Annotated in this window: 48 protein-coding genes and 1 pseudogene (1 of these 49 running past the window's edge); 22 read left to right on the plus strand and 27 right to left on the minus strand. The window is 67.0% G+C overall.

What is annotated here, in order from left to right:
- Window positions 1-69 precede the first annotated feature (69 nt).
- The 4 genes from RH90_RS02025 (at window position 70) to RH90_RS02040 (ending at window position 3,094) form a co-directional block, all read left to right on the plus strand.
- Window positions 70-1,863 carry an ABC-F family ATP-binding cassette domain-containing protein gene (locus RH90_RS02025; RefSeq protein ID WP_010183549.1) on the plus strand — a complete coding sequence of 598 codons (1,794 nt, stop codon included), beginning with the start codon at window positions 70-72 and terminating at the stop codon, window positions 1,861-1,863.
- Window positions 1,864-1,935: 72 nt separating this feature from the next.
- Window positions 1,936-2,493 carry a hypothetical protein gene (locus tag RH90_RS02030; protein WP_010183550.1) on the plus strand — a complete coding sequence of 186 codons (558 nt, stop codon included), beginning with the start codon at window positions 1,936-1,938 and terminating at the stop codon, window positions 2,491-2,493.
- Between the two features lie 47 nt (window positions 2,494-2,540).
- Complete coding sequence (locus RH90_RS02035; protein ID WP_157134501.1) at window positions 2,541-2,834, plus strand: hypothetical protein; 294 nt, start codon at window positions 2,541-2,543, stop codon at window positions 2,832-2,834.
- A gap of 2 nt (window positions 2,835-2,836) precedes the next feature.
- On the plus strand, window positions 2,837-3,094 hold the full coding sequence (locus RH90_RS02040) for a hypothetical protein (RefSeq protein ID WP_010183552.1): 258 nt from the start codon (window positions 2,837-2,839) through the stop codon (window positions 3,092-3,094).
- Between the two features lie 2 nt (window positions 3,095-3,096).
- On the opposite strand, the gene RH90_RS02045 is transcribed toward RH90_RS02040, so the two are convergent.
- Genes RH90_RS02045 through RH90_RS02065 form a run of 5 tightly spaced genes read right to left on the minus strand, consistent with a single transcriptional unit; the run spans window position 3,097 to window position 10,766 of the window.
- Entirely contained in the window at window positions 3,097-3,918 is an 822-nt protein-coding gene (locus tag RH90_RS02045; protein WP_010183553.1) for a DUF815 domain-containing protein, read from the minus strand.
- A 33-nt stretch (window positions 3,919-3,951) separates the two neighbouring features.
- Window positions 3,952-5,994, minus strand: a complete 2,043-nt coding sequence (locus RH90_RS02050) for a tetratricopeptide repeat protein (RefSeq protein WP_010183554.1) — start codon at window positions 5,992-5,994, stop codon at window positions 3,952-3,954.
- Complete coding sequence (gene prsR, locus RH90_RS02055; RefSeq protein ID WP_010183555.1) at window positions 5,987-7,336, minus strand: PEP-CTERM-box response regulator transcription factor; 1,350 nt, start codon at window positions 7,334-7,336, stop codon at window positions 5,987-5,989. Before prsR ends, RH90_RS02050 begins: the two co-directional genes overlap by 8 nt.
- Window positions 7,333-9,381 (minus strand): XrtA/PEP-CTERM system histidine kinase PrsK, encoded by a 2,049-nt coding sequence (gene prsK / locus RH90_RS02060; protein ID WP_010183556.1) that lies wholly within the window; start codon window positions 9,379-9,381, stop codon window positions 7,333-7,335. Before prsK ends, prsR begins: the two co-directional genes overlap by 4 nt.
- Window positions 9,378-10,766, minus strand: a complete 1,389-nt coding sequence (locus RH90_RS02065) for a TIGR03013 family XrtA/PEP-CTERM system glycosyltransferase (protein WP_010183557.1) — start codon at window positions 10,764-10,766, stop codon at window positions 9,378-9,380. The genes prsK and RH90_RS02065 overlap by 4 nt, the downstream gene beginning before the upstream one ends.
- A gap of 172 nt (window positions 10,767-10,938) precedes the next feature.
- Here RH90_RS02065 and RH90_RS02070 point away from each other — a divergent pair, with 172 nt between their 5' ends.
- Both RH90_RS02070 and RH90_RS02075 read left to right on the plus strand, forming a co-directional pair.
- Entirely contained in the window at window positions 10,939-11,997 is a 1,059-nt protein-coding gene (locus RH90_RS02070) for a mannose-1-phosphate guanylyltransferase/mannose-6-phosphate isomerase (protein WP_081476858.1), read from the plus strand.
- Window positions 11,994-12,485 (plus strand): GNAT family N-acetyltransferase, encoded by a 492-nt coding sequence (locus tag RH90_RS02075; protein ID WP_010183559.1) that lies wholly within the window; start codon window positions 11,994-11,996, stop codon window positions 12,483-12,485. The genes RH90_RS02070 and RH90_RS02075 overlap by 4 nt, the downstream gene beginning before the upstream one ends.
- On the opposite strand, the gene RH90_RS02080 is transcribed toward RH90_RS02075, so the two are convergent.
- Entirely contained in the window at window positions 12,479-15,334 is a 2,856-nt protein-coding gene (locus RH90_RS02080; RefSeq protein ID WP_010183560.1) for a TonB-dependent receptor, read from the minus strand. The two genes, RH90_RS02075 and RH90_RS02080, sit on opposite strands and share 7 nt — an antisense overlap.
- Before the next feature lie 179 nt (window positions 15,335-15,513).
- On the opposite strand from RH90_RS02080, the gene RH90_RS02085 reads away from it, so the two are divergent.
- On the plus strand, window positions 15,514-16,032 hold the full coding sequence (locus RH90_RS02085; RefSeq protein ID WP_157134502.1) for a hypothetical protein: 519 nt from the start codon (window positions 15,514-15,516) through the stop codon (window positions 16,030-16,032).
- A 4-nt stretch (window positions 16,033-16,036) separates the two neighbouring features.
- Here RH90_RS02085 and RH90_RS02090 read toward each other — a convergent pair whose 3' ends face one another.
- From RH90_RS02090 to groES, 3 genes are all read right to left on the minus strand, one after another.
- Window positions 16,037-16,606: a Uma2 family endonuclease gene (locus RH90_RS02090; RefSeq protein ID WP_010183562.1), complete on the minus strand. Its 570-nt coding sequence runs from the start codon at window positions 16,604-16,606 to the stop codon at window positions 16,037-16,039.
- A gap of 215 nt (window positions 16,607-16,821) precedes the next feature.
- Window positions 16,822-18,465, minus strand: coding sequence for a chaperonin GroEL (groL, locus tag RH90_RS02095; RefSeq protein ID WP_010183563.1), 1,644 nt, complete (start codon window positions 18,463-18,465; stop codon window positions 16,822-16,824).
- A gap of 54 nt (window positions 18,466-18,519) precedes the next feature.
- Window positions 18,520-18,807 carry a co-chaperone GroES gene (gene groES / locus RH90_RS02100; protein ID WP_010183565.1) on the minus strand — a complete coding sequence of 96 codons (288 nt, stop codon included), beginning with the start codon at window positions 18,805-18,807 and terminating at the stop codon, window positions 18,520-18,522.
- 225 nt (window positions 18,808-19,032) lie between these two features.
- Here groES and sppA point away from each other — a divergent pair, with 225 nt between their 5' ends.
- The 6 genes from sppA (at window position 19,033) to RH90_RS02130 (ending at window position 26,069) form a co-directional block, all read left to right on the plus strand.
- On the plus strand, window positions 19,033-20,925 hold the full coding sequence (gene sppA / locus RH90_RS02105) for a signal peptide peptidase SppA (protein WP_010183566.1): 1,893 nt from the start codon (window positions 19,033-19,035) through the stop codon (window positions 20,923-20,925).
- Window positions 20,922-21,506 (plus strand): GNAT family N-acetyltransferase, encoded by a 585-nt coding sequence (locus RH90_RS02110; RefSeq protein ID WP_010183567.1) that lies wholly within the window; start codon window positions 20,922-20,924, stop codon window positions 21,504-21,506. The genes sppA and RH90_RS02110 overlap by 4 nt, the downstream gene beginning before the upstream one ends.
- A gap of 74 nt (window positions 21,507-21,580) precedes the next feature.
- Entirely contained in the window at window positions 21,581-22,015 is a 435-nt protein-coding gene (locus tag RH90_RS02115; RefSeq protein WP_010183569.1) for an endonuclease domain-containing protein, read from the plus strand.
- An 88-nt stretch (window positions 22,016-22,103) separates the two neighbouring features.
- Complete coding sequence (gene ileS, locus RH90_RS02120) at window positions 22,104-25,142, plus strand: isoleucine--tRNA ligase (protein WP_010183570.1); 3,039 nt, start codon at window positions 22,104-22,106, stop codon at window positions 25,140-25,142.
- A complete protein-coding gene (gene lspA, locus RH90_RS02125; RefSeq protein WP_010183571.1) occupies window positions 25,139-25,666 on the plus strand; it encodes a signal peptidase II in 528 nt (175 codons plus the stop codon). Before ileS ends, lspA begins: the two co-directional genes overlap by 4 nt.
- Window positions 25,659-26,069: a DUF3035 domain-containing protein gene (locus RH90_RS02130; RefSeq protein WP_010183572.1), complete on the plus strand. Its 411-nt coding sequence runs from the start codon at window positions 25,659-25,661 to the stop codon at window positions 26,067-26,069. The genes lspA and RH90_RS02130 overlap by 8 nt, the downstream gene beginning before the upstream one ends.
- Window positions 26,070-26,146: 77 nt before the next feature.
- Here RH90_RS02130 and RH90_RS02135 read toward each other — a convergent pair whose 3' ends face one another.
- Window positions 26,147-27,517 carry a hypothetical protein gene (locus tag RH90_RS02135; protein WP_010183574.1) on the minus strand — a complete coding sequence of 457 codons (1,371 nt, stop codon included), beginning with the start codon at window positions 27,515-27,517 and terminating at the stop codon, window positions 26,147-26,149.
- Window positions 27,518-27,657: 140 nt separating this feature from the next.
- On the opposite strand from RH90_RS02135, the gene RH90_RS02140 reads away from it, so the two are divergent.
- Together RH90_RS02140 and RH90_RS02145 are read left to right on the plus strand one after the other, a co-directional pair.
- Complete coding sequence (locus RH90_RS02140; protein ID WP_010183575.1) at window positions 27,658-30,900, plus strand: S41 family peptidase; 3,243 nt, start codon at window positions 27,658-27,660, stop codon at window positions 30,898-30,900.
- 78 nt (window positions 30,901-30,978) lie between these two features.
- On the plus strand, window positions 30,979-32,877 hold the full coding sequence (locus RH90_RS02145; RefSeq protein WP_010183577.1) for a S9 family peptidase: 1,899 nt from the start codon (window positions 30,979-30,981) through the stop codon (window positions 32,875-32,877).
- Between the two features lie 121 nt (window positions 32,878-32,998).
- On the opposite strand, the gene RH90_RS02150 is transcribed toward RH90_RS02145, so the two are convergent.
- From RH90_RS02150 to hrpB, 3 genes and pseudogenes are all read right to left on the minus strand, one after another.
- Window positions 32,999-34,042, minus strand: coding sequence for a cell wall hydrolase (locus RH90_RS02150; RefSeq protein WP_010183578.1), 1,044 nt, complete (start codon window positions 34,040-34,042; stop codon window positions 32,999-33,001).
- Between the two features lie 146 nt (window positions 34,043-34,188).
- On the minus strand, window positions 34,189-34,470 hold the full coding sequence (locus RH90_RS02155; RefSeq protein WP_010183579.1) for an ETC complex I subunit: 282 nt from the start codon (window positions 34,468-34,470) through the stop codon (window positions 34,189-34,191).
- Window positions 34,471-34,479: 9 nt separating this feature from the next.
- Window positions 34,480-36,934 (minus strand): annotated as a pseudogene (gene hrpB / locus RH90_RS02160) (ATP-dependent helicase HrpB).
- Between the two features lie 205 nt (window positions 36,935-37,139).
- On the opposite strand from hrpB, the gene RH90_RS02165 reads away from it, so the two are divergent.
- A complete protein-coding gene (locus tag RH90_RS02165) occupies window positions 37,140-38,096 on the plus strand; it encodes a cation diffusion facilitator family transporter (protein WP_010183580.1) in 957 nt (318 codons plus the stop codon).
- A 21-nt stretch (window positions 38,097-38,117) separates the two neighbouring features.
- Here the strand turns inward: RH90_RS02165 and RH90_RS02170 are convergent, their stop codons facing one another.
- Together RH90_RS02170 and RH90_RS02175 are read right to left on the minus strand one after the other, a co-directional pair.
- Window positions 38,118-38,306, minus strand: a complete 189-nt coding sequence (locus RH90_RS02170; RefSeq protein ID WP_010183582.1) for a hypothetical protein — start codon at window positions 38,304-38,306, stop codon at window positions 38,118-38,120.
- A gap of 114 nt (window positions 38,307-38,420) precedes the next feature.
- The gene (locus RH90_RS02175; protein WP_029624973.1) at window positions 38,421-39,437 is read right to left on the minus strand and encodes a polyprenyl synthetase family protein; all 1,017 of its coding nucleotides are present in this window, start codon (window positions 39,435-39,437) and stop codon (window positions 38,421-38,423) included.
- Between the two features lie 107 nt (window positions 39,438-39,544).
- On the opposite strand from RH90_RS02175, the gene RH90_RS02180 reads away from it, so the two are divergent.
- From RH90_RS02180 to alr, 3 genes are all read left to right on the plus strand, one after another.
- The gene (locus RH90_RS02180) at window positions 39,545-39,829 is read left to right on the plus strand and encodes a chorismate mutase (RefSeq protein ID WP_010183585.1); all 285 of its coding nucleotides are present in this window, start codon (window positions 39,545-39,547) and stop codon (window positions 39,827-39,829) included.
- 100 nt (window positions 39,830-39,929) lie between these two features.
- Window positions 39,930-41,543, plus strand: coding sequence for an MFS transporter (locus tag RH90_RS02185; protein WP_010183586.1), 1,614 nt, complete (start codon window positions 39,930-39,932; stop codon window positions 41,541-41,543).
- A 64-nt stretch (window positions 41,544-41,607) separates the two neighbouring features.
- The gene (gene alr / locus RH90_RS02190) at window positions 41,608-42,639 is read left to right on the plus strand and encodes an alanine racemase (protein ID WP_010183587.1); all 1,032 of its coding nucleotides are present in this window, start codon (window positions 41,608-41,610) and stop codon (window positions 42,637-42,639) included.
- Between the two features lie 45 nt (window positions 42,640-42,684).
- On the opposite strand, the gene RH90_RS02195 is transcribed toward alr, so the two are convergent.
- The 3 genes from RH90_RS02195 to RH90_RS02205 form a co-directional block, all read right to left on the minus strand.
- On the minus strand, window positions 42,685-45,909 hold the full coding sequence (locus RH90_RS02195) for a TonB-dependent receptor (RefSeq protein ID WP_010183588.1): 3,225 nt from the start codon (window positions 45,907-45,909) through the stop codon (window positions 42,685-42,687).
- 168 nt (window positions 45,910-46,077) lie between these two features.
- Entirely contained in the window at window positions 46,078-47,250 is a 1,173-nt protein-coding gene (locus RH90_RS02200) for an acetyl-CoA C-acetyltransferase (protein ID WP_010183589.1), read from the minus strand.
- 26 nt (window positions 47,251-47,276) lie between these two features.
- Window positions 47,277-48,344, minus strand: a complete 1,068-nt coding sequence (locus RH90_RS02205; protein WP_232280286.1) for an alpha/beta fold hydrolase — start codon at window positions 48,342-48,344, stop codon at window positions 47,277-47,279.
- A 32-nt stretch (window positions 48,345-48,376) separates the two neighbouring features.
- Between RH90_RS02205 and phaR the strand changes: the two genes are divergently transcribed.
- A complete protein-coding gene (gene phaR, locus RH90_RS02210) occupies window positions 48,377-48,958 on the plus strand; it encodes a polyhydroxyalkanoate synthesis repressor PhaR (protein WP_010183592.1) in 582 nt (193 codons plus the stop codon).
- A 7-nt stretch (window positions 48,959-48,965) separates the two neighbouring features.
- Complete coding sequence (locus RH90_RS02215; RefSeq protein ID WP_029624974.1) at window positions 48,966-49,145, plus strand: hypothetical protein; 180 nt, start codon at window positions 48,966-48,968, stop codon at window positions 49,143-49,145.
- Between the two features lie 406 nt (window positions 49,146-49,551).
- Here RH90_RS02215 and RH90_RS02220 read toward each other — a convergent pair whose 3' ends face one another.
- The 9 genes from RH90_RS02220 to RH90_RS02260 all read right to left on the minus strand — a co-directional run bounded on the left by RH90_RS02220 (window position 49,552) and on the right by RH90_RS02260 (window position 57,397).
- On the minus strand, window positions 49,552-49,875 hold the full coding sequence (locus tag RH90_RS02220) for a type II toxin-antitoxin system RelE/ParE family toxin (RefSeq protein WP_198283382.1): 324 nt from the start codon (window positions 49,873-49,875) through the stop codon (window positions 49,552-49,554).
- Complete coding sequence (locus RH90_RS02225) at window positions 49,835-50,080, minus strand: type II toxin-antitoxin system ParD family antitoxin (protein WP_010183595.1); 246 nt, start codon at window positions 50,078-50,080, stop codon at window positions 49,835-49,837. The genes RH90_RS02220 and RH90_RS02225 overlap by 41 nt, the downstream gene beginning before the upstream one ends.
- A 332-nt stretch (window positions 50,081-50,412) precedes the next feature.
- The gene (locus tag RH90_RS02230) at window positions 50,413-51,939 is read right to left on the minus strand and encodes a CpaF family protein (protein WP_029624975.1); all 1,527 of its coding nucleotides are present in this window, start codon (window positions 51,937-51,939) and stop codon (window positions 50,413-50,415) included.
- 153 nt (window positions 51,940-52,092) lie between these two features.
- On the minus strand, window positions 52,093-52,347 hold the full coding sequence (locus RH90_RS02235) for an ATP synthase F1 subunit epsilon (protein WP_010183599.1): 255 nt from the start codon (window positions 52,345-52,347) through the stop codon (window positions 52,093-52,095).
- 109 nt (window positions 52,348-52,456) lie between these two features.
- Window positions 52,457-52,726: a hypothetical protein gene (locus RH90_RS02240; RefSeq protein WP_010183600.1), complete on the minus strand. Its 270-nt coding sequence runs from the start codon at window positions 52,724-52,726 to the stop codon at window positions 52,457-52,459.
- A 35-nt stretch (window positions 52,727-52,761) separates the two neighbouring features.
- The gene (atpD, locus tag RH90_RS02245) at window positions 52,762-54,237 is read right to left on the minus strand and encodes a F0F1 ATP synthase subunit beta (RefSeq protein ID WP_010183601.1); all 1,476 of its coding nucleotides are present in this window, start codon (window positions 54,235-54,237) and stop codon (window positions 52,762-52,764) included.
- A 19-nt stretch (window positions 54,238-54,256) separates the two neighbouring features.
- Window positions 54,257-55,144 carry a F0F1 ATP synthase subunit gamma gene (locus tag RH90_RS02250; protein WP_010183602.1) on the minus strand — a complete coding sequence of 296 codons (888 nt, stop codon included), beginning with the start codon at window positions 55,142-55,144 and terminating at the stop codon, window positions 54,257-54,259.
- A 139-nt stretch (window positions 55,145-55,283) separates the two neighbouring features.
- Window positions 55,284-56,813, minus strand: a complete 1,530-nt coding sequence (gene atpA, locus RH90_RS02255; protein WP_010183604.1) for a F0F1 ATP synthase subunit alpha — start codon at window positions 56,811-56,813, stop codon at window positions 55,284-55,286.
- A 29-nt stretch (window positions 56,814-56,842) separates the two neighbouring features.
- On the minus strand, window positions 56,843-57,397 hold the full coding sequence (locus RH90_RS02260; RefSeq protein WP_010183605.1) for a F0F1 ATP synthase subunit delta: 555 nt from the start codon (window positions 57,395-57,397) through the stop codon (window positions 56,843-56,845).
- 219 nt (window positions 57,398-57,616) lie between these two features.
- Between RH90_RS02260 and RH90_RS02265 the strand changes: the two genes are divergently transcribed.
- A protein-coding gene (locus tag RH90_RS02265) for a methyl-accepting chemotaxis protein (protein WP_010183607.1) crosses the window boundary here: on the plus strand, window positions 57,617-57,671 show its 5' end (the start). It continues 1,727 nt past the right edge of the window; only the first 55 of its 1,782 coding nucleotides appear in the window; its start codon is at window positions 57,617-57,619; its stop codon lies off the right edge, out of view.

Raw genomic sequence — 57,671 nt, forward strand, 5'->3', positions numbered from 1 at the left:
GTCTCGGGCTTCCCCCCGTCCGCGCTTTAGCCTCGATTTACCCGCGCTAAATCGCTAGGCCGCGCGGCCATGGCATTAGCACCAATCCTCGCATACGAAAATCTCGGCGTCATTCAGGGCTCGGGCTGGCTGTTCCGGAACCTCGACATCCATATCGGCCCGCGCGATCGGCTCGCCCTCATCGGACGCAACGGCGCGGGCAAGACCACGCTGATGAAGCTGCTCGGCAACAAGATCGACAGCGACGAAGGCCGCCGCACGATCGTCCCCGGCACACGCGTCATCCTGCTCGAACAGGAGCCGGCGATGACCGGCTGCACCACGCTCGCCGACTATGTGCTGGGCGGCGACGACGCGCCGCGCCAGCACGAGGCCGAGGCGATCGCCGACCAGCTCGGCATCGATCTCACCCGCGAGGCCGCAAAGGCCTCGGGCGGCGAGCGCCGCCGCGCCGCGATCGTCCGCGCCTTCGCGCAAAACCCCGACGTGCTGCTGCTCGACGAGCCGACCAACCATCTCGACATCGGCGCGATCGAATGGATCGAGGAATGGCTCCAGCGCTTCCGCGGCGCGTTCGTCGTGATCAGCCATGACCGAACCTTCCTGACCAAGCTGACCAAGCAGACTTTGTGGATGGACCGCGGCAATTTGCGCCGCGCCGAGATCGGCTTCGGCGGCTTCGACGCCTGGACCGAGGCGGTCTATGCCGACGAGGCGCGCAACGCCGAGAAGCTCGACGCCAAGCTGAAGCTCGAGGAGCATTGGCTGCTGCGCGGCGTCACCGGCCGCCGCAAGCGCAACCAAGGCCGCCTCACCAAGCTGGTCGAAATGCGCGCCGAACGCGCCTCGATGGTCGGCCCGGCGGGCGCCGCCAACCTCTCGATCGGCACCGGCGACGCCAAGTCGAAGGTGGTGATCGACGCCAAGCACATCACCAAGGCGTTCGGCGACCGCACGATCATCGACGATCTGACGCTGCGCGTGACGCGCAAGGATCGCATCGGCATCGTTGGCGCGAATGGTGCCGGCAAGTCGACGCTGCTCAAGCTGCTCACCGGCGAACTCGCGCCCGATGCCGGCACGATCAAGATGGCGCAGGGGCTCGAGCGCATCGTCATCGACCAGCAGCGCTCGAAGATGGAGCCCGAAAAGACGATCCGCGACGTCCTCGCCGATGGCGGCGACTGGGTCGAGGTGCAGGGCTCGCGCAAGCACGTCGTCGGCTATCTCAAGGACTTCCTGTTCGAACCCGGCGTGCTCGACGCCAAGATCGGCACGCTGTCGGGCGGCGAGCGGTCGCGGCTGTTGCTGGCGCGCGAATTCGCCAAGCCGTCGAACCTGCTCATCCTCGACGAGCCGACCAACGATCTCGACCTTGAAACGCTCGACCTGCTGCAGGACGTGATCGGCGATTATGAAGGCACTGTGCTGATCGTCAGCCACGACCGCGACTTCCTCGATCGCACCGTCACGATCACGCTCGGGCTCGACGGTTCGGGGACGGTCGACGTCGTCGCTGGCGGGTATGAGGATTGGGAGCGTCGGCGCAAGGCCAAGGCGCCGACCAAGCGCGGCGCGATCGCGCGCAACGCGGTCTCGGCCACCGCCGCGCCCGCGCCGGGCGCCAAGGTCAAGCTGACCTACAAGGATCAGCGCGATTACGAACTGCTGCCCAAGCGGATCGAGGCGCTCGACGCGGCGATCGCACGCGACCAGACGCTGCTCGAGGACCCCGATCTCTACACGCGCGATCCCGACGCCTTCGAGCGGCTGATGGAGGCGATCGGCCAGGCGCAGGAAGACAAGACGATGGCCGAGCTGCGCTGGCTCGAACTGGCCGAAATGGTCGAATCGCAAGCGTAACGTGTTGCATCCTCACCGGCATATGCGCCAGACTGGCCGCGGGCCGGGGGGCCCGGGCGGGGGGACGATGCGATGCTGCGTTTCGAAATCGATTTCGCGCGAATCGGGGCGCTGCAGGACGCGCTGATCGAGGCGGGGCTTCGCGCCGGCGTCGATCAAGCTCGCGCGATCAGGGCGTTCCGCGTGATGCTGGAAGGGCTCTTCGCCGGTTTCAATCGTCGTGGCGTGCTCGACGACGGGCGCGCCGCGACGCTCGCGGAGGCGCTTGAGTCAGTCGATACGCCGCCCCGTCAGCGCCGGGGCGTGGCGCTCCTGCGCGGGCTGCACCTGCGGTCAAGGATTCCGTTGTCCGATCGCGTCCAGCGCGGCCGGGCTTCGCCTTTTGCGGTCGATCCGCACAGCTATCTCTTCCAACTCGATGACGGTCCGGCCGAGGAGCGCGGCTTCCCGACGATGACTTCGCTCGGCCTCTATATCGATGGCTATACCGAGATGCGGATTCTGTGGATCGGCGAGTCGCAGGACTATCAGTCCGCCCTCGCCGGACTGGAGCGCGAAACGGACGGGTTTTCCGACTGGAGCACGGTCTATGCGCCGTTCGACGATTGGCTGCGAGTCGGTGGAGCGTAACTTGACCTTAAGCGTTGTTGTATATATGTACAACACGAGGAGTGAACATGCCCAGTCCTACAGAGTATGAAGGCGATGTATTGGTCGCCGAAGCAGACATGCCGCTGTCGCTCGATCAGCTGCGCGCCGCCGCGGCGGCAATCGCGCGCGTCGAACTGTCCGACGCGGTGACCGAGGCGCTGCACGCCGATCCGCGCAGTCTGCGCCAGATCGAACGCGATACCGGCGTCGATGCGGCGTTCCTGTCGCGCCTTGCCAATGGCGAAAAGGGTGCAACCGTCACGTCGCTCGCGTTGGTCGCGCTGGCGCTCGGCAAGACGCTGTCGATCGAAATCGTCTAGCCGTGCTGGCCGCGCTGCTGTCGGACGCCGCCGACCTGATCTTCGCGGTTGGCGTGGCGTACGCCTGCTATCGCGGAATAAAGGGCAATGCGTTCGAGGCGCGGGCCGCACGCGCGAACGACAAGGGGCGGCGCGAAGCGCTGCTCAGCGATGCGCGGCTCGAATATGCGCATGTTTCGCTCCAGCATCCGCGGATCCTCACGGTCCTGATGCTCGCCGCTGTCGCGAAAGTCGTCGCGCTGGGGCTGAAATGGAGCTGATCTCAGTCGAGCGCCCGTCCATGCCGCCCGGCCAGCTCGACGATATAATGCCACGCCACGCGCCCCGACCGCGCGCCGCGCCGCGTTGCGAAGCCGATCGCATCCCTCGCATCGAACGGTAGGTCGTACGCTTGCGCATAGCTCGCGACGATCGCGAGATAGCCGTCCTGGTCGACGACATGAAACCCCAGGCTGAGCCCGAAGCGATCGGCGAGCGCGAGCGCATCGTCGGCGGCATCGCGTGGATTGACCGCGTTCGGCTGGTCGATCATTTCGCGCGGCACCAGATGGCGACGGTTCGAGGTCACGACCAGCCGCGCATTGGCCGGCCTTGCCTCCGCCCCGCCATCGAGCATCGAGCGCAACGCGCGCCCGTCGGCGGCGGCGTCGAAGCCGAGATCGTCGAGGAACAGCAGGAACGCGCGCCGCACGTCGGCAATCTGCGCGAACAGCGCGGGCAGCGTGTCGAGCTGCGCGGTCACGATCTCGACCAGCGCCAGCGCGCCGCCCTCGGCCTGGACCGCGCCGGTGACCGCCTTGACCAGCGCCGACTTGCCCGTCCCGCGCGCGCCCCATAGCAATACGTCGTGCGCCGCTGCGTTCGCCGCGAGATGACGCGCGTTGTCGAGCATCGCGCGCTGCTGCGCATCGACGCCGTGCAGCCGCTCGAGCGGCAACGGGCGGAAGTCGCGCACCGGCTCGAGCACCGCGCCGCGCCAGACATAGGCCGGATGCGCGAGTGGGTCGGCGCTCTCCCGCCGCGGTGGGGCGAGCCGCTCCAGCGCGGCGGCGATGCGGACGAGGGGATCGTGGGGCTCGGTCATGGTCCGCTTGCTACACAGCGGGTGAAGGCTCCGCTACCCCAGCACCTTGAGCGCCGCCAGCGCCGCCGCGCGGTCGCCGAAGCCCGGATCGGCGAGCGCGGCGCGGATCTGCGTCCTGGCCTCGGCGCCGCGGTCGAGATCGGCATAGGCCTGCCCCAGATGCCAGCGCAGCGTCGAGCGCTCGGGCGCGATCGACGCCGCCTTTTCGAGCAATTGCAGCGCGGGCGCGCTCTTGCCCTGCTGGTACAGCGCCCAGCCATAGGCATCGGTCGCCGCCGGGTTCATCGGCGTCAGCGCATAGGCCGCCTTGCCGAAGACGAGCCCGACATCGGCATCGCCAGCGCCGGTATAGGCATAGGACAGCTCCGCCAGCAGCGCGGCATCGCGATTGCCGATCCGCCGACGCAGCCGCTCGAGCGTCTCGATCGCGGCATCCCAGTCACCGCCCGCGATCTGCCAATGCGCGGCGAGCCGCTGGCCCGCGACATTCTGCGGGTTTTGGGAGACGAACAGCGCGAGCACATTCGCCGCCTCGGCGCGCCGGCCGGCGCGGTCGAGCGAGTCCATCGTGCGCAGCATCGTCGGCTCGTCGAAGCGGAGGTCGATCGCGTGGCGATAGGCGGCGGCGGCATCGCCATAGCGGTTGAGCGCCATCAGCGTGTCGCCGAGCGCGAGATAGGCGTCGGGCGCGCCGGGGGTCAGCGCGACGAGGCTCTGCGCCTTGGCGAGCGCGCCTGCGTTGTCGCCGGCTTCGAGCAGGCCGCGCACCAGCCCGAGCTGCGCGACCGGTTCGTCGGGCGTCTCGCGCGCCGTCAAGGCCAGCGCGGCGAGCCCGTCGTCGGTTCCGAGCGGCGCCGACCCCACGACAGCCGGGAAAGCCGCGCGGTCGAGATATCTCGCCGCCCAGTCGCGCTCGCCCGATTGCTCGAACGCGCGGCCGACGAGCGCCAGCGTGTAGCTGTCGGCATCGGCGCGCAGCGCGACCGGCTTCAGCGCGTCGAGCGCGCCGCGCGGATCGCCCGAGCGCAGCAGCGCCGCGCCGAGCAGGCGGCGCGCGACGATATTGGTCGGTTGCTGGCCGACGAGCAGCGACCATGCGTCGATCGCCTGCTGATAGACCCCGGCCCTGTAGGCGAGCGTGCCGTTGAGCAGCAGCGCACCGGGCAGGGTATCGAGCTGCCCCTTGGTCCGCGCCATCAACTGTCGCGCGAGATCGTCCTTGCCCGCGCGCGCGGCGAGCACGGCTTGCAGATACAGCGCCTGCGCGTTGCCCGGGCGCGCGGCGAGCGCCTTGCGCGTCGCGGCGAGCATGTCCCGATAGCGCCCGACCTCGCCGAGCGTCGCGGCATAATCGAGCAAGGCGGGGACGTAATAGGCATCGTGCGCCAGCGCCGATTCGAACCAGGGAAGGGCGGCGACCAGACCATATTGTGCGCGGACGAGTTCGCCGCGCAGCGTCAACGCCTCGACATTGTTGGCATTGGCCGCGGTCGCGCGCGTCGCGGCCTGGATCGCACCGGCGAGGTTGCCGGTCTGATATTGAATACGGCCGAGATCGGACCAGGCGAAGCTGTCGTTCGGAGCCGCCGCGAGCAGCGTGTCGAGCGCCGCCTTCGCGCGCGCCGGATCGCCGCCGGCCGCCAGCGCGCGCGCGCCGACGCGGTTCGCATAGGCGGTGTAGCGCGGCGGCGCCTTGGCCGCTTCGCCGAGCGCCTTATCGGCCTGCCCCTGCAGCAGCCAGGCGTGGGCGAGCAGATGGTGCGTGCGCGCCGGGTCGAACCCCGCTGCGGTCGCGCGCGTGATTTCACCCTCGGCGGCGATGCCGTCGCCGACCGACAGATAGCTGCGCGCGAGCATCGCGTGCGCCAGACCCGACTGCGGATCGGCCTTGATGGCGGCCTGGGCATGGTTGCGCGCCGCGCTGTAATTGCCGATGCCGAGCGCCTGGACGCTGAGCGCGAGCTCGCCGCGCGCGGTGGTCGCGTCGGGACGGGCGGGCGCGTGACAGCCCGCCACGAGCAGTCCGGCGGCGATCGCGGCGACCGATCCGAGCGAGGTGAGCAAGGCCTTAGGCATGGAGGTCATAGCTCTTCAGCAGATCGTAGAGCGTCGGACGGCTGACGCCCAACAGTTTGGCGGTGTTCGAGATATTGCCCTCGGCACGGGCGAGCGCCTGGGTGATCGTCGCGCGATCGGCCCCCTCGCGCGCCGCGCGCAGATTGAGCGGCGGCTCCTCGCGGCCTTCGGCCAGATCGAGATCGGCGGCGGTGACGAGCTTGCCCTCGGCCATGATCACCGCGCGCTTCATGCGGTTTTCGAGTTCGCGAACATTGCCCGGCCACGGCCAGGACGCGATCGCGGCACGGGCATCGGGCGCGAGGCCGGTGACGCCCGAGCGCATCGACGCGGCATAGAGCTTGAGAAAATGCTGCGCGAGCAGCGCTGCGTCGCCGCTGCGCTCGGCGAGCGAGGGGATGCGCACGACGATCTCGGCGAGGCGGTAATAGAGATCTTCGCGAAACGTGCCCGCCGCGACCATCGCGTCGATGTCCTGATGCGTCGCACAGACGATCCGCGTGTCGACGGGGATCGGCTTGCGACCGCCGATCCGCTCGATCACGCGTTCCTGCAGGAAGCGCAGCAATTTGACCTGCAGCGGTAACGGCACGTCGCCGATCTCGTCGAGGAACAGCGTGCCGCCCTGCGCCTGTTCGATCTTGCCTTCGGTGGTCTTGACCGCGCCGGTGAACGCGCCCTTTTCGTGGCCGAACAGCTCGCTTTCGAGCAGCGTCTCGGGGATCGCCGCGCAATTGATCGCGACGAACGCGCCCTTCGCGCGCGGGCTCGCATCGTGCAAGCCGCGTGCGAGCAGCTCCTTGCCGGTGCCGCTCGCGCCGAGCAGCATCACCGACACGTCGGCGCCCGCGACGCGCTCGATCGTGCGGGTGACCTTGAGCATTTCGGGGCTCGCGGTGATCATCCCGCCGAGGCCGGTGCCGCTGCCGCGCGCAGCCAGCCGGCGATTTTCGGCCTCGAGCGCATGGACATGGAAAGCGCGAGCGACGATCAGCCCGAGCGCATCGATGTCGATCGGCTTGGCATAGAAGTCCCAGGCGCCGTCGGCGATCGCCTGGCGTGCGCTTTCGCGTGCGCCGTGGCCCGAGGCGACGATCACCTTGGTGTCGGGCTTGAGCCGCAGGATCTCGGCGAGCGTGGCGAAGCCTTCGCTGGTGCCGTCGGGGTCTGGCGGCAGGCCAAGATCGAGCGTGACCACCGCCGGTTCCTCGGCGCGCAGTGCGTCGAGCGCGGTGGCGCGGTCGACTGCAGTGACGACCGAATAGCCTTCATAGGCCCAGCGCAACTGGCGCTGCAGCCCGAGGTCGTCCTCGACGATCAGCAATTTGGGTTTGTCGGTCATGCAGCTTCGTCCAGCGAGATCGTCCGCGCCGCAGCGAGCGTGACGTGAAAGGTGGTGCCGTGGCGTTCGCGGCTCTCGACCGCGACGTGGCCGCCCATCGCCTCGGCCAATTGGCGCGCCTCGAACGCGCCGATGCCGAAGCCGCCCGCTTTCGACGAGGCGAAGGGTTTGAAGAGCTGTTCGCGCAGGAAAGCGGGACTCATCCCGCAGCCCTGGTCGATCACCGCGATCGACACGCGCTTGGCGTCGCCCGAAACGGCGAGCGTGACGGGCTCACCGGGCGGGCTCGCCTCAATCGCATTCTGCAGCAGATGGCCGAGCACTTGCTCGAGCCGGACCGGATCGGCGTGCGCCAGGGCAGCGGCGCCGCGCACGAGAACCGGATGCTGCGCACGCCGCCGCGCTGCGACCTGTTCGGCGAGCGCGAGCAGATCGACCGGGCGAAGCTCCTCGGCACGGGCGTGATGATGCTGCGACAGCCGGGCGAGCAGGTCGTTCATCCGCCCGGCCGAATCCTGCAGCGTCGCGATCATGTCGGCGCGAAACGCGGGGTTGTCGGCATGGCGTTCGGCATTGCGCGCGACGAGGCTCAGCTGGCTGACGAGATTCTTGATGTCGTGCAGGATGAAGGCGAAGCGGCGGTTGAATTCGTCGAAGCGCTTGGCCTCGGCGAGCGCCGCCTGCGCGCGCTCCTCCGCGAGATAGCTCGCCACCTGGCGCCCGGCGATGCGCAACAGGTCGAAATCCTCCCAGTCGAGTGCACGGTCGATCGGCGGACGCGCGAGCAGGATCGCGCCCTGCAGACGATCGAGATGGACGAGCGGGAGCAACGCCCAGCCGTCCGCATCGAGCATCCACGGCGGTACGCTCGCGCGCTCGACCGGATCGGTCGTATCGCTCCGCACCGCGTCGAGTTCGACGATCCGACCGGTCGTCGTGAGATGCGTAACGAGCGCCGGCCCGGCGCCCGCGCTCGGCGCGTCCCACTTCCAGCCGGCCCCGACGCCGAGCCCCGTGCCCTCGGGCACGAGCAACAGCCCGGCGGGCGAATCGGTCAGGTCGGCGACCGCCTTGACGATTCGCTCGTCGAGCGGCGCGGCGTCATCGGGCTTGCCGAGCGTGTCGGTGAAGCGGATCCACTCGGCGCGATAATCGTAGCGATGGCGGAAGAAATGCTTCGACACCTTGACCTTGGCCCAGGCGCGCACCCACGGCGAGGACAGGATCGTGATGCCGGCGGCGGTCGATCCGAACACGAACGCGGTCTGCCACAGCCGCGCATTCTCGCCGCTGACCGAGGCGATCGCGCTGGTCGCGACGAGCATGACTGCGGCGTAGAGCAGGGTTACCGCGAACGACACTGTCTGCCACGCGACGGTGCGCGACACCTGCAAGGTCCATTCGCCATTGCGCTGGACGGCGAGCGCCAGCACCGGCGCGACGAGCGCCATCACGAAGCCGCGCCCGATCGTCAGCGTGGTCGGCCAGGTGCCGCTGGCATAGGCCGAGATATAGAGCAGCAGGTCGAACCCCCACATCGACCCGAGCGCGAACACGACGAGCCGCAAGCGGGCGCGCACGCGCGGCGTCGCGGTTATATAGAGATGGTGGAGCAGCAGCAGCGCGCCGAGCGCGACCATGCTGCGCAGCAACAGCCGCACCGCGCTGACCTGCGGAATCAGCGCCGTGCCGACTGTTTGTTCGAGGATCGCTAGCCCGATCCCCGCGACGCTGACGAGCGCGACGACGCCATAGATCACGCTGACCGCGCGATGCTCGCGTGTTGTATCGTCGCGCTCGATCAGTGCGTACATGAAGGCGAGCCAGGCGAGATTGCGCACCGATTCGACGACGCGCGTGACCATGTCGCTGCCCTCGAGCCCGGCCACCGCCAAGGCCCACAAAGCGGTCAGCCCGAGCGCGGCGACCAGCGGCAAGCGTGGCAGCCCCTTGCCTGTGTCACGCAGCCGCGACACCGCGACGCCGGCGAACAGCAAGGCGGCGAGCGCGTGGCTCCACAGGATCAGCGTGGCGGCGCCGGTCATCGCGCGCCCTCGGGCCACAGGACGACGCGCACCGTCTGGAGCAGGATCAGCAGGTCGAGGAAGGGCGAATAGTTCTTGGCGTAATAGAGGTCGTATTCGAGCTTCTGCCGGCTGTCCTCGATCGACGCGCCATAGGGATAGTTGATCTGCGCCCAGCCGGTGATGCCGGGCTTCACCATGTGACGCTCGGCATAATAGGGCAGCTGCTGTTCGAGATCCTCGACGAATTGCGGGCGCTCGGGGCGCGGGCCGACGAAGCTCATCTCGCCTTTCAGCACCGACCAGGTCTGTGGCAGCTCGTCGATCCGGAGCTTGCGGATGATTCGCCCGACGCGGGTGATGCGCGGATCGTTCTTCTCGGCCCACACGGCTTGCCCCGCGACTTCGGCGTCGATCCGCATCGAGCGCAGTTTGATGCAATCGAACCCGACATTGTACAGCCCGACGCGCCGCTGGCGGTAGAAGGCCGGTCCCTTGCTCTCGAGCTTGATCGCGATCGCGGTGAGCAGGATCAGCGGCAGCGTGAGGATCAGCAGGATCAGGCTCGCGGTGACGTCGAACAGCCGCTTGAACAGGCTCGAGAACATCCGGCCCGAGGAAAAGCCGTCGGAAAAGATCAGCCAGCTCGGGTTGACGCTCTGCAGGTCGATTCGGCCGGTCTCGCGTTCGAGGAACGTCGAGATCTCGTTGACGTGGACGCCGGTGGTCTTGATTCGCAACAGGTCTTTCAGCGGCAGCGCGTTGCGGCGTTCCTCGAGCGCAAGCACGACTTCGCTCGCGTTGAGCAGCACGACGTGATCGGCGAGATTGTAGATCGCATCGCGGGCGATCGCCTCGGGAATGACGCGCGCGGCTTCGCTCATCGAGATATAGCCGACCACGACGAACCCCGCGCCGGGCGTCTGCGCCAGCGCCTTCAGCCGCGCCGCGCGCGCGCCCGCGCCGAGCACGACGACTCTCCGCTTGAACGCCTGCCCGCCGATCAATTTACCGACCAGGACGCGCAGCGCGATCAGCAGCACCGCGGCGATCCCCATCGCGTAGAGCAGATTCGAACGCCAGAAGCTCGCCGAAGGCAGGATGAAGAAGACCACGCTGAGGAAGATCACGCCGAGCGAGATCGCCACCAGCAGTCGCGCGGTCGCATAGCGCAGCGATTGCAGCGCGCCCGCGCCGTACACCCCGACCGCCACCATCGCCATTTCGAGCGAGGCGGCAAAGGTCAGCAATTGCGGGATGCGCGCCTGCATCGGCGTCATCGGCAGCAGCAACTGGCCCATCCGGATGGTATAGCCGAGCTCGCCCGCCGCGATCAGCAGGACCAGGTCGATCAGGCCGAGCAGCAGCACGGCATTGGGGATATAGTGCTTGAACAGCCTGATCATCAGCGGTGGACCTCGTCCGCGCCCGTGCGGGGGGTGTAAGCGATTCCGACACGGGCATGCCGCTGTCGCAGGAATTGACAAAGAAAAGCTAAAAGGACCGGATCGGAACGGGACAAGGGGATTACCTTCGGGCACGGGAGCCGCTACAGCGCCGCGACCTTGGAGGAATTTTATGCCACAGCCACAACCGATTGTCCCTGTAATCCTCTCGGGCGGGTCGGGCACACGACTGTGGCCGATGTCGACTCCGGCCATGCCGAAACAGATGCTTGCGCTGACCGCGGACGAAACGATGCTCCAGCTTACCGCGCGCCGCGCGCAGGGCGAGCGGTTCGGCGCGCCGATCGTCGTCGCCAACGCACAGCATGCGGCGATGGTCGAATCGCAGCTCGAGGCGGTGTCCGCGAGTGCGGAGGCGCTGATCCTCGAACCGATCGGCCGCAACACCGCGCCGGCGATCGCGCTCGCCGCGATCGCGGCCGGATCGGGCGATGCGCCGCTGCTGATCATGCCGTCGGATCACGTGATCCTGGATATCCCGGCGTTCCACGCCGCGATCCACGCTGCGCGCCCGCTCGTCGAGCAGGGCTGGCTCGTGACCTTCGGGATCGATCCGCACGCGCCCGAGACGGGCTATGGCTATATCCATATGGGCGAGGAGATCTCGAACGGCGTCCACCGCGTCAGCAAGTTCGTCGAAAAGCCGCCGCGCGATGCGGCCGAGGCAATGCTCGCCGCCGGTGACCATGCCTGGAACGGCGGGATCTTCCTGTTCCGCGCCGATGCCTATCTCGCCGCACTCGCGCAGCATGATCCCGAGACGCTCACCGCATGCCAGAAGGCGATGGACGCCGCGCGCCGCGAGGGCACGCGCATCTATCCCGACGCGACCGAATTCGCCGCCTCGCCGTCCGAATCGATCGACTATGCCGTGATGGAGAAGGCCGATCGCGTCGCCGTGATCCCGGTGAAGATGGGCTGGAGCGACCTCGGCAGCTGGGACGCGTTGCACGAGATCAGCGAGCTCGACGATAGCGGCAATTCGCATCAGGGCGAAGTGATCGCGATCGACACCGCCCATTGCCTGGTGCGCAGCGACGGCGCGCGAATCGCGATGGTCGGCGTCAAGGATCTGATCGTCGTGGCCAGCGGCTCCGATATCTTGATCCTGCCGCGCGGCCGCAGCCAGGAGGTCAAGGCGCTGATCGAGGCGATGAAGAAGCGCGGATGAACGGGCTGACGATCCACGCGTATCGCGACGACCTGGCGCAGGCGTTTCACGATATCAACGCGCAGTGGATCGGGGCGATGTATCGGCTCGAGCCGACCGATCGCGATGTGCTCGATCAGCCGCACGAACGGATCATCGCCCCCGGCGGCGATATCCTGTTCGTCGAAGCCGCGGGGCTGGGGATCGTCGGTGCGTGCGCGTTGCAGCGCACCGGCGCGGACCAGTACGAGCTGACTAAGATGGGGGTGCTCGACACCGCGCGCGGGCGCGGTGTCGGCGCGTTCCTGCTCGACGCCGTCATTGCGCGCGCCAGGGTGATGGGCGCGCGGCGGCTGTATCTGTTGAGCAACAGCAAGAGCGCTGCGGCGATCCACCTCTACGAAAAGGCCGGCTTCCGCCATGATCCGGGGATCATGGCGGAGTTCGGTACGCGCTACGAACGCTGTAACGTCGCGATGCTGTATCCGCTGGAGAGCGTCGTTCAATAGGCGAGCTGGACGCCGATGCGGAACGTTTGGCGATAGCGCTCGCTCTCGATCAGTTGAGTCTTGACCGCCTGATAGCGACGCCACGGGGAATCGAGCAGATTGCTCGCCTCGACGAATACGGTGAACTGCTTGACCGGCGAATAGCCGATTCGCGCGTCGAGCGAATTGTTTTCGTCGGTATATTGGTCGGTCGCCGCGGTCGTGCCGAGCGTGTCGAGATAGGCCGAGCGATAGGTGTAGGCGAGCCGCCCGGTCAGGCCGTACTTCTCGTAATAGAGCTGCGCCGTGCCGATATATTTCGACTGGAGCAGATTGGGCACGCTGCCCACCCGGCCGATCACGCCGCGCGACGATCCGTCGGTATAGGTGAAATTGCCCGACACGCCTAAGCCCGACAGCGCGCCCGGCAGGAAGGTCAATTGCGCCTGGAGATTGACCTCGACGCCGTAGATCTTGGCGCTGTCGCCATTGACCGGCTGGGTGACGAGTGCGCGCGCGAAGGTGGTGCCGCCGAAGGTGCCGCCCTGCGTCGTGCCGACGGTGAAGATCGGATCGTCGAGATGCTTGTAGAAGCCGGCGATCGAGAGGATGCCCTGGCCCGCGAGATAATATTCGGCCGAAAGATCGCCCGACACCGCTTTATACGGCTTGAGGTTGGGGTTGCCGAGCGCGACGACGCCGGCGTTGGGGGTGGTGTCGCTGACGTTCACGTACGGCGCGAGCAGATTATAGTCGGGCCGGCCGATCGCGGTGGTCACGGCGGCACGCAGCACAAGCCGGTCGGTGGCGTCGAAGCGCACGTTGAGGTCGGGGAAGGCGTCGGTATAGGCGCGCGCATTCGAGACGTTATAGCCTTGGCTGACCAGCGAAGTTGGCGTGAACGCCTTGCCCTTGTAGGTGCCGTCGGTGTGTTCGACGCGGACGCCGGGGACGATCGTCAGCTTGGCGAACTTGAAGGTGCCCATGATGTAGCCGGCATAGACTTTCTCGCTGAGGTCGTAATCGTTGACCAGCGAGTTCGCGGCCGAGGTTGCGAGGTCGGACGCGCTCTGCGTCCGCGCGGCAGGGTTCGTTACGGTGTAATAGGTCTGCGCCTGATCGTAATTGATTCGCGGGCCGACCAGATAGCGTCCATCATAAACAGAGCTGCCGTCGTCGCCCGCCGCCCCGGTCGCTGCCAGCGTGCTGCCGAGCGAATATTGCTGGAAGTCGCGATTGTTGGTCTTGTCGGTCTGCTGGAACTTGCCGCCGACCTTGATCGTGCTGTCGCTGCCGAAACCGATCGGGATCGTCAGATCGGCGCGTGCCTGGTAAAGGTTCTCCTCGGCGCGGCGGCGGTCGTAATTGACGCGAAAGCCGCTGTAGAGCGCGCTGTTGTACGGCGTGCCGTTGGTGGTGGTGACGTTGAACAGTGTGTCGGCAAGGTCGAGCGACAGGCCGGTCAGCGCGGTGCTGCCGGTACGGAACGAGAATTCCGAACGCAGCGGGTCCTTCTTGAGCGCCTTGCTGTAGGTGCCCTCGACCTGCAGCTCCGACCCGCCGAAGCGGAACTTGCCGCCGAGCTCGCCCGAGAAGGTCGAATCGTCCTCGTTGCGCAGCCGCAGGAAGCGCGTGCCGCGGCCGCTGAAGGTGCCGCCGTTCGAGATCGCGGCATTGACCGCCTGCTGCGCCGCGGTCGGCTGCGTGGTGACGCCAGCGGCGTTGGTCGTCGCATAGGTCACCGGGATCTCGATCCGCGACTGGTCGCGCGTCTCGTGATCCTTGAAGGTCGAATAGAGCGTGCGGAGGTAGACGTTGACGTCCGAGCTCGGCCGCCAGTCGAAATTGCCGACAACGCCGTAACGCGTGCGGTTGAGGTTGTAGTCGCGGATGCGGTAATCGTCGGGCAGCGCGCGGCTCGTGCCGGTCGGCGTGCCCCAGTTCGACGAGCCTTGCAGGTTTTCGGACTCGATCGGGCGGCTCGAATAATTGCCCGACAGCACGACGCCGAAGGTCTTGTCGGGGCCGAAGCGGGTGCCCGCAGTGATGTCGCCCTCATACGGGCTGCGGCTGTTGAGCGTGTTGTAGCCACTGACGAGCCGCGCGTTGGCGAAGGCCTTGGTGCGGTCGAACGCGGTCAGCGTGTTGATGTCGACCTGGCCCGCGATCGCATTGGCGTCGCGGTCGGGGGTGAGCGATTTGACGACCGTGACCGAGCCGATCAGCGAGGAGGGGATGTCGTCGAGCTTGACCTGGCGGCTCTCGGGTTCGGGCGCGGGGGCGGTCTGGCCGTTGACGGTGACGTTGGCGAGGTTGGGATTGACGCCACGGATGATGACGTAGCGCCCTTCGCCCTGATCGTTCGCGACCGAGATGCCGGGCAGGCGGCGCACCGCCTCGGCGACGTTCTGGTCGGGCAGCTTGCCGACGTCGTTGGCGTTGAGCGTGTCCTGGATGAAGTTCGACGCGCGCTTGGCCTGGAGCGCGCGGCGCTCGGCGGCGCGCTGGCCGGTGACGACGATCTCGCCGCCGCTCACGTCACCGGCCGGCGGATCGAGCCGGAAATCGACGACCGTCGCGCTGTCGCTCGAGGTCGCGCTGCGCATCGCGGTGGGATAGCCGACATAGGTGAAGGTCAGCTCGACCGGACCGGGCGCGAGATCGCGGATTACGAACATACCGTCACGGTCGGCGACGGCAGTACGCCCGGCTGCGGCGATCGTCGCACCGGGCAGCGCCGCGCCGGTCTGCGGATCGAGCACACGGCCGGCAACGTCGGCAGCATAAGCGGGGAGCGCGGTCGAGCCGAGCAACGCCGCGCACAGGCCGGCCTTGGACGCGACACCGCGCGCCCCAATCTTGCAGATCATCGATAGTCCCCCGTTTGCGGCGCAACATTGGCGATTCCCAATGTGCCGTGCTGGGGCGGCCTTATGCGGCGGTCGTGACGGTAGCATGACGATTTCATTATCTTTGCGAAACGGCGGCACGCTAGGGAACCTCCGTGATCGGCCCGCGTCATGGCGGGATCAACCACCGGAGAATGACGATGCGCCCCGCGCCCCTGCTTTGCGGATTGTTCGTCGCAGCGATGCCGCTCGCTGTCGTGGGCGCCGATGCACAGCAGCGCGACAGCCTCGGCCATGTCATCACCCAGCCGCTCCGCGACACGCGCCTGACCAAGACCAAGATCCCGCCGATCCTCCAACGCGCCGCGTCGGCGCCCTATTCGTCCGAGCATACGCAAAGCTGCGCGACGATCGCCGCCGAGGTCCGTCAGCTCGACTCGGCGCTCGGCGCCGATGTCGACGTGCCGGGCAAGCGCAAGGGCGAGGGCAGCGAAATCGCGGCGGTGGCGGCGCGGACCGCGGTCGGCACGCTGATCCCCGGGCTCGGACTGGTGCGGGTCATTACCGGCGCCGACAAGGAGCAACGCCGCGCCGAGGCGGCCGTCTATGCCGGGCAGACGCGGCGCGCCTTCCTGAAGGGGCTTGGGTTCGCGCGCAAATGTCAGGCACCGGCGGCACCGACGCGCGCGGCGGTGACGGATATGCAGAGCTCGAACTGAACGATCAGTCGCGCGCGAAGATTTCCGCGCGGGGGATGGTGAGATTGAGCGACGGGATGACAAGGTCGGCAGAAGGGGCCAGCCAGTCCGCGTTCCAGCCGCCGCTGGCGGTGCGATGCACCACGTGAATTCGTTCGTCGGAGGGATCGACGAGGATCACCTCGCGTACGCCTGCCAAAGCGCAATATTCGTGGAGCTTGACCTTCTGATCATACGACGATGTCGACGGCGACAGCACCTCGAACACCACTTGTGGGTCGCCTAGCAGCTTCTTGCGGGCGTTTTCGGGTGCGGACGGGTTGTTGCAGTAGACGCTGACGTCCGGGAGCCGAACCGTCTGCTCCTCGGTGCGGGTCGCGAAATCGGAGCCGTAGGCGCGGCAACCCGTTCCGCGAAGTCGCGGGGCAAGATAGACCATGATATTTCCGGCAACGCGCGCATGCTCTTCGCTGCCGCCTGCCATCATGTAGATCAGGCCGTCTTCGAGCTCGGCCTTGGCGCCACCGAAATCCATCTCGAGGAATTCCTCGACGCTGACGCGGCGATAGGCTGGGTCGAGGGCGATCGCGGGCATGCCACGCAATATACGCCGAATCACCCAATAAACAAAGGGCCGGCGGATCGCTCCGCCGGCCCTTCGTCTTTGGTCCAGCCGGGAGGCTGGGCGTTGGTTCCGGCACCGGCAAAGCCGGTGCTGCGTCGGACGGGATCGTCGAGCAAGCTCGCCGACCCGCCGGCCGGAGCCACGCGAGTCCTTACATAGCTTTCGCCATGTCAGGCCGCGTTGGCTCAGAAATCCATACCGCCCATGCCGCCCATGCCGCCGCCGCCCATCGGCATTGCGGGCTTGTCTTCCGGCAGCTCGCTCACGGCCGCTTCGGTCGTGATGAGCAGGCCGGCGACCGATGCCGCATTCTGCAGCGCGGTGCGGACGACCTTGGTCGGATCAATCACGCCGGCTTCCACCAGGTTCTCGTACGTGTCGGTCGCCGCATTGAAGCCGATCGTCGGATCGTTGCCGTCGAGCAGCTTGCCCGAGACGACCGCGCCGTCATGGCCGGCATTCTGTGCGATCTGGCGAACCAGCGAGGTCAGCGACTTGCGCACGATATCGATACCGCGCGTCTGGTCCTCGTTCGCGCCGGTCATGCCGTCGAGCACCTTGCTGGCGTACAGCAGCGCCGTACCACCACCGGGGACGATGCCTTCTTCAACGGCTGCGCGGGTTGCGTGCAGCGCGTCGTCGACGCGGTCCTTGCGCTCCTTGACTTCGACTTCCGAAGAACCGCCGACCTTGATGACAGCAACGCCGCCGGCAAGCTTGGCGAGACGCTCCTGGAGCTTCTCCTTGTCGTAGTCCGACGTCGTGTTCTCGATCTGCTGACGGATCGCATCGGTGCGGCCCTTGATCGCATCCGAGTCACCAGCACCGTCGACGATGACGGTGTTGTCCTTGTCGATCGTGACGCGCTTGGCGGTGCCGAGCATACCGATCGTGACCGACTCGAGCTTGATGCCGAGGTCTTCCGAGATCATCTCGCCCTTGGTCAGGATCGCGATGTCCTCGAGCATCGCCTTGCGACGATCGCCGAAGCCGGGAGCCTTGACCGCTGCGACCTTGAGGCCGCCGCGCAGCTTGTTGACGACGAGCGTGGCGAGTGCCTCACCCTCGATGTCTTCGGCGATGATCAGGAGCGGACGGCCCGACTGAACGACGGCTTCCAGGATCGGGAGCATCGCCTGCAGGTTCGACAGCTTCTTCTCGTGAATCAGGATGTAGGGATCCTGAAGCTCGACCGACATCTTCTCGGGGTTGGTGATGAAGTAGGGCGAGAGGTAGCCGCGGTCGAACTGCATGCCTTCGACGACGTCGAGCTCGAACTCGAGACCCTTGGCTTCCTCGACGGTGATCACGCCTTCCTTGCCGACCTTCTCCATCGCTTCGGCGATCTTCTCGCCGACTTCACGATCGCCATTGGCCGAGATGATGCCGACCTGAGCGACTTCGTGCGAACCCGAAACCGGCTTCGAGCGCGACTTGACGTCCTCGACGACCTTGATGACCGCGAGATCGATGCCGCGCTTGAGGTCCATCGGGTTCATGCCCGCTGCAACCGACTTCATGCCCTCGCGAACGATCGCCTGCGCCAGAACCGTTGCGGTGGTCGTGCCGTCGCCGGCGATGTCGTTGGTCTTCGAGGCGACTTCGCGCAGCATCTGCGCGCCCATGTTCTCGAACTTGTCCTTGAGCTCGATTTCCTTGGCGACGGTGACGCCGTCCTTGGTGATGCGCGGCGCGCCGAAGCTCTTGTCGATCACGACGTTGCGGCCCTTCGGCCCCAGCGTGACCTTGACCGCATCGGCGAGGATGTCGACGCCGCGGAGGATGCGCTCGCGAGCGTCACGCCCGAATTTTACGTCCTTGGATGCCATGGTAGGGCTACCCTTTCAGATGAGAAATGTGATGAAAGTTGCGCGTAGAAGGATTTAACCGACGATCCCGAGGATGTCGGATTCCTTCATGATCAGCAGGTCTTCGCCGTCGATCTTGACCTCGGTGCCCGACCATTTGCCGAACAGGATCTTGTCGCCGGCCTTGACTTCGAGCGGGTGGATTTCACCGGCTTCGTTGCGGGCGCCGGTGCCGACGGAGACGACTTCGCCTTCCTGCGGCTTTTCCTTGGCGGTCTCGGGGATGATGATCCCGCCGGCGGTCTTTTCTTCTGCCTCTACGCGGCGGACGAGCACGCGATCGTGCAACGGACGAAAGGTCATGGGCGAAGTCCCTTTATAATGAACAGGTGTTAGCACTCGACGTTGGTGAGTGCCAGCAGCCGGGATATGATAGCGCGGTCCGGCAGCGTCAACGGGGAGCACGAAAATTTCGTGGAACCAAATCCAGATCAGCGATTTGCCGTGTTGGTGGCATAACACGCATTTACTCGCGTGCAGCCTTGCCGTAGCGAAGGGGCCTATCTCCGCCAAGCAGGGAACGGCCAGATGAAACTCGTACGCGGCGCGTGGAAGATCCTCGTCGGCATCAAGGACGCGCTGGTCCTCATCGCGATGCTGCTCTTCTTCGGCCTGCTGTTCGCAGCGCTCGCCTCGAAACCGAACAAGAGCGCGATCGGCGACGGCGCGCTCGTGCTCAAGCTCGACGGCCCGATCGTCGAGCAGACGCAGGACGTCGGCGCCTTCGCCAGCCTGAGTGGCGACGGCGCAGGCCATGAATATCGCCTGCGCGACGTGGTGCGCAGCCTCGACAAGGCGGCGAAGGACGACCGCGTCAAGGTGGTGGTGCTCGATCTCGACTCGTTCGGCGGCGGCTATCCCGCGACGCTCAACGAAGTCGGCGCGGCGCTGAAGCGCGTGCGCGACGGTTCCGATGGGAAAGGCGGCAAGCCGGTGCTGGCGTTCGCCACCGCCTATACCGACTCGGGCTATCGCCTCGCCGCCAATGCGAGCGAGATCTGGGAAAGCCCGATGGGCGGCACCTTGTTCATGGGCCCGGGCGGATCGCAGCTCTATTACAAGGGCCTGATCGACAAGCTCGGCGTCAATGCGCATGTCTATCGCGTCGGCAAGTACAAGTCGTTCGTCGAGCCGTACACGCGCACCGAAGCCTCGCCCGAGGCGAAGGAAGAGGTGGTCAAGCTGTACCAGGTGCTGTTCGCCAACTGGCAGCAGTCGGTCGCGGCGGCGCGGCCCAAGGCGAAGTTCGCGCCGTTCCTCGCGACGCCGGGCGCCGTGATCAGCGCGGCACAGGGCGACATCGCCAAGGCCAACCTCGATGCCGGCCTCGTCGACAAGCTCGGCACGCGGCTCGATTTCGGCAAGCGCGTCGCGGCGATCGCCGGGGTCGACAGCGGCAAGGCCGCCGGCCTGTTCAAGACGATCAAATACGACGCCTATGTCGCCGCCAACCCGCTGCCGACCGGCGGCGACAAGATCGGCGTGCTGACGATCGCCGGCGACATCGTCGACGGCAAGTCGAAGGCGGGCAATGTCGGGTCCGACACCGTCTCGAAGCTGCTGCTCGATGCGCTCGCCAAGAAGGACCTCAAGGCGCTCGTCGTGCGCGTCGATTCGCCGGGCGGCTCGGCGCTCGCGTCGGAGGACATGCGCCGCGCGATCCAGGAAGCGAAGGCGCAGAAGCTGCCGATCATCGTCTCGATGGGCGCGGTCGCGGCGTCGGGCGGTTATTGGGTGTCGACCGCGGGCGACATGGTGTTCGCGCAGCCGACGACGATCACCGGCTCGATCGGCATCTTCGGGATCATCCCCACCTTCGAGAATACGCTCAAGAAGGTCGGCCTCACCACCGACGGCGTGCGCACCACGCCGCTCTCGGGCCAGCCCGACATCTATGGCGGCACCAACCCCGAGACCGACACGATCTTCCAGGCGGGGATCGAGAATGGCTATCGCCAGTTCATCACCCGCGTCGCGAATGCCCGCAAGCTGACGCCCGATCGCGTCAACGAGATCGGGCAGGGACGCGTCTGGGATGGCGGGACCGCGCTGCAACTGCATCTGGTCGACAAGTTCGGCGGATTGCAGGATGCGATCGCCGAGGCGGCGCGGCGTGCCGGGTTGAAGGCCGACGGCTATCACGCCGAATATCTCGAAAAGAAGCCGAGCGCGTTTGCCAAGATGATCCAGCAGTTCGCCGACTCGAACAAGGATGACGATGCCTCGGCGGGCGATGCCTTCACGCGGATGGCGGCCGAGCGGCGTGCGGTGTTCGCGCGCGCGCTGGGCGACGTGACGCGGATCGGCACGGGCGCTGCGATCCAGGCACGCTGCCTCGAATGCGAGGGCGTCGGCGGCAACGCGCCGCGCGCCGGCGACGCGCGGCTGATGGACTTCGTGCTGGCGCGGTTCGGGTTGTGAGCCTGGACCGCGCGCCGACCCGCGTCGCGATCCGCCCCGCGACGCTCGACGATGCGGCGGCGATCGCGGAGATCTACCGGCCCTATGTCGAGCGCGGCGTGGTCTCGTTCGAGACCGACGCGCCCGATGCTGCAGTGATCGCGCAGCGGATGGCCTCGTCGGGCGGGCTGTACCCGTGGCTGGTCGCGACCGAGGGCGAGGGCGGGGCGGTGCTCGGCTATGCCTATGCCTCGGCGTTCCGCGATCGCCCGGCGTATCGCTACACGATCGAGACGACGGTCTATCTCGAGACCGGCACGCAGGGGCGCGGCAACGGGCGGCAGCTGTATGACGCGTTGATCGACACGGTGCGTGCGCAGGGCTTCACGCATGCGATCGGGGTGATCGCGCTGCCCAACGATCATTCGATCCGGCTGCACGAATCGGTTGGTTTCAAGCGCGCCGGGTTCTTCCGCGAGGCGGGCTACAAGGACGGGCGCTGGATCGACGTCGGCTATTGGCACTGCGACCTCAACGAAGCGACGATCCCGCCGCTGGAACCCAAGCCGTTCAGTGAGACTGGGATGGTGTGGAACTGGTGAGAGCAAGATAAGCCCCTCCCCTTCAGGAGCGCCGGGTGAACAGCGCCCCGCGCTGTTCAGGTCATGCCGGGGGCATGACCGACCCGGCGCTGGGTTGGGGTGGGGAAGTGGTGGCCACAGAGGCTGAGCTCCTGAAGCGCGCGCACGAGATGCGGCGGAACCCGACCGAGCCGGAAATCCGGCTATGGCGGGCGCTGTCCAATTCGCAGCTCGATGGTTTGAAGTTCCGCCGCCAGCATGTGGTCTTCGAAGCGCAGGCAATCCTCGATTTCTTCTGTCCAGCGATTGGTCTCGGGATTGAGGTCGATGGCGACACGCACGACGCCGATCGAGACGCCCGGCTCGCCGCGCTCGGTTTCACGATCATCCGCTTCGGCAATCCCGACGTCGTGTCGAACTTGGCTGGCGTCGCAGAAACAATCTCCGCCACCGCCTCCACCCTCTCCAACCGCTGGCAACGCACTTCCCCACCCCAACCCAGCGCCGGGTGGGTCATGCCCCCGGCATGACCTGAACAGCGCGGGGCGCTGTTCACCCGGCGCTCCTGAAGGGGAGGGGCTTTATAGTGTGGCGCGTCTCGGCTAAGTCGCCCGTCAAATGACCGAGACCCCAGACACCACGCCCCCCGCCCGCGATTATCGCGACACCGTCTTCCTGCCGAAGACCGACTTCCCGATGAAGGCCGGCCTCCCCGCCAAGGAGCCGGGCATCCTCGCGCGCTGGCAGGCGATGAACCTCTACGAGAAGACCCGCGAAGCCCGCCGCGGCGCTGAGAAGTTCATCCTGCACGATGGCCCGCCCTATGCGAACGGCGACATGCATATCGGCCATGCGCTCAACCATATCCTCAAGGACACGGTGTGCCGCACGCAGGGCCTGCTCGGCAAGGACGCGCCCTATGTGCCCGGCTGGGACTGCCACGGCCTGCCGATCGAGTGGAAGGTCGAGGAGCAGTACCGCGCCAAGAAGCGCAACAAGGACGAGGTCCCCGCGAACGAATTCCGCGCCGAGTGCCGTGCCTATGCGCAGCATTGGGTCAACGTGCAGCGCGAGCAGCTCAAGCGGCTCGGCATCAACGGCGACTGGGACCATCCTTATTTGACGATGGATTTCGCCGCCGAGGCGACGATCGTCACCGAGCTGATGAAGTTCGCGGAAAGCGGCCAGCTGTATCGCGGCGCCAAGCCGGTGATGTGGTCGCCCGTTGAAAAGACCGCGCTCGCCGAGGCCGAGGTCGAATATGAGGACGTCGTGTCGACGCAGATCGACGTGGCGTTCGAGATCGTGGAGGCGCCGAACGCGCCCGAATTGGTCGGCGCCTATGCGGTGATCTGGACGACGACGCCGTGGACGATCCCGGTCAACCAGGCGCTGAGCTATGGGCCGGAGATTGAGTACATCGTTCTCGATTACCCGACGACAAGTCAACGATATCTCGTTGCGAACGACCCTGAGCTGCTTGCCCGGTTTTTTGGTCGCGCCTCTAAGGAAAAATGGGGATCTCGCGCAGAATTCAGGCGGGCGCTTCACGATGATGATAAGGCGATGGCTTGGGCGTTCGCTGAAGCAGATCAGCCGCTTATCATTCGGGGCTCTCAGCTCGAAGGCGCCACCGCGCGTCACCCGATGCACGAACTCGGCGGGTTCTTCGCCAAGCCGCGGCCGTTCCTGCCGGGTGATTTCGTTACCACCGACGCGGGCACCGGGCTCGTCCATATGTCCCCCGACCACGGCGAGGACGATTTCCTGCTGTGCAAGCAATACGGCATCGAGCCGGTCTTCGCGGTCGATGGCGCGGGCATGTATCGCGACGATTGGGCGTGGCTCGGCGGGCAGGGCTCGGTGATCAACAAGAAGTTCGTCTCCGCCGAGGGGCCGATCTGTACGGACCTGCGCGCAGTTGGTGCGTTGCTCGCGGCGAGCGATGATTTTGCGCATTCCTACCCGCATTCGTGGCGGTCGAAGGCGAAGGTCATCTTCCGGGCGACGCCGCAATGGTTCATTCCGATGGACCAGGCGCTGCCCGAAAGCCCCTCCCCTTCAGGGGAGGGGTTGGGGTGGGGCCGTGCCGCGGCCTCGAGCGTCGGTCTCGGTGAGACGGCCCCCAGCCCCTCCCCTGAAGGGGAGGGGAGTCCTGGGCGGACCTTGCGGGAGACCGCGCTTGCCGCGATCGAAGCGACCACCTGGTATCCACCCAAGGGCCAGAACCGCATCACCGCGATGGTCGCTGGCCGCCCCGACTGGGTGATCAGCCGCCAGCGCGCCTGGGGCGTGCCGATCACGCTGTTCGTCAACCGCGCGACCGGCCAGTATCTCGTCGATCCCGCGGTCAACGCGCGGATCATCGCCGCCATCACCGCGCAGGGCGTCGATGCGTGGAGCGAGGAAGCCGCGCAGGACCTGCTCGGCCCCGACTACGACCTCGCCGATTACGAGCGCGTCACCGACATTCTCGACGTGTGGTTCGACAGCGGCTGCACGCACGCCTTCGTGCTCGAGAGCGGGCGCTGGCCCGATCTGCGCTGGCCCGCCGATCTCTATCTCGAAGGCTCGGACCAGCATCGCGGCTGGTTCCAGTCGTCGCTGATGGAGGCATGCGGCACGCGCGGGCGTGCGCCGTACAATGCGGTGCTGACGCATGGCTTCACGATGGATGCGAAGGGCATGAAGATGTCCAAGTCGCTCGGCAACACGATCAACCCGCTCGACTTGATGAAGGAATCGGGCGCGGACATCCTGCGGCTGTGGGCGCTGTCGGTCGATTTCACCGAGGACCACCGCATCGGCAAGGAGATATTGGGCGGCGTCTCCGACCAGTATCGCAAGCTGCGCAACACCTTCCGCTACCTGCTCGGCGCGCTCGACGGGTTCGACGAGGCCGAGCTTCTGCCGGTCGCGGAGATGCCCGAGCTCGAACGCTATGTGCTCCACCTGCTCGCCGAGCTCGACGCCAAGCTGCGTGCGGCGGTGCTGGTGTACGATTTCAACAGCTATGTCCGGCTGCTGACCGAGTTCGCGCAGGAAGACCTGTCGGCCTTCTACTTCGATATCCGCAAGGATTCGCTCTATTGCGACGCGCCGACCGATCTCAAGCGCCGCGCGGTGCGCACCGTGTTCGACACGCTGTTCCACGCACTCGTCCGTTACGCCGCGCCGGTGCTGTGCTTCACTGCGGAGGAGACGTGGCAGGCGCGCTTCCCGAGCGAGGATGGTTCGGTGCACCTGCTCGAATGGCCTGAAGTCCCGTCGAGTGTCGGCGACAGCACATTGGTCGAAAAGTGGGTTCTGATTCGAAAGGCTCGGACAGTCATTGTCGGAGCAATCGAACCGCTTCGCAGGGACAAACTCATTCGGTCCAGCTTGGAGGCGGACATTTATGTAGCCGTTGAAGACGATGCGGCAATGTTCGACGCACTGGCGAGTGTGGATCTCTCGGAAATCGCCATTTCCTCGAAATCTGAGATCGTTAACGGTCGAATGGAAGGCGGCGGTGGTTTTCAATTGCCGATCGCTCCATCGATTGGGGTACATGTGAAGAAGACCGATTTCCACAAATGCGGCCGCTGCTGGCGCCTGCTCCCCGAAGTCGAGGAAGACGGCGATCTGTGCGACCGTTGCGAAGCGGCGGTGGCATGAGGCTCCCGCTCGCAGGCTTCGCGACCGCCGCGCTGCTGTTCGTCGCCGACCAGGCGGCCAAGCTCGGCGTGACCGAGGGCCTCAAGCTCGACGAGATGACCAACGCGCATTTCGTCACGGCGTTCTTCAACCTGCGCTTCGTCGCCAATCGCGGCGTGTCGCTCGGCCTGCTCCACGCCGATACCGACACGACGCGCTGGCTGCTGGTGCTGATGACCGGGGCGATCGCGCTCGGCGTCCTTGTCTGGATGCTGCGCGAGACCAAGCGCGCCGATCAGATGGCGCTCGGGCTCGTGCTCGGCGGGGCGTTTGGCAACATCCTCGATCGGGTGCGGCTCGGCTATGTCGTCGATTTCGCCGATCTGCATTTCGGCAGCTGGCAGCCGTTTTTGGTCTTCAACATCGCCGACGCCGCGATTAGCATCGGCGTGCTCATCTTGCTCGCGCGCGCGCTTCTGGTACGAGACACGCCGAAACTCGATTCTGGGGCGGAACAAGGCCCAACGGAGAATATCCATGCGTAAGTTTTCGATTCTGACGGCCGGCGTGGCACTGCTCGCGCTGGGCGCTTGCGCACATGGCAAAGGCGGCCGCAGCGGCCCCGACGAATTCTCGGTCGCGCGCCAGGCACCGCTGGTGATCCCGCCCGATTTCTCGCTCACACCCCCCAAGCCCGGCGCGGCGCGCGCCAACGACGTCAGCGCCAACGCGCAGGCGCTCGACGCGCTGTTCGGCGGCACTGCGGCGCGCAGCGCTTCGGAGAGCGCGACGCTCTCGCAGGCGGGCGTCGATTCGGACGATCCCGGCATCCGCTCGTCGGTCGGCGACCCCGGCACGACCGTGGTCGACAAGGGCGCGACCACGCGCGACGTCGTCTCCGCGCCCGAAGGCGATGGCCAGTCGGCCAAGGCGACCGCACCGAAGTGAACGGCGAAGGGGCGACGGCTGCGTCGCCCCGGTCCGCGCCACGCGCGTCCCGACCGTCTGGGAAGGTCGCCCGTTTCCTATAGCCGGGCGACGAGCCCGGCGATCGTCACGACCAGCACCGGTGCCAGCGCGACCCCAAGGCGCCAGCGCGGCATCCGCCAGGTCGACCGCCGCGTGAGCAGCAGCGCCGCCGCGATGCCGACCGCGCTCATCGTCCAGAAGTGATAGCGCACCTCCGACGCGACGCTCAGCGGGAGGTAGCTGAAACCATAGAGCACCGCCGACCAGACGAGCGCGACCGCGGGATCGCCGTCGCCGAAGGTCGGGCGCAATACCAACAAGCCGCACCCGAGCACGAGCCAGCAGATCGGCCAGCCCGGCGGTATGGTCAGCAGCGTGTCGGCGGCCCCCTGTAGCGTCGCCCGCGCGCCGTTCGGCGCGACGGTGAAACCCCACGGATTGGGATCGGACTGCGGCGACAGGCCGGGCAGATCGGCGTCGTGGACGAGGAAACGCGTGTTGCGATCGAAATGCGCGAGGCGATGCGCGGCATAGGCCAGCGGATGCGCGGCGACCGCGGCGGCCCACCAGCCATAGGGGCCATGCCCCGCCTTGAGCGGTGCGGCGAGATTGGTGAAGCCGATCGCGCACGGCGCCGTGCCCCACCAGGCATAGCGATCCCACGAGATCGGCGAATAGCAGTCGCGATTGACCGCGACCGGGTTCGCGACGACGGTCGGCGGGAAGGTGTCGCGCGCGGCGAATGCGCCGATCCCGCCGAGATCGTAGATCACCAGCGACAGTTCGACCCCGCTGCGCTTGGCGTGGAGCGCGGCGTTGGCGAGCGGGAGCGCGAGCAGCAGCGGGATCGCCGCGAGCACGGCGGTGAGGCCGAGCCGCGGGAGCGTCCGCCGCCACGCCGCAGGCGCGGCGAGCAACAGCAGCGGCAGGCACGCCGGAACCGCGTTGAAGCGCAGCGTCGCCGCCGCGACGAGCAACAGCGCGGCGACGATCCGTGCTGCGCGCCGCTCGGGTCGCGCCGCGAGCAGGCCGCTCGCCACCAACAGCGCCCCCGCGAACAGGCTGTCCTTGAGCACGGTTCCGACCAGCACCAGCACGATCGGCGACAGCGCGAGCAAGCCGATCGCCCCCGCCGCGAAGCGCTGTCCGCGCGTCCACGCCGCGTGCAGCCACAAGGCGGTGCCGCCCCAATAGAGCGCCAGCTGGAGCACGAGCATCGGCGCCGGCCCGGCGCCGAACGCGCCGAGCTGGCGCCACAGCCAGTTCATCGCCGGCGGGTGCCAGTCGTCATACTGGCCGCTGAGCGCCTGGCCATATTGCCGGATCGCGTCCCACGTCATGATCCCGGGCCAGAACAGCGCGCCATGCAGCAGCGCCAGCATTAGCGCCGCGCCGCCACCCGCCAGGATCGCGCGTCTATCGGTCAAAAGTCTCACCATGCCGCGCTAGCATGGCGGGGCGGCAAAACCATCGGCGATTGCGTGCGGGCAGGGCAAAACCGTGTGGCTTGTGATCGCCCGGCTTTTGCGCTTCATTGCCGACCGTAACGACGAAACGGGGCTCCTTCATGACATTCCAACGCCTTGCGCTGGCGGCTGCGGGCCTGCTCGGCTCGACCACGCTGACCGCGCCGGTCGCGCTGGCGCAGGACGCCCGGCCTGCCTTCGCCGAACCCACGCTCTCCCCCGACGGCGCGCTGATCGCCTTCGCCTCGGGCGGCGACATCTGGGAAGTCGCGGCGTCGGGCGGCGTCGCGCGTCCGCTCGTCACCGATGCGGCGACCGAGGCGCGCCCGCTCTATTCGCCCGACGGGACCAAGCTCGCCTTCACCTCGACGCGCGGCGGCAACGCCAACATCTACGTGCTCGATCTCGCCAGCGGCGCGGTGACCCGGCTGACCTATGCCGAGGCGGGCGAGGAGCTCGACGCCTGGTCGCCCGATGGCAAATATCTCTATTTCGCTTCCGGAGTCGCCGATGTCGGCCGCCAGCCCGACATCTTCCGCATCGCGGTCGATTGCGGCACGCCGATGCAGGTCAGCCGCGAGACCTATCTCGCCGAGTTCCAGGCGGCGCCGTCGCCCGACGGCAGCACGCTCGCGATCAACACGCGCGGAATCAGCGCGGGGCAATGGTGGCGCAACGGCACCTCGCACATCGACCAGACCGAGCTGTGGCTCAAGCCGGTGGCCGAGGGCGGCGCGTATCGCCCGTTGCTCGCCGATGGCGAGAAGCACGCCTGGCCGATGTGGAGCCGCGACGGACGCAGCCTCGTCTATATGAGCGCGAAGGGTGGTCCCGAGAACCTCTGGCGCGTCGGCGTCGCGGGCGGGGCAGTACCGGAGCAGCTTACGCATTTCACCAGCGGACGTGTGCTATACCCCGCGATGGCGGCGAACGGTTCGGCGATTGTGTTCGAGCGCGATTTCGGGGTGTGGCGCTTCGACCCCGCCACCGGCCAGGCCGCCGCCGTACCGATCACGCTGCGCGGCGCGGCGAGCACGACCCCGCGCCGACACGAGCAGTTGCAGAGCTTCACCCGCCTGGCGCTCTCGCCCGACGGGCAGAAGGTCGCGGTGATCGGGCATGGCGAGGTGTTCGCGACTTCGGCGAAGGATGGCGGCACCGCGCAGCGCGTGACCAATACGCCAGGTGCCGAACGCGAAGTGGTCTGGTCGCCCGACAGCCGCCGTACGCTCGTCATATCCGAGCGCGGGCTCGCGCATTGCCTCGTCGAATATGATGTGGCGAGCGGGCGCGAGACGGTGCTGACGCGGCAGGGCATCGCCTCGACGCCGTCTTATGCGCCCGACGGCAAGTCGGTTGCCTATGTGCTCGATGACCGCGAACTTCACGTCGTGACGCTCGCGGGTGGAGCCGATCGCACGCTGTTCACCGGCGCGATCGCCACCGACGAGCGCGACGGGCCGCGCCCGACCTGGTCGCCCGACGGCCAGTACGTCGCCTTCCCGCTGACCGATTCGCGCTCGTTCGTGAATGTCGAGCTCGTCCCCGCCGCGGGCGGCGCGGCGCGGCCGGTCAGCTTCCTCGCCAATGGCCAGATGGGCGGGATCGCCTGGTCGCCCGACGGCAGCTACATCCTGTTCGATACGGCGCAGCGCAGCGAGGATTCGCGCATCGTCCGCATCGACCTGCTGCCGCATGTGCCGAAGTTCAAGGAAGACAGATTCAGCGACCTGTTCAAGCCCGGCAAGCAGCCCGGCACCCCCGACACGCCGTCCGACACGCCCGCGCCCGCGACGCCCAAGCCGCTGCCGGTCGCGGCGAAGAAAGGCGCCGCGCCGCCGCCAGCGCCCAAGGTCGCCCCTGTGTCGATCGTCTGGGACGGCCTGCGCGCCCGCGCGACGATCCTGCCGCTTGGGCTCAATGCCGATACGCCGGTGATCAGCCCCGATGGCAAGACACTCGTCTTCCGCGCGCGCGAGAAGGGGCGTGCCAACCTCTACAGCTACACCCTCGACGAACTCGCCGACGAGCCGCCCGTCGCGCAGCAACTCACGCAGAGCGACCGGCCGAAGGGCGATTTCGCGCTCGCCGGCGACGGCAAGACGCTGTTCTATCTCGACGGCGGCCGCGTCATCTCGACTCCGCTCGACAGCCCCAAGCCCAAGCCGATCGCGGTCGGGGCGGAAATGGACGTGGACTTCGCGACCGAGAAGCAGATCGTGTTCGACGAAGCGTGGAGCATCCTCGACCGCAAATTCTTCGATCCAAAGTTCAACGGCCAGGACTGGAAAGCGCTGCGCGCGCGCTTCCAGCCCTATATCGCCGGCGCGCGCACGCCCGACGAGGAGCGGCGGATCATCAATCTGATGATCGGCGAGCTCAACGCCTCGCACTCGGGCATCTCGCTCAGCCCCGGTTCGCCCGGCAGCCCGCGGCCCAACCGCGTCGGCGATCTCGGGCTGCGCTTCGATCGCGCGGCCTATGACGCGGGGCGCGGGCTCGTCGTCCGCTCGGTGGTGCGGCTGGGGCCCGCGGCGATCGAGAAGATCGTGCCCGGCGACAGAATCGTCAGCGTCGGCGGTGTCGCGATCGGCGCGCATGGTAATATCGATGCCTTGCTCGAGAACAGCGTCGGCCGCCGCGTTGCGCTCGGTGTGGTGGGCGCGAACGGGCAACGCAGCGTCGTCGTACGCCCGATCTCGGTCGGCGCGGCTGCGGGGCTCGCCTACCGCCAGTGGGTCGATGATCGTCGCGCGCTGGTCGAGCGGCTGTCGGGCGGCAAGCTCGGCTATGTCCATATCGCCGACATGTCGTCCGAATCGCTCGACCAGCTCTATCTCGATCTCGATGCCGAAAATCAGCGGCGCCAGGGCGTCGTCGTCGATATCCGCAACAACAATGGCGGCTTCATCAACGGCTATGCGATCGACGTCTTCGCGCGCGCCAATTACCTCACGATGACGCCGCGCGACCTGTTCCCGCTGCCCGGGCGCCAGGCGCTCGGCCAGCGTGCGCTCGGCAAGCCGACCGTGCTTGTCACCAACGAATCGTCGCTGTCGGATGCCGAGGATTTCACCGAGGGCTATCGCGCGCTCGGGCTCGGCAAGGTCGTCGGGCAGCCGACCGCGGGGTGGATCATCTTCACCGGAGGCGAGCCGCTGATCGACGGCTCGGCGGTGCGCACGCCGGGGACGCGGATCCAGGACGGACGCGGGCAGGACATGGAGATGCACCCGCGCCCGGTCGACGTGGCGGTGACGCGGCCGCTCGGCGAAGGCCCCGGCACCGATACGCAATTGAGCGCGGCGGTCGATGTGCTGCTCGCGCAGGTGGGGAAGCCGTAACGGATCGGCGCACCGGCGCGATTGCTCCCGCGTCGCACTGTGCTATCCCGCTCCATCACTCGACGGAGCTTCCCTGCCATGCGCCTCAGCCTGTTTGCTTTTCTGCTCGCCGCGTCCGCCAGCCCGGCGCTCGCCGCACCGACCGTGCATTCCTATGGCGGGCTCGCGCTGTCGGCGCAGGGCGACCGCATCGCGACGATCGACAGCGAGGGCAGCAAGAGCAGCATCACGATCCGCGCGACGAGCGGCAAGCTGTTGCGCAGCTTCGACCCGTGCGGGAATCTGTGTTCGGTGTCCGCCCTGACCTTTGCCCCCGACGGCAGCCTCGCCTATCTCACGCGCGACAAGAAGGCCGGGCTCGTCACGCTGGTGGTCGATCACGACGGCAAGCCGCACACCGTCGCGACGATCAGCGGCATCGCGCAGACCCCGCGCTTCTCGCCCGACGGGACTCGTGTAGCGCTGCTCGTCACGATCGGCGCTGCCAAGGAATCGGGCGCGACCCAGGCGGGCGTGCGGCAGATCGGCGAGATCGGCGAGAAGAGCGACGAGCAGCGCCTCGCGGTGTTCGACGTGGGCGGTACGCTGACCGCGGACAAGGTCCGCCCGCTGTCGCCCGCCGATCGCTACATCTACGAATATGACTGGACGCCCGACGGCAGCGGCTTCGTCGTCACCTCGGCGCTCGGCAATGGCGACAACAATTGGTGGGTCGCGACGCTCGACGCGGTCGATGCGACGACCGGCGCGGTGCGCACCATCGCCAAGCCGAAGACGCAGCTCAACTTCCCGCGCGTCTCGCCCGACGGCAAGACCGTTGCCTATATCGGCGGGTTGATGAGCGATTTCGGCTCGGTTGGCGGCGACGTCTGGACGGTGCCGTTCGAGGGCGGCGAGCCGCGCAATACCCAGCCGAACAGCAAGCTGACGGTGACGTCGCTCGTCTGGCGCGACGCGGCGATCCGCGGCACCGCGCTGCGCGGCGACCGGATGGGGCTCTACGCCGAGCGCGCGAGCACCGACGGCCTGGGTTGGAGCCGTCCATCGACGCTCGCCGCGGGTGACGCCAAGGCCGCGTGGAGCGCCGATGGCAAGACCGTCGCGACGGTGGTGCAGGACTTCACGCATGCCCCCGCGATCTTCGCCGGGCCGGTCGATGCGCCCGTCCAGATCACGCACGACAATGACGCGATCCCCGCGAAGATGACCGCGCGCAGCATCAGCTGGAAGAATGATGGGTTCGACGTCCAGGGTTGGCTGCTCGCCCCGCTCGGCGCCGATCCCAAGAAGAAGGCGCCGATGATCACGATCCTCCATGGCGGCCCGTCGGCGGCGAACGTGCCGTATTTCGGTGGCGGCTTCGGCGCGCTGCTCGATGCCGGCTATTACATCTTCCTGCCCAATCCGCGCGGCAGCTACGGCCAGGGCGAGGCCTTCACCGCCGCCAACAAGCGCGATTTCGGCGGTGGCGATCTGCGCGACATCCTGACCGGGATCGATGCGGTCGAAAGGCAAGCGCCGGTCGACGATGCGCGACTCGGGCTCACCGGCGGCAGCTATGGCGGCTTCATGTCGATGTGGGCGAACACCCAGACCAACCGCTTCAAGGCGATCGTCGCGGGTGCGGGGCTGTCGAACTGGGTGAGCTATTACGGCACCAACGGCATCGACCAGTGGATGCTGCCGTTCTTCGGCAAGACGCTGTACGAGGATCGCAAGGCGTATGAGGATGTCTCCGCGGTCAATTTCATCAAGAACGCGCGCACCCCGACCTTCATCTATGTCGGCGAGCGCGACATCGAGGTGCCGCCGACGCAATCGGTCGAATATTGGCATGGTCTGAAGGACATGGGGGTGCCGACCAGCCTGGTGATCTACCCCGACGAAGGTCACGGCATCCGCGCGCCGGCCAATTCCGCCGATGTCGTCGCGCGGACACGGGCGTGGTTCGACAAATATTTGGCAGCTAAGAAGTAACGGCGCCTCCCCTCCCTGAAAGAAAGGGGCTGGGGGTGGGTCGGCCCGTTGTCGCGGTCGGCCCCCGCCCTAGGCCGACCCACCCCCAACCCCTCCCTTCCAGGGAGGGGAGGGGAGGGACTTATCGCAGCGGTTTGCCCGAATCCTTCCAGCGGTCGAGGATCTGCGAATCGCCAGGCAGCGTATCGGCCGCTGCCGTCGCGGCGGCGACCGGGGTGCCGCTCTGCGCATAAGCCGGCTGGATCGTCGCGGGCTTGGCGGCAGGGAGCGCCGGCATAACCACCGCGGCGCTCACCAGCGCCGGCGGATCGATCCGCGGATGCGGGCCCGGAACCGGCTCCCCGCCGAGATACGGCTGGCGGAACGCCGCGGGCGTACCCCATCCGCCCTGCCAGCGATGGAAGAAATGCGCGCCGATCGCTGCGGTCATCACCAGGCTGCGGTTCCACGCCGGCGTGACGGCGTAGGTGTGGTAATGCGTCGCCAGCCCGACCTGCGGCATGACATGCCCGTTGAGCGCGGCGGCGGCGACCTTCAACGCGCGCAGCCAATACGCCGGCGACGGGCTCCCACGTTGCAGCGCGCCGTCGCAGGCGAAGCTGAACTGGCAGCCGGCATGTTCCGAACCCTGGAACACCACCCCGCACACCGTGGCGGGGAAGGCGGGGTGCCGCACGCGGTTGAGGATCACCTGCGCGACCGCCTGCTGCCCGGCATCGGGCTCGCTCGCGGCCTCGTAATAGATCGCCGTCGTCAGGCATTGCAGCGCGCGCCCGCGATCGGTCGCGCTCGCGCGCGCCATCGAGAAGGGCAAAGCTGCACGGACCGACGTATCCGCCGCCAATGCCGCTGCTCCGACCGGAAGCGGCAGATCGGGCAGCGCGATCGTCCCCGTCGTGCCGCGTGCAGGAGCCGCGTCACCGGGCATGGGGCCGGGCACGGGATCGTCGGCGGCGTAGAAATAGGCGGCGCCGGGGAAATGGTCCTCGATCTCATAGCCGCTCGGCGCGGGGGCGTGCTGCGCGGCCTTGGCGTGCTGGATGATGATCGCGCGCAACGCGGCATGCGCCGAAACGCCGGCGAGCACGAGCGCGCACAGGCCGACGGCGCCGAGCTTGCTCAGCCGCCGCATCTTCACCCAGCCAAGGATCGCCTGCAGATACACGCGCGCGCTGTAGCCGATTTTAACGCGGCGCGATGCCGCTGATTTACGGGTGTCTCGCGACGAGACGATTGCTGGTTAATGCAGGATTTGCGCGGCCACACGAACTGCATCCGTAGAAGCAGACGCGGTGCAGCGTCGGCCGAGCCTCAGCGGAAATTGTCGGCGTAGCTCTGCAACTTGAGCGTGCGGGTCGGCGCGGGGACGACGGTGAAGGCGAGGCCTTCGCGCTCGGCATAAGCGATCGCGGCTTCCTGCGTCGGGAAGCTCAGCCGCAGCTGGTCGCGCGTGTCGCCCGAGCCGGCCCAGCCGGTCAGCGGGTCGGGCTGCTTGGGCTCGGCGGGAGCGAAATCGAGCACCCAGCTGGTGGTGCGGGCACGGCCCGACGACATGGCGTTCTTGGGGCGCTGATAGATTCGGGCGATCGACATGGCGTCTCCTTATCGTGCTTCTTGGCGCCGCGCATCTGCGTTTTTCGTGCGCAGCGTCGCAGACGCCGAAGCGGGGTCGTCGGGCCAGGGGTGGCGGGGATAGCGACCGCGCATTTCCTTGGCGACCGCCGACCAGCTTCCCGCCCAGAAGCCTGGCAGATCGCGCGTCGTCTGGATCGGGCGCCCGCCGGGCGAGGTGAGGCTGAGCACCAGCGCCACGCGCCCGCCCGCGATCATCGGATGCGTGGCGAGGCCGAACAGCGTCTGCGGGCGCAGTTCAACGCGCGGGCCACCCTCGGCGTCATAGTCGATCGGATGGCTCGATCCGGCCGGGCTGGTGAAATGCGTCGGCGCGAGGCGGTCGATCGTCTTCAGCGCATCCCAGCCGATCAGGGTGCGCAAGGCATCGGTCAGCGCGCCCGGGTCGATCGCGTCGAGCCGCCGCTTGCCGACGAGCAGCGGCGCGAGCCATTCGTCGGCGCGCGTGAGCAGGGCGGCGTCGTCGAGCGCGAGTTCGGCGCCGCCATGCTCCTGCGCGAACGCGGCGCGGTGGCGCAGCGCGAGCGCCGCGTCGCTCCACGGCAGGCGGGCGAGGCCGGTCGTGCGCACGCCGTCGAGCAACGCGGCGGCGATCGCATCGGGGTCGGCGTTCGCATCCGGCCCACTCGACAGGCGGAGCGCGCCGAGCCGGCGTTCGCGGAGGACCCGAACGCCGCCGGTCGCGGGGTCGAAGGCGACGGTGCGATGCGTCGCGATGCGGTCGCCGAACAGGCTTTCGATCGTGGCGAGATCGATCGCCGCGGCCGAGAGGATCCGCGCGCCCGACGCCATGCCCTGCGTCTCGGCGACGGCGAGCCACTCCGCGCGGGCGAGGCTGGCGGTCGGGTCGAGCTTGAACCCGCGCCCGCCGACCGACGCCCAGGTCTCGCCAGAGCTGTCGCGACGGCGCGCGATGCGGTCGGGGAAGGCGAGCGCGATGGCGACGGCCGTCTCCCTCTCCCCGGAGGGGAGAGGGAGAGAGCTGAGCCCATCGCCGCGCCAGTTTCCGCCCGGCGTCGGCGCGCTGCCCGCGTTCGCCGCGCCAGCGCCGCCGCCGCGCTTCGAGATCGACGTCGCTGCCGCCGAGCCCGCGCTCGCCGAGCAGCACCGCGACCTCGGCCGCGACCTCGGCCAGCCCGAGCTCCCCGGCGCGCACCAGCATATGCCCCAGTCGCGGCGCCAGCGGCAGCCGCGCGATCGCCGCACCGTGCCGCGTCGGGCGCCCGTCCGGATCGAGCGCGTCGAGCGCCGCCAGCCGCGATCGCGCCTCCTGCACCGCAGCCTCGGGCGGCGGGTCGAGCCAGCGCAAGGCGCGGGGATCGGCCACCCCCCACAAGGCGCAGTCGAGCGTCAGCGCCGACAGATCGGCCTCGAGGATCTCGGGCGGATCGAATCGCGGCAGCCCCGCAGTCGCGGCTTCTTCCCATAGCCGGTACGCCGCCCCCGGCCGCTGCCGCGCGGCGCGGCCGGCGCGCTGCGTCACCGCCGCCTGGCTCGCGCGCTCGGTGACGAGCCGCGTCATTCCCGCCGCGCGATCGTAGCGCGGGCGCCGCGCGAGCCCCGAATCGACCACCACCGAAATGCCGTCGAGCGTCAGGCTGGTCTCGGCGATCGATGTCGCCAGCACGATCTTGCGCCGCCCGCCGGCATCGGGCGCGATCGCGGCGCGCTGCGCGGCGGGGTCGAGGCTGCCGTGCAGACGATGCAGCACCACGCCCGCGCCCAGTCCGTCGAGCCGTTCGGCGGTGCGCTCGATCTCGGCGACGCCGGGGAGGAAGGCGAGGACCCCGCCGCTATCCTCGCGTAAGGCTAGCCGCACCGCAGCGGCGACCGAATCCTCGATCCGCGCCTCGGCCGCGCGACCGAGATGGTGCAGCGTCAGCGGATGCATCCGCCCCGCGCTCTCGATCACCGGCGCGCCGTCCATCAGCCCCGAAAAGCGCGCGCCGTCGAGCGTCGCCGACATCGCCACCAGCCGGAGGTCGGGCCGCAGCCCGGCCTGCGCGTCGAGCGCGAGCGCCAGTCCGAAATCGCTGTCGAGGCTGCGCTCATGGACTTCGTCGAACAGCACCGCCGACACGCCCGCGAGGTCGGGATCGTTCTGGATGCGGGCGACGAAGATTCCCTCGGTCACCACCGTCACGCGAGTCGCAGCGGAGCGCTTCGAATCCGTCCGCGTAGCGTACCCGAAGGTCTGGCCAACCGGCTCGCCGGCCGTCGCCGCCATGCGTTCGGCCGCCGCGCGTGCGGCGAGACGCCGCGGCGAGAGCAACAGGATCTCGCCGCCGCACCACGCCTCGCCGAGCAGGGCAGGGGCGACCGCCGTCGTCTTGCCCGCACCGGGCGGCGCGACGAGCACGGCGTTGCTCGCTTCGCGCAACGTTGCGAGCAGCTCGGGCAGGACGGCGTGGATCGGCAGCGTCATGCGACTTGCCGCCGCCCGGGCACGGCGTTGGTGAGGTGAACCATGGACACGCCGCGAGCCTTGCCCGATCTCGCGCAGCGGGGACAGGGCGATATGGTGGACCCGATCGGCCCGGGCGGAAGGAACCGCAACGGCATGCGCGACGTCCTAGTATATCCCGCAATCGCGATGCTAGGCGGGGGGCTCGAGAGTTTCGGAGATCATCTTGGCCGGCCATTCGCATCATCATGGACATTCGCATGGCCATTCGCACGGCGGGCATAGCCATGCCGGGCACGATCACGGCCCCCCCGCAGAAGGGCACGACCGCGCCTTCGCAATCGGCATCACGCTCAACCTCGCCTTCATCGTCGGCGAAGTGGTGTTCGGGCTGATCGCCGGATCGGTCGCGTTGCTGGCGGACGCCGGACACAATCTGTCCGACGTGCTCGGGCTCGGCGCCGCCTGGGCGGCGATCGCGCTCGGGCGGCGCGCGGCGTCGAAGCGCTTTACCTATGGGCTGAAGGGCTCGACGATCCTCGCGGCCCTGCTCAACGCGCTGCTGCTGCTCGTCGCGCTCGGTGCGATCGTGCTCGAGGCGGTGCAGCGGATCGCCGCGCCGGCGCCGGTCGACGGGCCGATCGTCGCGCTGGTCGCGGGGGCGGGCATCGTCGTCAACGGCGCGACGGCACTGCTGTTCATGCGCGGACGCAAGGACGACCTCAACATCCGCGGCGCGTACCTCCATATGGCGAGCGACGCGATCGTCTCGGCCGGGGTGGTCGTGTCCGGTCTGGTGATCTGGGTCTCCGGCGCGACCTGGATCGATCCGATCGTCAGCATCATGATCGCGGTGCTGATCTTCTGGCAGACCTGGGGGCTCTTGCGCGAGTCGGTCGAGATGGCGCTGGCGGCGGTGCCGCGCAGCATCGATTCGGATGCGGTGTGGGAGGAGCTGCGCGAGCTTCCGGGCGTCGTGCTAGTCCATCACGTCCATATCTGGCCGATGAGCACCACCGAGACCGTGCTGACCGCGCATCTCGTCATGCCCGGCGGGCACCCGGGCGACGCGTTTCTCGAGCAGGCGCGGGGGATGCTCAAGCAGCGCTTCGGGATCGGGCATGCGACGCTTCAGGTCGAACTGGCGGGTGCCGATGCGCCAGCGGCCAGGCTGGGCTGCTGACGGCGCCGGCAGCGGCGCGCGTCAGCGTCTGAACAGCGCGGCGACCGCATCGAACAGCGTCGCGCCGGCGAGCGGGCCGACCAACAGCATCAGCAGGTTGAAACCGATCACCCACGCCGCCACCGATTCGGCGCGTTTGTTCTGGCGCGGGGCCGGCTTGGGTTCGGGCCGTTCGGGCGGAGTCCATTCGTTGCGGAAATCGACGAACATCTGCGACGCTCCTGCTGTGCGCTCGCGCCAAAAGCCCGATCACGCCGCCACTATGCGCTTTTCCGGCCCGTTGGAAAGATCGAAATACCCCGGATAAACAGCGGAATTGCCCGATCAATAGGCCCGCGCGATGGCGAATTCGACCGCCTCGATCATCGCCTCTTTGGCCTTGCCGTTGGCGAAGATCGCAAGTGCGTCGATCGCGCGCTGGCCATAGTGGCGCGCGCGCGCGAGCGTATCGTCGACCGCGCGCGTCGCACGTACCAGTTCGATCGCGCGCTCGAAATCCTCGTCGCGGTTGCGATGCCCCTCGATCGCGGCCTTCCAGAAGGTGCGATCCTCGGGATTGCCGCGCGCATAAGCGAGGATCACCGGGAGCGTCGCCTTGCCCTCGCGGAAATCGTCGCCGGCGTCCTTGCCCATCGTGCCAGCATCCGAGACATAGTCGATCGCATCGTCGACCAGCTGGAACGCGATGCCGAGGTTGCGGCCGTACGAATCGAGCGCGAGCTCTTCGGCCTCGGGCCGTTCGGCGACCACCGCCGACACGCGGCAGGCGGCGGCGAATAACGCCGCGGTCTTCGCGCCGATGATGTCGAGATAGCGCTCTTCGGGCGTGTCGATGCGGCGCGCGGCGGTCAGCTGGTTGACCTCGCCCTCGGCGATGATCGCGCTCGCGCCCGCCAGAATGCCTAGCACCTTGAGCGACCCGTCCTCGACCATCAGCTCGAACGAGCGGCTGAACAGGAAATCGCCGACCAGCACGCTCGCCGGATTGCCCCAGATGAGGTTGGCGGTGCGCTTTCCGCGCCGCAGGTCCGAACCGTCGACGACGTCGTCGTGCAGCAGCGTGGCCGTATGGATGAACTCGACCGCCGCGGCGAGCCGGTGGTGGCGCGTGCCGGTATAGCCGAGCAGCCGCGCGCTCGCGAGCGTGAGCATCGGGCGCATGCGCTTGCCGCCGCCCGCGATGAGATGTCCGGCAAGCTCGGGGATCAGGGGGATCTCGGACTGCATCCGCGACAGGATCACGGCATTGACCATGTTCATGTCGCCGGTGACGAGTTGCACCATCGGCTCCAGCGAGGGCTGGGCGCGGCTCGGATCGAGGCGGAGAAGGGTAGCGCTCATGTGGGCTGCGATGTGGCCGCGCGCAGCGCCAAAGGCAAGCGTTTCCCGGCTTGCCTGGGACCTCCCGTGCCCGCAATAGGGCGAGGACATCAGATGGGGAGCCGCGCGTGGCCGACGAGACGCTGAACGGATACCGCCAGAGCATCGACAATATCGATGCCGCGCTGGTCTTTCTGCTCGCCGAGCGCTTCAAGACGACGCAGGCGGTCGGCCGCTACAAGGCGCAAGCGGGGCTGCCGCCCGCCGACCCCGGGCGCGAGGAGGCGCAGATCACGCGGCTGCGGGGCTTGGCCAAGCAAGCCGATCTCGACCCCGATTTCAGCGAGAAATTCCTGCGCTTCATCATCGACGAAGTGATCCGCCACCACGAGCGCGTCCGCGACGTGCGGTAGCGCGCGGCCTGTCGGATATTCGGATGCGGCTTGCCGCACGCGCCAAACCGCTTATCGTCGCCTCCGGCCCGCAGCATAAGGGCGTTGGGGGTGGCGTACGATGGCGACGATCTTGGCGAGCGATGTAGGACCCGATGCGCCGGCGACGCCGAGCCGCAAGGACATTCAGCTGATCATCACCGCCTCGTCGCTCGGCACGATCTTCGAATGGTATGACTTCTTCATCTACGGCACGCTCGCCGCCTCGGGGATCATCGGCCGCACCTTCTTTCCCGCGCAGAGCGAGCTGCTCCAGACGCTCTATGCCTGGGCGGGCTTCGCGGTCGGGTTCGGCTTCCGCCCGCTCGGCGCGATCCTGTTCGGCTTTCTCGGCGACAGACTCGGGCGCAAATATACGTTTCTCGTGACCATCACGGTGATGGGGCTGGCGACCGCCGGGGTCGGGCTGGTGCCCGGCGCGGCGACGATCGGACTGTTCGCGCCGTTCGTCGTGATCCTGCTGCGAATCCTGCAGGGCCTCGCGCTCGGCGGCGAATATGGCGGCGCGGCGATCTATGTCGCCGAACATTCGCCGCCCGGGCGCAGTGGCTATTTCACCAGCTTCATCCAGGCGAGCGTCGCCGGTGGCTTCATCCTCAGCCTGGTCGTGGTGCTGCTCGCCAAGGCGCTGATGCCGGCGGGGGTATGGGACGCATGGGGCTGGCGTGTGCCGTTCGTCTTTTCGCTGGTGCTGCTCGCGGTGTCGCTGTGGATGCGGCTCAAACCGTCCGAAAGCCCGGTGTTCAAGCAGATGAAGGCGGCGGGCGCGACCGCGAAGAATCCGTTCACCGAAAGCTTTACCTATCCCGGCAATCTCAAGCGGCTGTTCGTCGCCTTGTTCGGCATCGCCGCGGGGCTGACGGTGATCTGGTACACCGCGATGTTCACCGTGCTGTCGTTCCTGCAGGGCACGATGCGTGTCCAGGAGACCGCGGCGCAATTGATCGTCGGGTTCGGCGCGCTCGGTGGGCTTGGTTTCTTCGTGCTGTTCGGCCGGCTGTCGGACAGGGTCGGGCGCAAGACGCCGATCGTGATCGGCTATGCGCTGACGCTCGCGCTGCTCTTCCCGATCTTCTGGCTGATGGGCAGCGCGGCCAATCCAGGACTTGCGCATGCCGCCGAACGGGCACCGGTCGTGGTGTCGGGCCCGGCGTGCCACTACGATCTGTTCCCCGCCAAGCCGAGCGAATGCCGCCGGCTGCTCGATTATCTGTCGAAAAAGGGCGTGCCCTATACCAAGGCGTTCACGCCGGTGACGCTGGTGCTGATCGGCGGCGTCGGCGTCGAGGATCTGAGCGACGCCGGGCTCGATGCCGCGCTCGCGAAGGGCGGGTACGATCTGGCCCCGGTGGTGCCGTCGCCCGGCAATATCGTGCTGATCCTGCTTGCGATCCTTTCGCTCAGCGCCCTGTCGGGGATGACCTATGGCCCGGTCGCGGCGCTGCTCGCCGAGATGTTCCCGCCGCGGATCCGCTACAGCTCGATGTCGATCCCCTATCATATCGGGACGGGCTATTTCGGCGGGTTCCTGCCGCTGATCAGCCAGGTCATCGTCGCGCGGACCGGCAACCCCTATGGCGGCCTGTGGTACACGATCGCGGTGGTGGCGATGGCGCTCGTCGTCACGCTCTACGGGCTCGAGGAAAGCAAGCCCGGCCGCGCCAGCGCTGACTGACGCCGCGCCAGCGCTGACTGACGCCGGACTGGCGCGCGCGGACCGCGGCGGCTAACCGGGCGGGATGACCGTCGCTCCGCTCCGCCTCCGCCTCGACACCGCCGCGCTTACCGCCAATTGGCGCGCGCTCGATGCGCTGAGCGGGTCGGCGGCGTGCGGCGCGGCGATCAAGGCCAATGGCTATGGGCTCGGCGCGGTCGAGGTGGCGGAGCGGCTCGCGCGGGCGGGCTGCCGCGATTTCTTCGTCGCGACCTGGGGCGAGGCCGAGCGCCTCGCCGGGCTCGGGTTCGACGTCGCGGTGCTGCACGGCGTGCGCGACGAGGATATGGCGGCCGCGATGCGCGGGATCGCGAGGCCGGTGTTGAATACCGCGGCCCAAATCACGCGCTGGCGCGACGCCGGGGGCGGGCGCTGCGACGTGATGGTCGATACCGGCATGAACCGGCTCGGCGTTGCGGTGGCGGAGGTGTGCGACGGGCTGCTCGACGGGCTCGCGATCGATACGCTGATGAGCCATTTGGCGTGCGCGGACGAGGACGATGCGATGAATGCGCGGCAGGCGGCGGCGTTTCGCGCGCTCGCCGGGCGGACCGCCGCGCGACGGCTCAGCCTCGCCAATTCGGCGGGCATCGCGCTCGGTGCAGACTATGCCTTCGACCTGACGCGCCCGGGGCTGGCGCTCTATGGCGGCGTGCCGCGCGACGACATGGCCGGTGCGGTGCGTCAGGTCGTGACGCCCGAGGCGCAAATCCTGCAGCGGCGCACGCTCCGGGCGGGGGACTCGATCGGCTACAATGCGTTGTTCACGGCAAGCGTGCCGACCGAAGTGGCGATTCTCAACATCGGCTATGCCGATGGCTATTGGCGTGGGTTCAGCAACACCGGCTGCGCGCGCGTCGGGGCTGCCGCGCTGCCGGTGATCGGGCGCGTGTCGATGGATCTCACCGCGATTTCGGTCGCGGCGGCGCCGGAGTTGGGGGAGGGCGACTGGGTCGCGCTCGACTATGCACTGCCGGCGGCCGCGGCCGCGGCGGGGATGTCGCAATATGAAGTGCTGACTGGGCTCGGTGCGCGGTTCGAGCGAGACTGGACATAAAAAAAGGGCTCCCCGGAGGGAGCCCTATCAGTCGTTGCGGCTTTTTCAGAACTTGAAGGAAGCACCGGCGTAAAGGAAGCGGCCGACTGCGTCATACTGATTGCCAGCCTCGTTGCCGATCAGACCGTATGGCCCGAGCTGGTCGAACAGATTGTCGACGCCGACATAGAAGCTGTACTTGGTGGTCGGCGTGATATCGAGCCGAAGGTCCGAATAGGAAATCAGCGGATAACGCACCACCGACAGCGAGTCCGGGTTCGTTGGCGGGCGACCTTGTACCGAGTTCTGCGTCTCATACGCGGCGATCGTGGTCTTGTCATAGCCACGGAAGCGATAGCCGAAGTTGAAATGCTTGGTCGCGAAATTGACCGACAGCGTTCCTTGCCATTCCGGATCGCCGAGGTTCCCAAGCTGTTGGATGATGAACGTGGGGTCGTTGATGTCGGTGTAATTGTCCTTCATCAAAGCCTTGGACACGATCGCGCGAACCGCGATGTTGAGCGAGGACGACAGCTTGCCGCGATAGGCGGCCTCGATGTCGATGCCCGAATTGGTATTCTTGGCATAGTTGAACGGACCCGCGATGAACGACGCCCCGGTCGGCGTCAGCGGCACGGTCGTGCCGTTGTTGGCGACATCGCTCTGACCGCGGAACGTCCCGTTCGGGTTGCGGAAGATCGCTGCGCAGAACGGGTTGTTGATCCCGCCCGGGCTGTCATAGCATTGGTTGATGATCGTCTGCGGGGCGAGCGTGTTGATCGCCTGGTTGATCTTGATGTAATAATAATCGACGCTGAGCGTCAGCCCCGGAATGAAGCGCGGGATGAACAGCGCGCCCACGGTCAGGCTGTCGCTGATTTCCGCGGTCAGCGAGCTGTTGCTGCCGCTGAACCCCGAAATCCCCGATGCCGGACGGTTCGAGAAGGGCTCGGTCACGCCATTGAAGGTTTGCGTGGTCGGAACGCCCGCCGCGGCGCAGTTGCGGACGCGATTGGGGTTGTTGTTGATGTTCTGCTGCCCGCACGGATCGACCAGGCCGTTGAGGAAGGTCTGGGTGAGCGGCGAGTACAGATCGCTCTGGGTAGGCGCGCGAATGGCGCGGGCATAGCCTGCGCGGAAACGGATATCGCGGATCGGAGCGTAGGTGCCGTTGAAATTGTACGCGACGACCGTACCGGTATTGCCGATATTGTAGTTCGACACGCGGACGGCGCCGTCGACCGAAAGTTCATTGGCGAACGGCATATCCTTGAGCAGCGGTACGCTGACCTCGGCAAAGCCTTCCTTGACGATCTGGTTCGGCGGGCGGAAGTCCGGGATCGTATTGAGGAAGGTGCACCCCGCGGCCGGACAGGTAATGCCCGAGGTTCCCGCGGTGAACGCGTCATAGGCCGCGAACGCGGTTTCCTTGCGATATTCGCCACCGATCACGAAGGCGATCGGGCCGCCCGGCAGCGAGAAGAGCTGCGACAGGTCGCCAGCGATATACCCGCTCACGTCGTACAGATTGGCCCGCTGGACGCGGCTCGACGTGTAGCCGAAGTAATTGAGCGCCGCGCGGCTCGGCTGGCCCTCGCCGAACAGGTTTACCGGAACGCACGAAGGGTCGTCGTTCGCGGTGGAGGCATCGGCGTTGATGCCGCAGACGATCTGACCGGAGGCGTTGCGGACCGCGTCGATCGCGTTGGTGTACTTCTGGCGGTCGAGATTGCCCGCGGTTTTGTAGAAGGTGTAGAGATAGCCGTAGTTGAACGAGACGTCATACTTCCAGTCTTCGTTGAACGTCCCGCGGACCCCGACGATCGCGCGCGTCTGCTCGCGCAGATGGTCCTCGCCACGGCCACCGAAATCGGTGTCGAAGCGTTGCGCCGTGAAGGTCGTCGTGCCGGGGGCGAGGTTCGCGACGAGCGTTGCGCGCGCCTGCTGGGTCAGGAATGGATTGTTGATGCTGAAGGTGTTGTTGAAGAAGGTCGGCTGACCTTCCTGATTCGAGTTCGCGCGGAAATACTGCGCCTCGAAATACGGATCGAACGCCGGCGTGATCTGGAAGTGACCCGACACATAGGCCGAGCGCCGGATTAGGCCGGGGATGATGAAGCCGTTCTCGAGCAAGGTCGATCCGCGTCCGCCGACGCAGTTGCTCGATCCGTACGGCCGGAAGTCGGTGACGCAGGTGTTCGGCGTCAGGCTGCCGTCCGGGTTGAAGACGAAGGTCGTTCCGAACTGGGCGAGCGGGTTGGACGATGCGGGGTTTGGCAGCCCGGAGCACGCCGAGGCACGCCGAGCGGCGAAGGCGGCGGCGGATTCGCCGGTCGCGGCAGCATTCGGACAAGTCGCAGTGAAGAGACCGCCACTCGAAATGTTGTTGTTGCGCACGCCGGTGATGAAGACGCTATCGGGAATGCCGTCGCCGGTCGAGGGTTCGGCCGGACGGAGCGCGCCCGCCGACGGGTTCAAATTGGCGCCGGTGTTCTGGACGAGTTGGAACTGGTTGCGGCCGCTAAAGGCCCCCGTCGTTTCGTCGCGGTCGCTGTTCAGCAGCGTGCCGGCATTGGCATATTCGAGCGAGACGGTGAGGTTGGCGCGACCCTCGGCGAAATTGTGCCCCGCGGTGATCGCACCGATATAGGAAGGACGATCGCCGCGCGACGAGATGCCCGATTGGCCGCGGACCTTTATGCCTTCGAAATCGTGCTTGAGGACGAAGTTGGCGACACCCGCGACCGCGTCCGACCCGTACACCGCGGAATTGCCGCCGGTGACGATGTCGAACCGTTCGAGCAGATCGTTGGGCACGACGTTCACGTCGGGCCGGTTGACCCCCGGGGTTGCGGTGACGATGCGACGGCCGTCGATCAGCACGAGCGTGCGCGCAGTGCCCAGGCCGCGCAGATCGATCGCGCTGATGCCCGCGCGACCGATCGCATTCTGCGAGTTTGCCTGGTTAACCGTCGAGCGCACTTGCGGCAGCTGGTTGACCAGATCGCCGATCGCGACGCCGCCGCGATTGAGCAGTTCGGCCGCCGTTACCGACGTGATCGGCACGGACGAGTCGAGGTTCGGACGGTTGAGGCGCGTACCCGTGACGACGATTTCGGGCGCGGTCTCCGACCCGGGGGCGGTATCGCTCTGCGTTTCCCCGATGTTCGGCGACCCTGTCGCGGGCGCGTCGGTGCTGGTTTGTCCGCTCGCCTGCGCCATCGCGACCGACGGAAATGCCGTCAGCACGCCGACGATCGCCGTCGCCCCCAGGAGTTGTCTGATGTTCATAAAGTGCCCCCACTCGTTACGGCCAATTCGGCTCTAGCGGGGGGATTGAAACTTTTTTGTCAAACTTACGCAAGGCTACATGAAGGTCAGATGACAAACTTGTTCAAAAAGTACCTGAACGTGGCATGAATACAACATGTGGCCGGATCGGTGGTAGCGCTAGCGGGGTCACCGCTCGACGCACAAAGCGATCCCCATTCCCCCGCCGATACAAAGCGTTGCCAGCCCCTTCCTGGCATCGCGCTTGGCCATTTCGTACAGCAGCGTGGTGAGCACGCGCGCGCCAGACGCGCCGATCGGATGGCCGAGCGCGATCGCGCCGCCGTTGACGTTGACGCGCTCGGGATCCCAGCCGAGTTCCTTGCCGACCGACAGCGCCTGCGCGGCAAAGGCTTCATTCGCCTCGATCAAATCGAGATCGGCGATGCCCCACCCGGCCTTTTCGAGCGCGCGTCGAGTCGCGGGGACCGGGCCGATCCCCATGATCGACGGGTCGACCCCGGCCGAAGCCCAGCTCGCGATTCGCGCGAGGATCGGGCTCCCGCGCTTCTCGGCCTCGGCGCGCGTCATCAGCACGAGCGCGGCGGCGCCGTCGTTGAGCCCGCTCGCATTGGCGGCGGTGACGGTGCCGTCCTTCTTGAACGCCGGGCGCACGCTCGACACGCGCTCGAGCGTCGCACCGGCGCGGATATACTCGTCGTCGGCGACGATCGTGTCGCCCTTGCGGCCCTTCACGGTGACGGGCGCGATCTCGTCGCGGAAGCGGCCCGCGCCGCGCGCGGCCTCGGCTAGATTCTGCGAGCGGACCGAGAAGACGTCCTGCATCTCGCGCGTGATCTGATATTGCTCGGCGAGGTTCTCGGCGGTGATGCCCATGTGGTAATTGTTGAACACGTCGGTCAGCCCGTCGCTGATCATCGTGTCGACCAGCGAGAGATTGCCCATCTTGGTGCCGCCGCGCAGATTTTGCGCATGCGGGCTGAGCGACATCGATTCCTGACCGCCCGCGACCATGATGTTCGCGTCGCCGGTGGCGATCGCCTGCGCCGCGAGTGCGACCGCGCGCAAGCCCGAGCCGCACACCTGGTTGACGCCCCAGGCCGGGATTTCCTTCGGCACGCCCGCCGCCATTGCCGCCTGACGCGCGGGGTTCTGCCCCTGCGCGGCGGTCAGTACCTGCCCGAGAATGACTTCGGAGACTTCGTCGCCCGCGACGCCGGCCTGCGCGAGCGCCGCCTCGATCGCGATCCGGCCGAGTTCGTGCGCCGGCGTCGCGGCGAAGGCGCCGAGGAAGCTGCCGACGGGGGTACGCTTGGCAGCGGTGATGACGATGTCCTGCATGGCTCTTCTCCGGCGATAGTTGCCGCCTATTTAGCCGCGGGGAGGGCGTTTAACCACCCCGCGAGCGGCTCCCACAGTTGCGCGCGCGCGCCACGCCCGACGATCATCCCGACATGACCCGCTCCAAGATCGCGTCGGTCGGGGAGATTGGCGGCGGTCGCGGCGGGAACGATGCGGTCGTTGAGCGAGACAAAGTCGATTGCTGGACACCGCAACGCTGCCGGATCGATCTTCGTCCCGGCGATCTGCCAGGCGCCGCTGCCGGGCAGGTCGCGTGCGATGCAGTCCTCGAACAGCTGGCGTCCGGCGGCATAGGGCAGGGGCGCACCGCCATTCGCCCAATCCTCCATCGCGACGAAGCGCTGCGCCGCAGCACTGCCGGGCTCGAGCGCGGCGAAGGCCTCGTATTTCGCGACGGTTCGCGCGGGGTCGAGTCGCCAGAAGCCCGACTGCAGCACCTCCATCGGGACGAGCCCCAGCGCCTCGCACGCGGGTTTGGCGGATGCCCACAGGCTCGCCATGTCGGCCCGCGCCGCAGCGCCGAACCCCGCAAAATGCCACGGCGCCGCGATCAGCGCCACGCCCGCGACCTCGGCGAGGCACGCCGCAGCAATCGCCAGCGTGCCGCCGAGACAATAACCGACGAGGATCGGCGGCGTGTCGAACTTGGCGATCAGCGGCAGCAGCACGCGCGTGACGTGCGCGTCGAGATCGAGCGCGCTGCCCTCCGGCGCTTGCGTCCCCCAGTCGAGCAGGAACGGGCGATGCCCTTGCGCCGCGAGCCAGCGTAGCAGCGAGACGTCGGGCAGCAGATCGAGGATATGCGGCGGGTTGATCAGCGAGGGCACGAACAGCACAGCGCGCCCGGTGGCACCTTTCGCAGCATAATCGCGCAGCCGCGCCTTGCCCTTGCGATAGCGCGCCGGCATCGGCTGGCGAACGCGACCGCGTGGCGCGTCCTGATAGGCGCGCAGTCCGGCGAGCGCCGCAGCGCGGCGCTCGGGCGCGGTTGCGGTCTCGGCAAGCAGCATTTCGAGGAATAAGGGCAGCGGGCGCGGGCCGTGTTGCGATGCGGCAAGTATTGGTGGTAGCATCTGCCCAAACATATCTCGGGGAGCCCTTCTGCATGAAAAAGACCATTCCGGGCGACGGCCCGGTGACGATCAAGAAGTATGCGAACCGTCGGCTCTATAATACCGAGACCTCGTCCTACATCACCCTCGAGCATCTCGCCGCGATGACGCGCGAGGGGCGCGATTTCAAGGTGTTCGATGCGAAGACCGAAGAGGATATCACGCACAATATCCTGACCCAGATCATCATGGAAGAAGAGCAGCGCGGCCAGACGATGCTCCCCGTCAATTTCCTGCGCCAGCTGATCGCGATGTACGGCGATTCGATGCAGGCGATGGTGCCGGGCTATCTCGAAGCGTCGATGGACAGCTTCCGCCACAACCAGCAGCAGTTCAAGTCGGCGGTCGAGGGCGCGTTCGCGCAGTCGCCGTTCGCCAACACGCCGTTCGCCGAGATCGCCAAGCAGAACATGGCGATGTTCGAGGCGGCGACCGCGGCGTTCAAGCCGGGCGCGGTGCCCGGTGGGGCGGCAAAGCCCGCGCCGGCCGCTGCAATGAGCAAGGATGACGAGATCGCCGCGCTCAAGGCCGAGCTCGGCCGGTTGAACGAGAAGATCGAGAAGCTCGGCGACTGATTCGGCGATGGGGTGGTGGATCGGTGCGGCGGGTGCGCTGCTCGTCGCGGTATGGGCCGGCGTCGCCGACTGGCGGCGGCAGCGGCGCGACGACCTCGACGCGGTCGGCTGGATCGACTGGCGCACCCTCCACATCCTCGCGCTGGTCGCAACCGCGCTTTGCGCGGCGCTGGCGTGGCGCGGGTGAGGCTATGTTTTATGGTGGTGGGGAGTTGGCGTTCCCCGCAAATCCTCCCCCGCCAGGGGGAGGTGGCGCCGAAGGCGACGGAGGGGGCGGTCAGCGGCACCCTCACGTTGATGCGCACACGTCGCCCATCGCCCTTGCCTTGAGCTGTCGATCCCCAAGCCGCTCGCCGACCGCCCCCGTCACGCTTCGCGTGCCACCTCCCCCTGGCGGGGGAGGACGCCGGTACGCGTCTGCTAAGGCGGTGGGAGCGGCGCTAACGCATGACCGTCGCCCCGGCGCAGGCCGGGGCCTCCCCCTGGTGTCGCGCCGCCCGCCTAGCCATCCCAAGGCCCCGGCTTCCGCCGGGGCGACGGCTAGGGCAATGTCCGCCATTGGTCGCTAGCCGTCCGGCTGCTTTCGCACGCGCTTACAAATGGCGGGCTGCGTCCATGCGCTGATGCAGGATGCGGATAACGGCGATACCGTAACTGGTGGGCTGGAAATAGATGACATGCTGCTCGACGCTGCGCCGGCGATAGCCTGGCCGAATATCGGCACAGCCTTGCGCTTGCTGCGGCGCTTCGGCCGCATCGGCGCAGGCCGCTTCGATAAGATCGGTGTAGCGCATCGCCTGGGGCACGCCCCAATGCGCCACGGTATGGTCGAACACCCCGTCGAGATCGCGCTGCGCCCGTGGGGTGAGCCGGTATTCAGCCATGCTGCGCGGATTTGCGCTGCTTGAAAGCAGCAAAGTCGAACGGCTCCGGCGCCCCGCTCTGCTCGCCCTCGATCAGCGCCTGACGGATGCTCTCGATCTCCAGACCGCGTTCCTGCTCGCGCCGAATGAGGTCACGGATCGCCTCGCTGTCGTTGGTGTAGCTGCCGGCCTCGATCTGAGCGGCGATCCACGCATCCTGCTGTTCGGTCAGGGTAATGGTCTTGCGCACGGTCGCCATATCGGTCTCCACGTCATACTATTGATGCTATTTAGCGCATCGCATGAGCGTTGTCATTATCCGACCCTGATATATCCGGCTCATCGAGTCCGCACTGTTGTTCACTCGACCTGCGCGGGCGGTACGAACATGACCACGCCCCGCGGTGGAGCACGCAGTGCTTACCGTTATCCTCCCTTTCGTGCCTTCGTGCCTTCGTGCCTTCGTGTGAGCCGCCTTCTTCTTCCTTCTGCCCCAGATGAAGAGAATTTCTCACACAAAGGCACTAAGGCACAAAGGCACAAAGCGATCGACCCGCCGCTCCCGCGAGCACCGCCGAGCTTCGCGCAGCCTCAGAGGCACGCCTCGAGATACGCCTGGTCGAACCCGAAGGTCCGCGCCTTTTCGAGCGTATAGGGGCGCAGGCCCATCGAGCGATATTCGCCGATGATCTTGCCGTCGGCCGATTCGTCGAGATATTCGAACTTGAAGAGCTCCTGCGTGACGATCACCGGGCCTTCCATGCCGATCACCTCGGTAACGTTGGTCACGCGGCGCGACCCATCGCGCAGGCGCTTGACCTGGATGATCATCTCGACCGAATCGGCGATCTGGCGCGAGATCGCTTCCTTGGGCACCTTGATGTCGGACATCATCACCATATTCTCCATACGCGCCAGCGCCTCACGCGGAGAGTTGGCGTGGAGCGTACACATCGAGCCGTCGTGACCGGTGTTCATTGCAGCTAACATGTCGAAACACTCGCTGCCGCGAATTTCGCCGAGGATGATGCGATCCGGGCGCATACGCAGCGCGTTCTTGACGAGATCGCGGATGCTGATCTCGCCCTGGCCTTCGAGGTTGGCCGGCCGCGTTTCGAGCGGGAGCCAGTGCGGCTGCTGCAGGCGGAGTTCGGCCGCGTCCTCGATCGTCAGCACGCGCTCGCCCGGGTCGATCATCTTCGACAGTGCGTTGAGCATCGTCGTCTTGCCCGAGCCGGTACCGCCCGAGATGACCACGTTGAAGCGGCACGCGCCCGCGATCTTGAGCGCGGTCGCCATCTTCGGCGACATCGAGCCGAAGCCCGCCATCATGTCGAGCGTGATCGGTTTCGCCGAGAATTTACGAATCGAGATCGCGGTGCCGCGCAGCGAGAGCGGCGGGACGATGACGTTGACGCGGCTGCCGTCCTTCAAGCGGGCGTCGGCGAGTGGCGTGGTCTGGTCGACGCGGCGGCCGACCGAGTTGCAGATGCGCTGTGCGATCTGGAAGAGATGCTCCTCGTCGCGGAATTGGATCTGCGCGAGCTCTAGCTTGCCCTTGCGCTCGACATAGGTCTGCTCGGGGCCGTTGACCATGATGTCGGTGATGTTCGGATCGGCGAGCAATTCCTCGAGCGGTCCCAGGCCGAGCAACTCGTCGACCAGCACCTTCTCGAGCGCGAACTGCTCGCGCCGGTTGAGCGTCAGCTTCAGTTCGGCGAGCACTTCGCCGATGATCGGACGGAATTCCTCGGCGAGCTCGTCCTTGTCGAGTGTCGCCGCCGCCTCGGGATCGACGCGTTCGAGCAGCCGCGGGAGGACCTGCTCCTTGATCTTGTGGATCGAGCTTTCGAAGCCCTCGACCTTCGAGCTGCCCGATTCGCCCGACTGCGCCTGGCGGTCGGCGAGGCGCTGCATCGCGTCCAGCTGCGTGCCGGGCATCGTGCCGAGCGGCTCGGGGTCGAGGGCACCGGGAAGCGGTGGGAACTGTTCGCCCGCGCCCGGGGCCGACTCGCCGTCGGCGGGGCGCGAACCACCGCCCTGCATCGGGCGTGCGACGCCGAACGCGGGTCTTGCGCCTGCGCCCGCCATGCCAGGTCGACGCCCAAATGCACTCATGCCGCCAGTTTCCTCATGCTTGGCGACAAGCGTTAGGGGAGAGTGTTTGAGATTTTCCTAACCAAACCGCGCGGTGGGGCGCGGGCGGCTAAAACGAAAAGGGCACCGTCATCATGACGATGACAGTGCCCGATCGCGGGAGAGCGAAAAAGCTTAGGCGGTACGCTCGGCGAGCACCGTGAGGCCGGTCGCGCTGACTTCGGCGAAACCGCCTTCGATCGCGATCAGTTCGGGCTCGCCCTTTTCGGTGCGATAGACCGACAGCGCGCCGTCGCGGATCGTCGACATGACGGGCGCATGGCCCTCGAGCACGCCGAAATCACCCTCGGTGCCGGGGACGACGACCATGTACACGTCCTCGGAGCGGACGAGCTTTTCGGGGGTGACGAGTTCGAAGTGGAGGGGCATCAGCGAAGCACTCTCAAAAGGATGCCTGTGACACAGGCTAGGATGTAGCAGCCGGCGAGGAAGCGGGCGAGCGGCCAGTCGTTCAGAGGCGTGATCGAGGTCACCCGCATCAAAATTTCAGCACCGCGATGACGACGCCGACCGATGCGACGATGATCCCCATCAACCAGATCAGCAAGGAAGACCGCGCGCTTTCGATTTTTGCCGTGAGCCGGGCATCGAGCGCATCGATCTTCTGCACGATGATCTCGATATCGGGCTTGGTGGCGACGCCGTCGTAGACCGATCTGCCGATCGCCGCGGCGATCGCCTCCGCTTGCGCCGCCGGAAGCTCGGTCGCGCGAAGGTCGCGCGCGATGGCGAGGGTGTCGACATTCATGCCGACAGCTTAGCCATTCGCGCGCGAAAAGTCGATTACGCTTCCTTGGCCATCTTCTCGGCCTTGGCGATCACTTCGTCGATCCCGCCGACCATGTAGAAGGCGCTCTCGGGCAGGTGATCGTAGTCGCCGTCGACCACGGCCTTGAACGACTTCACGGTGTCCTCGACCTGGACGAACTTGCCGCTGATTCCGGTGAAGACCTCGGCGACGTGGAACGGCTGCGACAGGAAGCGCTGGATCTTGCGAGCGCGCGAGACGGTCGACTTATCTTCTTCCGACAGCTCGTCCATGCCGAGAATCGCGATGATGTCCTGGAGCGACTTGTAGCGCTGCAGCGTCTCCTGAACCCGACGTGCCGTGTCGTAATGCTCCTGGCCGACGATCGCCGGGGTCAGCACGCGGCTGGTCGAGTCGAGCGGATCGACCGCCGGGTAGATGCCCAGCTCCGAAATCGCGCGGTTGAGGTTGGTCGTCGCGTCCAAATGAGCGAACGAGGTTGCCGGCGCCGGATCGGTAAGATCGTCGGCCGGAACGTAGATCGCCTGCACCGAGGTGATCGAGCCCTTGTTGGTCGACGTGATGCGCTCCTGCAGCGCGCCCATGTCGGTCGACAGCGTCGGCTGATAGCCCACGGCCGACGGAATACGGCCGAGCAGTGCCGACACTTCCGAACCCGCCTGGGTGAAGCGGAAGATGTTGTCGACGAAGAACAAAACGTCCTGGCCTTCGACGTCGCGGAAATATTCGGCGATCGTCAGGCCCGACAGCGCGACGCGGGCACGCGCGCCCGGCGGCTCGTTCATCTGGCCGAACACGAGCGCGACCTTCGAGCCCTCGGGGGTCGGGTTGCCGTCGGCATCCTTGGCGATGACGCCTGCGTCGAGGAACTCGTGGTACAGATCGTTACCCTCGCGGGTACGCTCGCCGACGCCGGCGAACACCGAGGTGCCGCCATGGCCCTTGGCGATGTTGTTGATCAGTTCCTGGATCAAGACGGTCTTGCCGACGCCGGCGCCGCCGAACAGGCCGATCTTGCCGCCCTTGGCGTAGGGCGCGAGCAGATCGATGACCTTGATGCCGGTGACCAGAATCGCGCTCTCGGTCGACTGATCGACGAACAGCGGGGCAGGGGCGTGGATCGGCATCGTCTCGGTGTGGCCGACGGGCCCACGCTCGTCGATCGGCTCGCCGATGACGTTGAGGATGCGGCCGAGCGTCTGCGGGCCGACGGGAACGCGGATCTGCGAGCCGGTGTCGGTGACTTCCTGGCCGCGGGTCAGACCCTCGGTCGAATCCATCGCGATCGTGCGGACGGTGTTCTCACCGAGATGCTGCGCGACTTCGAGCACGAGGCGGTTGCCGTTGTTCGACGTCTCGAGCGCGTTGAGAATCGCGGGGAGGCGATCCTGCTCGAAGGTCACGTCGACGACGGCGCCGATGACCTGGCTGATACGGCCGACGCTGTTGGTGGTCGCGACCGGGGGGAGTGTGTCTGGGGCGGTTGCCATGATGCTTTCCTCGTATCGACTACTTGAGCGCTTCGGCGCCGGAGATGATTTCCACCAGTTCGGTGGTGATCGCGGCCTGGCGGCTGCGGTTGTACTGGATCGTCAGGCGATTGATCATGTCGCCGGCGTTGCGCGTCGCATTGTCCATCGCGGTCATGCGGCTGCCCTGCTCCGACGCGGCATTCTCGAGCAACGCGCCGAAGATCTGGATCGCGATGTTGCGCGGCAGCAGCTCGGCGAGGATCGATTCCTCGTCGGGCTCATATTCGACCGCGGCGGTCGCAGAAGTCGCAGCAACGTCGTTCGCGGCCGACGGCAGTGCGACCGGAATGATCTGACGGCCGACCGGCTCCTGCACCAGCGCCGACTGGAAGCGCGCGTAGAACAGATGTGCGACGTCGAATTCGCCCGCCTCGTAGCGCACGATCAGATCGTCGGTGATCGCCTTGGCATCGGCAAAGGCGACGGTCTTGATGTGGCTCATCTCGTGATCGGTGAGGATCTGCGTCGGGAAGAAGCGCTTGATCACGCGGCCCTTCTTGCCGGCGATGTAGAACTTCACCGTCTTGCCGGCCTTTTCGAGCTCTTCGGCCTTGCGGCGCGCCGCACGGACGATGTTCGAGTTGAACGCACCCGCGAGGCCGCGCTCCGAGGTCGCGATCACCAGCAGATGGACCTGGTCCTTGCCGGTGCCGGCGAGCAGCTTGGGGCTCGATTCGCTGACGGTCACCTTCGACGCGAGGCTCGCCATCACCTGCTCGAGGCGGAGCGCGTAGGGACGCGCCGCGATCGCCGCTTCCTGCGCACGGCGCAGCTTGGCGGCGGCGACCATCTTCATCGCCTTGGTGATCTTCTGCGTCGACTTCACCGAGCCGATGCGGATCTTAAGGGCCTTTAGGCTTGCCATTCTAGTCCTTCTTCTCCCTCTCCCCTCCGGGTAGAGGGTCGGGGAGAGGGGCAGTATCGAGCGCCGCGCTCAGATTACTGCCCCTCTCCCGACTTCGCTTCGCTCGTCTGCCCTCTCCCCGGAGGGGAGAGGGAGAAGTTTACGCAAACGTCTTCGAAAACGCACCGAGCGCGGTCTTCAGCGCTTCGGTCGTCTCCTTCGACAGGTCGCGCTTGTCGCGGATGTCGGTGAGGAGATCGGCGTGATCGCTGCGCATCGTTGCCAGCATCGCCTGCTCGTAGCGGACGACGGCGTTGACCGGCACCGTGTCGAGGAAGCCGTTGGTGCCGGCGAAGATCGACACGGTCTGCTCCTCGAACGGCATCGGCGCGAACTGCGCCTGCTTGAGCAGCTCGGTCAGACGCGCACCGCGGTTGAGCAGCTTCTGCGTCGAGGCATCGAGGTCCGAGCCAAACTGCGCGAACGCCGCCATTTCGCGATACTGCGCGAGCTCGAGCTTGATCGAGCCCGAGACCTTCTTCATCGCCTTGGTCTGGGCCGCCGAGCCGACGCGCGACACCGACAGACCGACGTTGATGGCGGGACGGATGCCCGCGAAGAACAGGTCGGTCTCGAGGAAGATCTGGCCGTCGGTGATCGAGATCACGTTGGTCGGGATGTAGGCCGACACGTCGCCCGCCTGCGTCTCGATGATCGGCAGCGCGGTGAGCGAGCCGCCCCCGTTGGCGTCATTCATCTTCGCCGCACGCTCTAGGAGACGCGAGTGGAGATAGAACACGTCGCCAGGATAGGCTTCACGGCCCGGCGGGCGGCGCAGCAGCAGCGACATCTGGCGGTAGGCGACGGCCTGCTTCGACAGATCGTCATAGACGATGACGGCGTGCATGCCGTTGTCGCGGAAATATTCGCCCATCGCGCAACCGGTGTACGGCGCGAGGAACTGCAGCGGGGCAGGGTCGGAAGCGGTCGCCGCGACGACGATCGAATAATCCATCGCGCCATTCTCGGTCAGCGTGCGGACGAGCTGCGCGACGGTCGAGCGCTTCTGGCCGACCGCGACGTAGATGCAATAGAGCTTCTTCGACTCGTCGTCGCCCTGATGCGCTGCCTTCTGGTTGATGAAGGTGTCGACGGCCACCGCCGACTTGCCGGTCTGGCGATCGCCGATGATCAGCTCGCGCTGGCCACGGCCGACGGGAACGAGCGCGTCGATCGCCTTGAGGCCGGTCTGGACCGGCTCGTTGACCGAGGTGCGCGGGATGATGCCCGGTGCCTTGACTTCGACGCGGCTGCGCTCAGTCGTCTCGATCGGGCCCTTGCCGTCGATCGGGTTGCCGAGGCCATCGACGACGCGGCCGAGCAGGCCCTTGCCGACGGGGACGTCGACGATCGTGCCGGTGCGCTTGACGACGTCACCTTCCTTGATCTGCGAGTCCGACCCGAAGATCACGACGCCGACATTGTCGGCCTCGAGGTTGAGCGCCATGCCCTGCACGCCGTTCGAGAATTCGACCATCTCGCCCGCCTGGACGTTGTCGAGCCCGAAGATGCGCGCGATGCCGTCACCGACGCTGAGCACCTGGCCGGTTTCCGAAACCTGCGCTTCGGTGCCGAAATTGGCGATCTGGTCCTTGATGACCTTCGAGATTTCTGCGGCGCGGATATCCATGACTTAAGCCTTTCCCAACAGCGAAGCTGTCAGCCTTTCATTACGTGCGCGAGAGCATTGAGACGAGTGCGAATCGAGCTGTCGATCCGCTGCGAGCCGATCTGGACGACCAGACCGCCGAGGAGGGTGGGATCGACCGAGAGATCGACCGAAACGTCGGTGCCGATGCGGGTGCGCAGCTGCTGCTTGAGCGCCTCGACCTGCTCTTCGCTGAGCGGATGCGCCGACGTCACTTCCGCAGTCGTCTCGCCGCGGTGGCGCGCGGCCAGGTCGCGGAAGGCGCGGATGATCGCGGGGAGCTGCGACAGGCGCCGGTTGTCGGCGAGCACGCCGAGGAACTTCGCGGTCGTGGCGTCGACGTCGATCATCTCGGCGGCGGAGGCGACGGCCTTGGCGGCCTGCTCGCGCGACACGACCGGGCTGCCGATCAGCTGCGCGAACTCGCTCGACTGCGCGATCGCGGCGCGGACGCGGCCGAGGCTCGCCTCGACGGCGTCGATCGATTTGGTGTCACGCGCGAGCTCGAACAAAGCGGTGGCATAGCGGCCGCTTAAGCTTGCTTGAATACCGCCGGATGCTTCCACGCGATTGAGGTCCTCTTGGGCACGAATGGTGGCCCCATGCAAAACGAAGGCGCTGGGGAGCGCACCTTCAGATGGGATGGCGAGCGGTTAGCATCGGCTCGGGTCGCTTGCAAGCCATGCGCACCAAGCGGCCCTATCGCGCCGAGACGCCGCGTCTTTCACGTAACTGTAACATTCGCTTAACCATTGCTTGGCAGCTTGCGCGCCATAGAGTCGGACATGAAACGATTCGCTTTCGCTCGACCCGTTCCGGTGTCGCGTCCCTGGATACGAC

The sequence above is a fragment of the Sphingomonas sp. PAMC 26605 genome, assembly GCF_000241485.1.
Taxonomy (GTDB): Bacteria; Pseudomonadota; Alphaproteobacteria; order Sphingomonadales; family Sphingomonadaceae; genus Sphingomonas.

Bases quoted from the DNA above. Each gene is read 5' to 3' on its own strand.
- sppA (WP_010183566.1), top strand. From the start codon at position 19,033: ATGAAACTCGTACGCGGCGCGTGGAAGATCCTCGTCGGCATCAAGGAC.
- RH90_RS02215 (WP_029624974.1), top strand. From the start codon at position 48,966: ATGGGGTGGTGGATCGGTGCGGCGGGTGCGCTGCTCGTCGCGGTATGG.
- phaR (WP_010183592.1), top strand. From the start codon at position 48,377: ATGAAAAAGACCATTCCGGGCGACGGCCCGGTGACGATCAAGAAGTAT.
- RH90_RS02130 (WP_010183572.1), top strand. From the start codon at position 25,659: ATGCGTAAGTTTTCGATTCTGACGGCCGGCGTGGCACTGCTCGCGCTG.
- RH90_RS02090 (WP_010183562.1), bottom strand. From the start codon at position 16,606: ATGCCCGCGATCGCCCTCGACCCAGCCTATCGCCGCGTCAGCGTCGAG.
- RH90_RS02140 (WP_010183575.1), top strand. From the start codon at position 27,658: ATGACATTCCAACGCCTTGCGCTGGCGGCTGCGGGCCTGCTCGGCTCG.
- RH90_RS02175 (WP_029624973.1), bottom strand. From the start codon at position 39,437: ATGAGCGCTACCCTTCTCCGCCTCGATCCGAGCCGCGCCCAGCCCTCG.
- RH90_RS02085 (WP_157134502.1), top strand. From the start codon at position 15,514: ATGCGCCCCGCGCCCCTGCTTTGCGGATTGTTCGTCGCAGCGATGCCG.
- RH90_RS02050 (WP_010183554.1), bottom strand. From the start codon at position 5,994: ATGCCTAAGGCCTTGCTCACCTCGCTCGGATCGGTCGCCGCGATCGCC.
- groL (WP_010183563.1), bottom strand. From the start codon at position 18,465: ATGGCATCCAAGGACGTAAAATTCGGGCGTGACGCTCGCGAGCGCATC.
- RH90_RS02115 (WP_010183569.1), top strand. From the start codon at position 21,581: ATGACCGACCCGGCGCTGGGTTGGGGTGGGGAAGTGGTGGCCACAGAG.
- atpD (WP_010183601.1), bottom strand. From the start codon at position 54,237: ATGGCAACCGCCCCAGACACACTCCCCCCGGTCGCGACCACCAACAGC.
- RH90_RS02195 (WP_010183588.1), bottom strand. From the start codon at position 45,909: ATGAACATCAGACAACTCCTGGGGGCGACGGCGATCGTCGGCGTGCTG.
- RH90_RS02230 (WP_029624975.1), bottom strand. From the start codon at position 51,939: ATGAGTGCATTTGGGCGTCGACCTGGCATGGCGGGCGCAGGCGCAAGA.
- RH90_RS02235 (WP_010183599.1), bottom strand. From the start codon at position 52,347: ATGCCCCTCCACTTCGAACTCGTCACCCCCGAAAAGCTCGTCCGCTCC.
- RH90_RS02205 (WP_232280286.1), bottom strand. From the start codon at position 48,344: ATGCTACCACCAATACTTGCCGCATCGCAACACGGCCCGCGCCCGCTG.
- RH90_RS02155 (WP_010183579.1), bottom strand. From the start codon at position 34,470: ATGTCGATCGCCCGAATCTATCAGCGCCCCAAGAACGCCATGTCGTCG.
- RH90_RS02250 (WP_010183602.1), bottom strand. From the start codon at position 55,144: ATGGCAAGCCTAAAGGCCCTTAAGATCCGCATCGGCTCGGTGAAGTCG.
- atpA (WP_010183604.1), bottom strand. From the start codon at position 56,813: ATGGATATCCGCGCCGCAGAAATCTCGAAGGTCATCAAGGACCAGATC.
- groES (WP_010183565.1), bottom strand. From the start codon at position 18,807: ATGACCTTTCGTCCGTTGCACGATCGCGTGCTCGTCCGCCGCGTAGAG.
- RH90_RS02225 (WP_010183595.1), bottom strand. From the start codon at position 50,080: ATGGCGACCGTGCGCAAGACCATTACCCTGACCGAACAGCAGGATGCG.
- ileS (WP_010183570.1), top strand. From the start codon at position 22,104: ATGACCGAGACCCCAGACACCACGCCCCCCGCCCGCGATTATCGCGAC.
- prsR (WP_010183555.1), bottom strand. From the start codon at position 7,336: ATGACCGACAAACCCAAATTGCTGATCGTCGAGGACGACCTCGGGCTG.
- RH90_RS02240 (WP_010183600.1), bottom strand. From the start codon at position 52,726: ATGAATGTCGACACCCTCGCCATCGCGCGCGACCTTCGCGCGACCGAG.
- RH90_RS02170 (WP_010183582.1), bottom strand. From the start codon at position 38,306: ATGTTCGTCGATTTCCGCAACGAATGGACTCCGCCCGAACGGCCCGAA.
- RH90_RS02045 (WP_010183553.1), bottom strand. From the start codon at position 3,918: ATGACCGAGCCCCACGATCCCCTCGTCCGCATCGCCGCCGCGCTGGAG.
- prsK (WP_010183556.1), bottom strand. From the start codon at position 9,381: ATGACCGGCGCCGCCACGCTGATCCTGTGGAGCCACGCGCTCGCCGCC.
- RH90_RS02080 (WP_010183560.1), bottom strand. From the start codon at position 15,334: ATGATCTGCAAGATTGGGGCGCGCGGTGTCGCGTCCAAGGCCGGCCTG.
- RH90_RS02070 (WP_081476858.1), top strand. From the start codon at position 10,939: ATGCCACAGCCACAACCGATTGTCCCTGTAATCCTCTCGGGCGGGTCG.
- RH90_RS02025 (WP_010183549.1), top strand. From the start codon at position 70: ATGGCATTAGCACCAATCCTCGCATACGAAAATCTCGGCGTCATTCAG.
- alr (WP_010183587.1), top strand. From the start codon at position 41,608: ATGACCGTCGCTCCGCTCCGCCTCCGCCTCGACACCGCCGCGCTTACC.
- RH90_RS02065 (WP_010183557.1), bottom strand. From the start codon at position 10,766: ATGATCAGGCTGTTCAAGCACTATATCCCCAATGCCGTGCTGCTGCTC.
- RH90_RS02145 (WP_010183577.1), top strand. From the start codon at position 30,979: ATGCGCCTCAGCCTGTTTGCTTTTCTGCTCGCCGCGTCCGCCAGCCCG.
- lspA (WP_010183571.1), top strand. From the start codon at position 25,139: ATGAGGCTCCCGCTCGCAGGCTTCGCGACCGCCGCGCTGCTGTTCGTC.
- RH90_RS02200 (WP_010183589.1), bottom strand. From the start codon at position 47,250: ATGCAGGACATCGTCATCACCGCTGCCAAGCGTACCCCCGTCGGCAGC.
- RH90_RS02035 (WP_157134501.1), top strand. From the start codon at position 2,541: ATGCCCAGTCCTACAGAGTATGAAGGCGATGTATTGGTCGCCGAAGCA.
- RH90_RS02185 (WP_010183586.1), top strand. From the start codon at position 39,930: ATGGCGACGATCTTGGCGAGCGATGTAGGACCCGATGCGCCGGCGACG.
- RH90_RS02030 (WP_010183550.1), top strand. From the start codon at position 1,936: ATGCTGCGTTTCGAAATCGATTTCGCGCGAATCGGGGCGCTGCAGGAC.
- RH90_RS02075 (WP_010183559.1), top strand. From the start codon at position 11,994: ATGAACGGGCTGACGATCCACGCGTATCGCGACGACCTGGCGCAGGCG.